Source organism: Psychrobacter sp. BF1 (genome assembly GCF_019279065.1).
GTDB lineage: Bacteria > Pseudomonadota > Gammaproteobacteria > Pseudomonadales > Moraxellaceae > Psychrobacter > Psychrobacter urativorans.
Genome location: NZ_JAGYWV010000012.1, coordinates 1 through 57,671, shown reverse-complemented (window position 1 = coordinate 57,671; position 57,671 = coordinate 1). Strand labels below are relative to the sequence as shown.

The 57,671-nt window shown below is 41.1% G+C and carries 52 protein-coding genes, 4 pseudogenes and 1 other annotated feature (1 of these 57 running past the window's edge); of the genes and pseudogenes, 17 read left to right on the top strand and 39 right to left on the bottom strand.

The window, feature by feature from the left end; translation table 11 throughout:
- Nucleotides 1-644, bottom strand: the 5' portion of a protein-coding gene (locus KZA12_RS12505) for an IclR family transcriptional regulator (RefSeq protein WP_218690444.1). 211 nt of this gene lie to the left of the window's left edge; 644 of the gene's 855 nt are visible here — the first part of the coding sequence; it begins with the start codon at nucleotides 642-644; its stop codon lies beyond the left edge, outside the window.
- Between the two features lie 247 nt (nucleotides 645-891).
- Here KZA12_RS12505 and maiA point away from each other — a divergent pair, with 247 nt between their 5' ends.
- Nucleotides 892-1,539, top strand: a complete 648-nt coding sequence (gene maiA / locus KZA12_RS12500; RefSeq protein ID WP_218690475.1) for a maleylacetoacetate isomerase — start codon at nucleotides 892-894, stop codon at nucleotides 1,537-1,539.
- Nucleotides 1,540-1,777: 238 nt separating this feature from the next.
- Here the strand turns inward: maiA and KZA12_RS12495 are convergent, their stop codons facing one another.
- The 6 genes from KZA12_RS12495 to KZA12_RS12470 all read right to left on the bottom strand — a co-directional run bounded on the left by KZA12_RS12495 (nucleotide 1,778) and on the right by KZA12_RS12470 (nucleotide 9,009).
- Entirely contained in the window at nucleotides 1,778-2,809 is a 1,032-nt protein-coding gene (locus KZA12_RS12495; RefSeq protein ID WP_218690443.1) for a hypothetical protein, read from the bottom strand.
- Nucleotides 2,810-2,935: 126 nt separating this feature from the next.
- On the bottom strand, nucleotides 2,936-3,406 hold the full coding sequence (locus KZA12_RS12490) for a thioesterase family protein (RefSeq protein ID WP_201623923.1): 471 nt from the start codon (nucleotides 3,404-3,406) through the stop codon (nucleotides 2,936-2,938).
- Between the two features lie 113 nt (nucleotides 3,407-3,519).
- On the bottom strand, nucleotides 3,520-5,214 hold the full coding sequence (locus tag KZA12_RS12485; protein ID WP_201623925.1) for a fatty acid--CoA ligase: 1,695 nt from the start codon (nucleotides 5,212-5,214) through the stop codon (nucleotides 3,520-3,522).
- 47 nt (nucleotides 5,215-5,261) lie between these two features.
- Nucleotides 5,262-6,464 (bottom strand): 3-oxoadipyl-CoA thiolase, encoded by a 1,203-nt coding sequence (locus tag KZA12_RS12480; protein WP_218690442.1) that lies wholly within the window; start codon nucleotides 6,462-6,464, stop codon nucleotides 5,262-5,264.
- Nucleotides 6,465-6,541: 77 nt separating this feature from the next.
- On the bottom strand, nucleotides 6,542-8,143 hold the full coding sequence (locus KZA12_RS12475) for a 3-hydroxyacyl-CoA dehydrogenase (RefSeq protein WP_218690474.1): 1,602 nt from the start codon (nucleotides 8,141-8,143) through the stop codon (nucleotides 6,542-6,544).
- An 89-nt stretch (nucleotides 8,144-8,232) separates the two neighbouring features.
- Nucleotides 8,233-9,009, bottom strand: coding sequence for an enoyl-CoA hydratase (locus KZA12_RS12470; protein ID WP_201623929.1), 777 nt, complete (start codon nucleotides 9,007-9,009; stop codon nucleotides 8,233-8,235).
- A gap of 313 nt (nucleotides 9,010-9,322) precedes the next feature.
- Between KZA12_RS12470 and KZA12_RS12465 the strand changes: the two genes are divergently transcribed.
- From KZA12_RS12465 to KZA12_RS12455, 3 genes are all read left to right on the top strand, one after another.
- Nucleotides 9,323-10,477: an acyl-CoA dehydrogenase family protein gene (locus tag KZA12_RS12465; RefSeq protein ID WP_201623931.1), complete on the top strand. Its 1,155-nt coding sequence runs from the start codon at nucleotides 9,323-9,325 to the stop codon at nucleotides 10,475-10,477.
- A gap of 109 nt (nucleotides 10,478-10,586) precedes the next feature.
- A complete protein-coding gene (locus KZA12_RS12460; protein ID WP_201623933.1) occupies nucleotides 10,587-11,852 on the top strand; it encodes an MFS transporter in 1,266 nt (421 codons plus the stop codon).
- Between the two features lie 191 nt (nucleotides 11,853-12,043).
- A complete protein-coding gene (locus KZA12_RS12455; RefSeq protein ID WP_201623935.1) occupies nucleotides 12,044-12,889 on the top strand; it encodes an IclR family transcriptional regulator in 846 nt (281 codons plus the stop codon).
- 460 nt (nucleotides 12,890-13,349) lie between these two features.
- Here the strand turns inward: KZA12_RS12455 and KZA12_RS12450 are convergent, their stop codons facing one another.
- The 7 genes from KZA12_RS12450 to KZA12_RS12420 form a co-directional block, all read right to left on the bottom strand.
- Nucleotides 13,350-14,273, bottom strand: coding sequence for a LysR family transcriptional regulator (locus KZA12_RS12450; protein WP_218690441.1), 924 nt, complete (start codon nucleotides 14,271-14,273; stop codon nucleotides 13,350-13,352).
- Between the two features lie 284 nt (nucleotides 14,274-14,557).
- On the bottom strand, nucleotides 14,558-16,225 hold the full coding sequence (locus KZA12_RS12445) for a thiamine pyrophosphate-dependent enzyme (RefSeq protein WP_218690440.1): 1,668 nt from the start codon (nucleotides 16,223-16,225) through the stop codon (nucleotides 14,558-14,560).
- Between the two features lie 75 nt (nucleotides 16,226-16,300).
- Nucleotides 16,301-16,639 (bottom strand): RidA family protein, encoded by a 339-nt coding sequence (locus tag KZA12_RS12440; protein WP_218690439.1) that lies wholly within the window; start codon nucleotides 16,637-16,639, stop codon nucleotides 16,301-16,303.
- A gap of 152 nt (nucleotides 16,640-16,791) precedes the next feature.
- The gene (locus KZA12_RS12435; RefSeq protein ID WP_218690438.1) at nucleotides 16,792-18,042 is read right to left on the bottom strand and encodes an FAD-binding oxidoreductase; all 1,251 of its coding nucleotides are present in this window, start codon (nucleotides 18,040-18,042) and stop codon (nucleotides 16,792-16,794) included.
- 32 nt (nucleotides 18,043-18,074) lie between these two features.
- The gene (locus tag KZA12_RS12430) at nucleotides 18,075-19,166 is read right to left on the bottom strand and encodes a beta-carotene 15,15'-monooxygenase (protein WP_218690437.1); all 1,092 of its coding nucleotides are present in this window, start codon (nucleotides 19,164-19,166) and stop codon (nucleotides 18,075-18,077) included.
- A 100-nt stretch (nucleotides 19,167-19,266) separates the two neighbouring features.
- Nucleotides 19,267-20,298 carry a histone deacetylase family protein gene (locus KZA12_RS12425; RefSeq protein ID WP_218690436.1) on the bottom strand — a complete coding sequence of 344 codons (1,032 nt, stop codon included), beginning with the start codon at nucleotides 20,296-20,298 and terminating at the stop codon, nucleotides 19,267-19,269.
- Nucleotides 20,299-21,039: 741 nt separating this feature from the next.
- Nucleotides 21,040-21,210, bottom strand: a complete 171-nt coding sequence (locus KZA12_RS12420; RefSeq protein WP_201623947.1) for a hypothetical protein — start codon at nucleotides 21,208-21,210, stop codon at nucleotides 21,040-21,042.
- A 630-nt stretch (nucleotides 21,211-21,840) separates the two neighbouring features.
- Between KZA12_RS12420 and kdpF the strand changes: the two genes are divergently transcribed.
- From kdpF to KZA12_RS12375, 9 genes and pseudogenes are all read left to right on the top strand, one after another.
- Complete coding sequence (kdpF, locus tag KZA12_RS15085; RefSeq protein ID WP_193032053.1) at nucleotides 21,841-21,921, top strand: K(+)-transporting ATPase subunit F; 81 nt, start codon at nucleotides 21,841-21,843, stop codon at nucleotides 21,919-21,921.
- Nucleotides 21,921-23,633, top strand: a complete 1,713-nt coding sequence (kdpA, locus tag KZA12_RS12410) for a potassium-transporting ATPase subunit KdpA (protein ID WP_218690435.1) — start codon at nucleotides 21,921-21,923, stop codon at nucleotides 23,631-23,633. Before kdpF ends, kdpA begins: the two co-directional genes overlap by 1 nt.
- Nucleotides 23,634-23,732: 99 nt before the next feature.
- A pseudogene (kdpB, locus tag KZA12_RS12405) lies at nucleotides 23,733-25,871 on the top strand (potassium-transporting ATPase subunit KdpB).
- A 21-nt stretch (nucleotides 25,872-25,892) separates the two neighbouring features.
- Nucleotides 25,893-26,555, top strand: coding sequence for a potassium-transporting ATPase subunit KdpC (gene kdpC / locus KZA12_RS12400; RefSeq protein WP_218690434.1), 663 nt, complete (start codon nucleotides 25,893-25,895; stop codon nucleotides 26,553-26,555).
- Nucleotides 26,556-26,772: 217 nt separating this feature from the next.
- Entirely contained in the window at nucleotides 26,773-29,484 is a 2,712-nt protein-coding gene (locus tag KZA12_RS12395) for a DUF4118 domain-containing protein (RefSeq protein WP_218690433.1), read from the top strand.
- A gap of 109 nt (nucleotides 29,485-29,593) precedes the next feature.
- Complete coding sequence (locus KZA12_RS12390) at nucleotides 29,594-30,280, top strand: response regulator (RefSeq protein ID WP_216582911.1); 687 nt, start codon at nucleotides 29,594-29,596, stop codon at nucleotides 30,278-30,280.
- 80 nt (nucleotides 30,281-30,360) lie between these two features.
- Complete coding sequence (locus KZA12_RS12385) at nucleotides 30,361-31,617, top strand: tetratricopeptide repeat protein (RefSeq protein ID WP_218690432.1); 1,257 nt, start codon at nucleotides 30,361-30,363, stop codon at nucleotides 31,615-31,617.
- Nucleotides 31,618-31,760: 143 nt separating this feature from the next.
- Nucleotides 31,761-32,390, top strand: coding sequence for a DedA family protein (locus tag KZA12_RS12380; protein WP_218690431.1), 630 nt, complete (start codon nucleotides 31,761-31,763; stop codon nucleotides 32,388-32,390).
- Nucleotides 32,391-32,568: 178 nt separating this feature from the next.
- The gene (locus KZA12_RS12375) at nucleotides 32,569-33,267 is read left to right on the top strand and encodes a VIT family protein (RefSeq protein ID WP_218690430.1); all 699 of its coding nucleotides are present in this window, start codon (nucleotides 32,569-32,571) and stop codon (nucleotides 33,265-33,267) included.
- Between the two features lie 210 nt (nucleotides 33,268-33,477).
- On the opposite strand, the gene KZA12_RS12370 is transcribed toward KZA12_RS12375, so the two are convergent.
- Complete coding sequence (locus KZA12_RS12370; protein WP_218690429.1) at nucleotides 33,478-34,407, bottom strand: bestrophin family protein; 930 nt, start codon at nucleotides 34,405-34,407, stop codon at nucleotides 33,478-33,480.
- 891 nt (nucleotides 34,408-35,298) lie between these two features.
- On the bottom strand, nucleotides 35,299-35,835 hold the full coding sequence (locus tag KZA12_RS12365) for a Spy/CpxP family protein refolding chaperone (protein ID WP_218690428.1): 537 nt from the start codon (nucleotides 35,833-35,835) through the stop codon (nucleotides 35,299-35,301).
- A gap of 639 nt (nucleotides 35,836-36,474) precedes the next feature.
- Between KZA12_RS12365 and KZA12_RS12360 the strand changes: the two genes are divergently transcribed.
- Together KZA12_RS12360 and KZA12_RS12355 are read left to right on the top strand one after the other, a co-directional pair.
- A complete protein-coding gene (locus KZA12_RS12360; protein ID WP_218690427.1) occupies nucleotides 36,475-37,158 on the top strand; it encodes a response regulator transcription factor in 684 nt (227 codons plus the stop codon).
- Nucleotides 37,158-38,735 carry a cell wall metabolism sensor histidine kinase WalK gene (locus KZA12_RS12355; protein ID WP_218690426.1) on the top strand — a complete coding sequence of 526 codons (1,578 nt, stop codon included), beginning with the start codon at nucleotides 37,158-37,160 and terminating at the stop codon, nucleotides 38,733-38,735. Before KZA12_RS12360 ends, KZA12_RS12355 begins: the two co-directional genes overlap by 1 nt.
- A gap of 12 nt (nucleotides 38,736-38,747) precedes the next feature.
- Here the strand turns inward: KZA12_RS12355 and KZA12_RS12350 are convergent, their stop codons facing one another.
- The 14 genes and pseudogenes from KZA12_RS12350 to KZA12_RS12290 all read right to left on the bottom strand — a co-directional run bounded on the left by KZA12_RS12350 (nucleotide 38,748) and on the right by KZA12_RS12290 (nucleotide 45,893).
- Nucleotides 38,748-39,482: a hypothetical protein gene (locus KZA12_RS12350; protein ID WP_201624404.1), complete on the bottom strand. Its 735-nt coding sequence runs from the start codon at nucleotides 39,480-39,482 to the stop codon at nucleotides 38,748-38,750.
- A gap of 647 nt (nucleotides 39,483-40,129) precedes the next feature.
- Complete coding sequence (gene cdiI, locus KZA12_RS12345) at nucleotides 40,130-40,555, bottom strand: ribonuclease toxin immunity protein CdiI (RefSeq protein WP_201624405.1); 426 nt, start codon at nucleotides 40,553-40,555, stop codon at nucleotides 40,130-40,132.
- Complete coding sequence (locus tag KZA12_RS12340; RefSeq protein ID WP_201624407.1) at nucleotides 40,555-41,001, bottom strand: hypothetical protein; 447 nt, start codon at nucleotides 40,999-41,001, stop codon at nucleotides 40,555-40,557. Before KZA12_RS12340 ends, cdiI begins: the two co-directional genes overlap by 1 nt.
- 1 nt (nucleotide 41,002) lies before the next feature.
- Nucleotides 41,003-41,269: pseudogene (locus tag KZA12_RS12335) on the bottom strand (HNH/ENDO VII family nuclease); the annotation flags it as partial.
- A 154-nt stretch (nucleotides 41,270-41,423) separates the two neighbouring features.
- Nucleotides 41,424-41,981 carry a hypothetical protein gene (locus KZA12_RS12330; RefSeq protein ID WP_218690425.1) on the bottom strand — a complete coding sequence of 186 codons (558 nt, stop codon included), beginning with the start codon at nucleotides 41,979-41,981 and terminating at the stop codon, nucleotides 41,424-41,426.
- A 13-nt stretch (nucleotides 41,982-41,994) separates the two neighbouring features.
- A complete protein-coding gene (locus KZA12_RS12325; RefSeq protein WP_201624413.1) occupies nucleotides 41,995-42,441 on the bottom strand; it encodes a hypothetical protein in 447 nt (148 codons plus the stop codon).
- Between the two features lie 604 nt (nucleotides 42,442-43,045).
- Nucleotides 43,046-43,516: an SMI1/KNR4 family protein gene (locus KZA12_RS12320; RefSeq protein ID WP_218690424.1), complete on the bottom strand. Its 471-nt coding sequence runs from the start codon at nucleotides 43,514-43,516 to the stop codon at nucleotides 43,046-43,048.
- A gap of 2 nt (nucleotides 43,517-43,518) precedes the next feature.
- Nucleotides 43,519-43,779, bottom strand: a complete 261-nt coding sequence (locus tag KZA12_RS15080; RefSeq protein ID WP_218690423.1) for an HNH endonuclease — start codon at nucleotides 43,777-43,779, stop codon at nucleotides 43,519-43,521.
- A 98-nt stretch (nucleotides 43,780-43,877) separates the two neighbouring features.
- A complete protein-coding gene (locus KZA12_RS12310; RefSeq protein ID WP_218690422.1) occupies nucleotides 43,878-44,348 on the bottom strand; it encodes an SMI1/KNR4 family protein in 471 nt (156 codons plus the stop codon).
- Between the two features lie 2 nt (nucleotides 44,349-44,350).
- Nucleotides 44,351-44,587, bottom strand: coding sequence for an HNH endonuclease (locus KZA12_RS12305; protein WP_218690421.1), 237 nt, complete (start codon nucleotides 44,585-44,587; stop codon nucleotides 44,351-44,353).
- Nucleotides 44,588-44,645: 58 nt separating this feature from the next.
- A complete protein-coding gene (locus KZA12_RS14940) occupies nucleotides 44,646-44,888 on the bottom strand; it encodes an SMI1/KNR4 family protein (protein WP_256932962.1) in 243 nt (80 codons plus the stop codon).
- Nucleotides 44,885-45,124, bottom strand: coding sequence for an SMI1/KNR4 family protein (locus tag KZA12_RS14935; protein ID WP_256932961.1), 240 nt, complete (start codon nucleotides 45,122-45,124; stop codon nucleotides 44,885-44,887). The genes KZA12_RS14940 and KZA12_RS14935 overlap by 4 nt, the downstream gene beginning before the upstream one ends.
- A gap of 3 nt (nucleotides 45,125-45,127) precedes the next feature.
- Entirely contained in the window at nucleotides 45,128-45,364 is a 237-nt protein-coding gene (locus KZA12_RS12295) for an HNH endonuclease (RefSeq protein WP_256932960.1), read from the bottom strand.
- A 58-nt stretch (nucleotides 45,365-45,422) separates the two neighbouring features.
- On the bottom strand, nucleotides 45,423-45,893 hold the full coding sequence (locus KZA12_RS12290; RefSeq protein WP_218690419.1) for an SMI1/KNR4 family protein: 471 nt from the start codon (nucleotides 45,891-45,893) through the stop codon (nucleotides 45,423-45,425).
- 83 nt (nucleotides 45,894-45,976) lie between these two features.
- Here KZA12_RS12290 and KZA12_RS12285 point away from each other — a divergent pair.
- Nucleotides 45,977-46,897: pseudogene (locus KZA12_RS12285) on the top strand (IS3 family transposase).
- Nucleotides 46,252-46,368, top strand: a sequence feature (AL1L pseudoknot). It overlaps the preceding pseudogene by 117 nt.
- Before the next feature lie 1,063 nt (nucleotides 46,898-47,960).
- On the opposite strand, the gene KZA12_RS12280 reads toward KZA12_RS12285, so the two are convergent.
- The 7 genes and pseudogenes from KZA12_RS12280 to KZA12_RS12250 all read right to left on the bottom strand — a co-directional run bounded on the left by KZA12_RS12280 (nucleotide 47,961) and on the right by KZA12_RS12250 (nucleotide 55,473).
- On the bottom strand, nucleotides 47,961-48,197 hold the full coding sequence (locus tag KZA12_RS12280) for a hypothetical protein (protein WP_218690418.1): 237 nt from the start codon (nucleotides 48,195-48,197) through the stop codon (nucleotides 47,961-47,963).
- 84 nt (nucleotides 48,198-48,281) lie between these two features.
- Complete coding sequence (locus KZA12_RS12275) at nucleotides 48,282-49,340, bottom strand: VENN motif pre-toxin domain-containing protein (protein ID WP_218690417.1); 1,059 nt, start codon at nucleotides 49,338-49,340, stop codon at nucleotides 48,282-48,284.
- 150 nt (nucleotides 49,341-49,490) lie between these two features.
- The gene (locus KZA12_RS12270) at nucleotides 49,491-50,597 is read right to left on the bottom strand and encodes a hemagglutinin repeat-containing protein (protein ID WP_218690416.1); all 1,107 of its coding nucleotides are present in this window, start codon (nucleotides 50,595-50,597) and stop codon (nucleotides 49,491-49,493) included.
- Nucleotides 50,598-50,942: 345 nt separating this feature from the next.
- On the bottom strand, nucleotides 50,943-51,392 hold the full coding sequence (locus tag KZA12_RS12265; protein WP_218690415.1) for a hypothetical protein: 450 nt from the start codon (nucleotides 51,390-51,392) through the stop codon (nucleotides 50,943-50,945).
- 631 nt (nucleotides 51,393-52,023) lie between these two features.
- On the bottom strand, nucleotides 52,024-52,368 hold the full coding sequence (locus KZA12_RS12260; protein WP_218690414.1) for a hypothetical protein: 345 nt from the start codon (nucleotides 52,366-52,368) through the stop codon (nucleotides 52,024-52,026).
- Between the two features lie 139 nt (nucleotides 52,369-52,507).
- A pseudogene (locus KZA12_RS12255) lies at nucleotides 52,508-53,815 on the bottom strand (IS3 family transposase).
- 44 nt (nucleotides 53,816-53,859) lie between these two features.
- Nucleotides 53,860-55,473: a hemagglutinin repeat-containing protein gene (locus KZA12_RS12250; protein WP_218690413.1), complete on the bottom strand. Its 1,614-nt coding sequence runs from the start codon at nucleotides 55,471-55,473 to the stop codon at nucleotides 53,860-53,862.
- Nucleotides 55,474-55,537: 64 nt separating this feature from the next.
- On the opposite strand from KZA12_RS12250, the gene KZA12_RS12245 reads away from it, so the two are divergent.
- Nucleotides 55,538-55,966 carry a transposase gene (locus KZA12_RS12245; RefSeq protein ID WP_218690412.1) on the top strand — a complete coding sequence of 143 codons (429 nt, stop codon included), beginning with the start codon at nucleotides 55,538-55,540 and terminating at the stop codon, nucleotides 55,964-55,966.
- A gap of 85 nt (nucleotides 55,967-56,051) precedes the next feature.
- Here KZA12_RS12245 and KZA12_RS12240 read toward each other — a convergent pair whose 3' ends face one another.
- On the bottom strand, nucleotides 56,052-56,378 hold the full coding sequence (locus KZA12_RS12240; protein ID WP_218690411.1) for a hypothetical protein: 327 nt from the start codon (nucleotides 56,376-56,378) through the stop codon (nucleotides 56,052-56,054).
- 1 nt (nucleotide 56,379) lies between these two features.
- Nucleotides 56,380-57,671: hypothetical protein (locus KZA12_RS12235; RefSeq protein ID WP_256932959.1), on the bottom strand; the 1,292-nt coding region annotated here is incomplete at its 5' end.

Below are 57,671 nucleotides of genomic sequence, written 5' to 3'. Positions count from 1 at the left end.
TCACCGGTGACCGTCGCATAACCTTGGGTGCGAACATCAGCTTGTAGCTGCTTAAAGTGCAGCCACTTAGCCAATATTTCAGCGCTGCTGACGGTAGCAGATTCCCCTTGCCACTCTGCCATTACTAATGGTTTGATGATCGCCTCTGGTTGATAGCTGGCAAACAACTGACCTGTGGCAGAAGTTGTAAGCGGCATACGTGAGCCGATACGCGTAATAATACTGATTGGGCTATCTGGTTCAACGGACTGAATAATAATAGGGCCTTCACTAAACCACTTGGCAATTTGTACCCCGCAGTTTAGAGCCTCTTTAATGTCATTGGCCATCGTAGTCAAGCGCTGCAAGATGTTGTTTTGGTCGACACTTGTCTGGCCTAGAGCGTTAATCCGTTCGCCTAGCCCATAGCGTCCATCATCGAGCTGACGAGCATAGCCTTTACGAATCAGGCTAACCAAGTAACGATGCGATTTGGCTGGATGCATCTGCATCTCTTGAGCTATGGCTTTTAGCATCATAGGCTCGTTATAGGCGATGAGTACATCTAATATCGATAACCCAATCTCAAGGGACTGTACACCACCTTGACTCTTGTTCGATGTTAAAGGATTACTTAAGGTTGAAGCGTTATCTGATGATGACATTATTTGCTCAGTTGCCTGTTTTTTACTCAGTTAAATGAAGGTACGACTTGATGCTTATATCTGACAGTTGAAATAAGCCAGATTTTACTTTTCCGCTTATCAGTCTAAGCATTCAGTTTAAGCATATTGGTTTAAAACCTGCTTGTGACGACTCATAACATCTTGTTAAGTTTAGCAGGTTTATGATCGTGACTGATTATATACATAATGATGAGCGTTTGATACCTGCCCAAAATGGAGAATAATGATGATGAAGCTTTTTAATTACTTTCGCAGTAGTACCTCTTACCGTACTCGTATTGCCATGAACCTCAAAGGTTTGGATTACGACTATATCGCGGTTAATTTGGCCCAAGATGAACAGTTAGAAACAGCATTTAAAGCTATTAATCCACAAGGTTTAGTGCCTGTATTGCAGACAGATGATTTACTACTATATCAAAGCCCTGCTATTTTGGAGTGGTTAGAGGAGACTTATACGCACAACCCTCTATTACCTAAAGATGCTGCAGGGCGTATGCAAATACGAGCACTTAGCGCTATGATTGGCTGTGATATCCATCCCCTTAATAATCGTCGTATCTTGCAATATCTGCGCAACGAGTTAACGGTTGGCGAAGATGAGGTGATGCTCTGGTGCCAACATTGGATGACTGAGGGCTTTGCGGCTTTAGAGAAACTATTAGCAGAAAACAGATCAACTGGGAAATTTTGCTACGGCGACAGTCCAACGTTTGCAGACTGCTATTTAATACCCCAAGTCTCCTCTGCCCGCCGCTTTAAAGTAGATTTGACACCTTATCCTAATATCGTTGCTATTGATGAGCATTGCCGCTCGCTTAAAGCTTTTGATGATGCTGATCCTGTAAAGCAACCTGATGCGCCAAATCTTTGATACTGTTTTTTTACACGAGTTTTATCATATCTTACTAAGCTGTTTATTAGTTGCTGTACACTCAAACACTTAACAGCTGGCATGAGTCCACTTGCCAGCCTAGTTAAGCTGTTTCTTATTCATTGTGATCTTAATGTCTTATATTATATATATCACTAGCAACTTTTTCTGTTCAGAACTTTAATTAGGCAGTGTTGCAAATCTTGGGGTTTGAATTTTTAGGCGCAGTTGATTTAGGTTAGAAACTGTATTTGGCCATTACTTCAACTTGCTGACCTTTTTTTACTTGTGACAGGGTCTTGTTGCTTCGATCTCTCCATTCAATGCCAAAATCGAGATCTGGTAAATAATTATAGATAAGATTTATACTTTTTACATTTACAGAAGTATCAGCTGCATCGTCTACATTAATCTCACCATAACGCATGTTACCAAGAAGCTTTTCTGTAAATTTATGCCTATATCCTACAGTGAAACCGGTCTGCGACACAAGCTCGCCGTTTTCAGCATCACAATCTAACGACCCAGTCGCCCCAAGCACTCGTCCAACACATATTGTTGAATAGGCACCCATCCCTTTACCGTTGAATACGCTTGCATGTAATGAGTCATTACCCAGTTTGAGTTTACCCGCTAAAGAAGCACCGACGCCTAAATCTGAATCGTTTCCGTTTTTAGTTTCACGGGCAGTAACTGCTAAGTTGTAGCTAAGATCGGATAGGTTGTTTTTGTAGCTAACCACCATATCAGGCAGGTTAGCTTCCTCGTAAACAGGTTGTTGAGCGGTAAAACGAAGCCCTTTATGAGTATAATGCACCGTCAAATCTGGACGAATATCAGCGCCCCCACCAGAGATGGTTCCCAACCCCGTACCCCGAAAATCAAGCTGTTCAGTCAAAAGTGGATAGACAGCCAAAAACTGTCCATTCCATGTCTTTCCTACGGTTAAATCATTGATCTGAACATAAGCGTGGCGAAGTCGCAATTCTGAACCGCCATTTGCTGCATTACCATAAAAATCTCCTTCAATAAAACCCGTTAATTTTTTAGCATCCACCTGCTTGGTAGTTTTAAGGTTAATACGAGACTGCCGTGCACTACCTTTGAACTCGGAGTCACCTTTATCTGGAGAATAATAGATACCCTCAGCTTTAACATACCCGCCGATACTTAGAGTAGTGCTTCCATTTGTGACCAGATCTATGGCTTGTACCTGTGTACATACGCCAAGAACCGCTAAACTAAAAGACAAATTTTTGATATAAAGCATGATCTATACATTCCTTGTATTATTTAAAAATCCCTTTAAAGCTCTTTAAGTTCATATCGCTACTTTATTTTTTCAACTCATAAATGCCAGTACGATTTCCTTGTACAAAAACATGTATTTTCTACTCTAGCTGACACTTTCAAAAGCGCTAATTGCGGCTTTTTTCATATCATCGATATTTTTCTTTTGTCCACTGGCTTTGTCAAGATAGACCAATACTGACTCACCGCTAGCGACAATAGTATTCATAGCCGTACTATAATAGGTATATTCATGAATCAAGCTGGCATTGCCAACTTTCTTGATTCGAACCCCAATCCACAAGATATCGGGGTAGATCACTGGCTTGAAATATTGACAGGATGACGCAGCCATGACTGAGAAAGTCTTTTCATTAAATAAATTTAATTGACTGTTGTAGTGAATACGAGCGTTTTGGGCATAGGTATAATAGACCACATTATTGACATGCCCGAAAGAATCCATATCACCCCACTCTACTTGTTGAGAGTAAATAACGGCAAAACCATGCATAGGATGATCACTATCTTTATTCAACGTCTCTTGTATTTCTGGTAATTTTGCTAAAGCTTTCATAGTTGCCTCGTTCAGTCATGGCAATGCGCATAATCATTGCAATTATTAGTAAGCTCATTTATTAGTAAGCTCATTCGACTATAGAGTTGCCGTTATCAATAGGAATTTGCGGATTAAATCAATTTTTCTGCGTACATCATCCGCATTTTTTTCTTATCGAGCTTGCCCACACTAGTTTTTGGCATTTCTGTTAAGAATTTTATTTCACTTGGGACGCCATACTTTGGTAAATAGCCTTTTTCAACTGCTTGGTGACCTAACGCTAAAATCTCCTCCGCTTTGATATCAACATGCTCAGGCTTTAGAACTACTAACGCTAGAGGGCGTTCACCCCACTTTTCGTCCGCTACTCCAATGACGGCCACCTCAGCAACACAAGGATGAAAGGATAAAATATTTTCGACTTCAAGCGAGGATACCCACTCGCCACCTGACTTAATAACATCTTTGAGCCTATCAGTAATTTTTAGAGTGCCATCAGCGGTAATGCAGGCAATATCTTGGGTATGCATCCAACCACCGCGCCATAACTCATCGCCAGCATCTGAATTTTTGAAATAACTTTGGGTTAGCCAAGGCGCTCGAACCACAAGCTCCCCTGTCGACTGACCATCCATAGGTAGAGCTTTGCCGTTCGCATCCCATAGTTCCATTGAAACGAGCATAATGGGTGAGCCAGAAAGACAACGATAATTGATCTGTTCAGTTATCGTCATATCATTTGTCTGATCACCGAATGCCATTCTGGCGAGGACAGGACAGGACTCTGACATTCCAAACCCCGAGATAAACTCTATGCCACTTTCAATAGCGGCTTCAGCCAGACCTTCATTTAGTTTGGAGCCCCCTACTGATAACTTAAGACCATTAAACTTGCGTCCTCGCGTTGCCATTTCTTTGATTAACATTTGTAAAATAGTTGGCACGCCATGTGAAAGGGTCACTTTGTGCCGTTCAATCAGGTCAACCAGTACTTCGGATACATAGCGCCCTGGATATACTTGTTTGAGCCCTATCATGGTTGCCCCATAAGGCCAACACCATGCATGCACATGGAATAAGGGCGTCATCGGCATATAGACATCATTGTAGCGAGCACCTTGACCCTCGGCACTAAGTGCAGATGCCAACGTACTTGATAGAGTTTGTAATACGATTTGTCGATGGGTAAAAAAGACGCCTTTTGGATCTCCGGTCGTGCCACTGGTATAGAAGGTCGTGGCGATTGTATTTTCATCAAAGTCGGGAAAATCAAACTCATCGCTGACTTCGGCTAACATTGCTTCGTACTCACCTTCGACATAATCTGGCATACTAGCTTGCTGAGTTTTTATATTCTCTTCACTATATTGAGCGTCATCCAGCCAAATAATTTTTTCAATAGAAGGAGCTTCATAAAGATAATTTTTAGCCATTGGCTCAAATTCAGCATTTAATAACAAAGCTTTAGGTTTGGAATGGTTGATGGTATAGAGCACTTTATCTTCAGCCAAGCGTACATTGACGGTTTGTAGAATCATTCCAGACATCGGTACTGCAAAATAGGCTTCAAGGTAACGATGACTGTCCCAATCCATAACAGCAACCACATCACCTGCTTGCAAACCCATATTTTTTAATACGTTTGCCAGGCGGTTAATACGCTTAAAAAATTCAGCATAGGTATAAGTAACCTTATCTGCATAACTGATGGTTTGCTCTTTAGAGGCAATTTTTGCGCGGTTTAGTAGCTGTTTAATAATCAAAGGAAAACCATAAGCTTCTTGAGCTTGCTGATAGTCCTCATGTTGATTAAGTATCGTAGTCATTATTGTCGTCCTTGATAATAAATATTATGGTGCAAGTATTGAAAGAGTTAGACTCGTTCTATCACCATGGCAAGCCCTTGCCCGATGCCAATGCATAAACTGACTACCGCATATTTCTCACCTGTACGCTGTAGTTCTCGAGCGGTACTTAAGGCGATTCTGGCGCCTGAGGCACCAAGCGGATGTCCAATAGCAATCGCTCCACCATTAGGATTGACACGTTTGTCATCAAAATCAAGATCCAAACCTTTTAGACAGCCAAGCACTTGCGACGCAAACGCTTCATTAATTTCAATAATAGACATATCATCAAGCGTCAAGTCAGCACGTTTCAATGCCAGCTTAATCGCCTCAACGGGACCAACACCCATAATATTAGGTTCAACACCCATAGCACCGGATGAAAGAATCTTGGCAATAGGCTTAAAACCTAGCTTTTCCTCTGCTTGCTTTGAGCCAATGATAAGAGCAGCTGCACCATCATTAATACCTGATGCGTTGCCTGCTGTGACTACACCTTCGTTATTTAAAGGCTTGAGTTTTTGTAGTGCCTCAACAGTTGAGCTGGCACGAGGATGTTCATCTTCTGATATTGATTTTTCTGGTAATTTTCTACCTTGCGATACCATAATTGGGGTTATTTCATCATCAAAGAACCCAGCTTGTTTTGCCATTTGATACTTAGCTTGCGATGCCGCTGCAAATTTATCCGCTTCTTCACGAGTAATGCCGTATTTTTGAGCAACGTTATCACCCGTTTGCGGCATACTATCGCTACCGAACTGTTTTTCGATGATGGGGTTGGGGAAGCGACTGCCAATGGTCGTATCAAATACTTTGAATTCACGGCTAAAAGGCTGCTCGGTCTTAGCAAATACGAAGGGTGCTCGGGTCATTGACTCAACGCCCCCTGCTAAAATGATGTCTCCCTCATTACAAGTAATACTACGAGCAGCATCAATGATAGTCGATAATCCTGAAGCGCATAGACGGTTGACGGTTTGACCAGGAGTTTTGACATCTAGGCCTGCTAACAGCGCAGCATTACGGGCGATATTGCGTGAGTCCTCACCAGCTTGATTAGTATTACCGATCAACACTTCATCAAAAATATCATTAGGCAATTGGTGCTTTGCAACTAAGGTCTTGATCACTGTGGCAATTAAGTCATCAGGACGAACCGTTGCTAATGCTCCACCGTGACGACCAAAAGGACTTCTTAATCCATCATAAATATAGGCGTTTAACATAACTGTTCCTTGTTGTGTTTTGAGAGTTTGTCTTATTAAAAGATAGGGTTTAGTAATATGGTTAAATAACTAAGTCATTAGCCTGAATAGGTGCTCTGCTTAGTGAACAATGAGATGCCTAGTTTGGCACGGCGTTGTAACCATGGACTAGGACGATAACGTGGATCACCAGTTAACCCATAAATGCGTTCTAGGATAAGTAAGATTCGCTGAGCACCAAGCTCATTGCCCCATGAGATAGGACCATACGGATAGCCTAATCCTAGCTTTACGGCATTATCGATATCCTTTGGTGTGGCAATACCTTGCATGGCAATATCACATCCAAGATTAACGATCATTGCAATGACTCGTTGCGCCACAAAGCCGGTGCTTTCAGTAATGAGTGTGGCATCAACAGCTGCCTGTGGGGTTGCTTTATCTTCAACTAAGCGGTTATCTAACCCTTTACCAAATAAAGTATAGGCTTGAGCCACAAAATCATCTTGGGTGACGATACTTGGCATCAGGGTACGATGCTTAGATAATTCAGTCAGCATATCAATGGCGACTGCTTGTTTAGGATTTACTTGATAGCGAATAGCAGCATTGGTGGTATCCTCGCCATAGATTGCCAGCAATACCAAACTGTCAGATTGTGGTTCGTCATTTTTATCAATCGTGATATTGTTGGCATTTAGGTAATTAACAAGCTGTTGCTTGTCTTCTGCTAAATCTGCCCCAATCCAAACTGATATGTTCGAGATGTTAGAGTCTGTCTTATAAGGTAATTGTTTAGAGGTATCTGCTGTCTGTTTTTGACCGTCTTGTTTTTTATTTTGTGAGTAGTGGTAAAAGCCTTCACCAACTTTACGTCCAAGCTTTTTCCCCATTAGCATCTGACGAGTTAGCGGATGGGGGCGATAGCGGTCTTCATGATAGAACTGGTTATAGATTGACTCCATAACGGGATGGGACACATCAATACCGGTGAGATCAAGTAGCTCAAATGGTCCCATTCGAAAGCCTGCTCCTTCACGCAAGATGCAATCGATGTCCTCGAAACTTGCGACCCCCTCGCCTAATATTTTTAAGGCTTCTGTGCTATAAGCTCTACCACCATGATTGACAATAAAACCTGGAGTATCTTTCGCTATCACACCTAAATGTCCGATACGCTTGGCTAACTCTTTAAGCGTTTCTACCACTGAAGCTTTAGTGGAGATACCGGGAATAACTTCAACGATTTTCATTAGCGGCACTGGATTAAAAAAGTGAAATCCTGCCACGCGCTCTGGATGATCGCAATCAGAGGCAATCGCCGTTACCGCTAGTGATGAGGTATTGGTTGCCAAAATCGTATTAGCAGAGACAATACTTTCCACCTGTTTAAAAAGCTGTTTTTTTATTTCTAAATTCTCTATGATTGCTTCGATTACGAGGTCAGCCTTCGCAATTTGGGTCAGGTCCTCGATTACAGTCAAATTAGTTAAAGTCGACTGTAGCTGTTGATCGGTAAACTTACCTTTAGCGGTTAGTTTTTCGAGCATGGTTTGAAGAGATTGTCGCCCTTGCTCAGCAGCTCCTGCCTTCGCATCAAACAAGAGCACTTGAATACCCGCTTGAGCAGCGATTTGGGCGATTCCCATACCCATAATACCAGTGCCAATAATGGCTAATGTGTTCACGGTCATAATAATCCTTTATATACTCTCGTTACTTTAAATGCTCTTGTCGAATAGTGTGGTTTTCAGAGTTAATTAGCTCTACCTATCTATAATTTGACAAGCTACTGTCCTTTGTATTCAGCACTACGTTTTTCCAAAAAGGCTTTTGCCCCTTCTTTTTGGTCTTCAGTATCGAATAAAATTTGAAAGGCTTTACGCTCTAAAGCCAATGCGGCTTGTAGGGGCATGTCTACGCCAAGACTAGCAACTTCTTTGATCTGGGCTAAGGCAATAGGCGAGTAATGCGCTAGTTGCTCTGCAATCTCGATGGCGCGTTTGATAGTCGCTTCATCCTCAACGACTTCAGAGACCAGCCCCATTTGATCAGCGTCATCAGCGCTTATCATGTCGCCCGTTAATATCATCTTCATGGCTTTATGTTTGCCAATTACTCGAAAGAGCCGCTGCGTACCCCCTGCTCCTGGCATCAGTCCAATTTTGATCTCTGGTTGTCCAAACTTAGCAGACTTTCCAGCGACAATAATATCGGCGTGCATAGCGAGCTCACAGCCACCGCCAAGCGCATAGCCATTTACTGCCGCTATGATCGGCTTACGACAATTAGTGATAGCATCCCAATAACGTTCGCTATGGCGTAAATACACATCGACTGTTTTTGCGGTTAAAAAATCATTAATGTCAGCACCGGCTGCGAACACCTTATCGCCACCTGTCAGCACAATAGCCTTAGTATTCACATCGTCGTTTAACCTATTGAAAATCTCTGCCATTTTTTCGCGTACTTCAGTGTTTAAAGCATTGCGAACTTTAGGACGGTTAAGTCTTATTACACTAACGCCATTTTCTTGTTGCTCACAAATAACGATTGGCTCTTCCATGGTGCTATCCCTTAAGCAATGTCCTTAGGTAAAGTACTGCAAGACCTAAAAAATATTGATATTTATGATAATTAATACCGCATAGCGATATTTAAGACCAATATATACTGTTTATTTTCCTTTGTGAAGAGTAAAAACGAGTTAATTTTAGAAAAAATCAGAATATTTGCGCTTTCATTTTTTTTAAAATACCGCATTGCGGTATTTTAAACCAAAAGTATTGTAATTTAAGAAACTATCAATTATGCTGTTTGTTCAAGGCCGTCACGAAGCCGCTATTAGTCTAAGTATTAACCAAACAAGGAAGAGTCACATGATCAGAGATAAGGAAGTTCTTAACCAAATTACCGATACTATTCGTCAATTCGTTAATAACCAATTAATACCGATGGAACATTGGGTAGCCGAAAATGACCGTCTTCCAGATGACATCATTAATCAAATGCGTGAGTTAGGACTGTTTGGGCTGACTATTCCTGAAGAATATGGCGGGCTTGGCGTTACGATGGAGGAAGAGGTCACACTAGCATTTGAATTAGGGCGCACATCGCCTGCTTTTCGTTCACTAATTGGAACAAACAATGGTATAGGCTCATCTGGTCTAGTCATTGATGGTACTGAAGCACAAAAACAGAAATACCTACCAAGACTCGCCAGCGGTGAAATCATCGGCTCATTCTGTTTGACTGAGCCGGATTCTGGCTCAGATGCCGCGTCATTAAAGACCACTGCCATCAAAGATGGTGATACCTATATTATTAACGGTACTAAACGCTATATTACCAACGCTCCTCAAGCTGGTGTATTTACTGTAATGGCGCGTACTGATCCAAAAAATAAAAGATCGGGCGGTATTTCAGCCTTTATCGTTGAGAGCGATACCCCTGGTATTACTTTGGGTAAAATTGATAAAAAAATGGGGCAAAAAGGCGCTCATACCTGTGATGTGATTTTTGATAATTGTGTCGTGCCTGCTGATGCTTTGATTGGTGGTGTTGAAGGTGTAGGTTTCAAAACTGCGATGAAAGTACTGGATAAAGGACGTTTACATATTGCTGCAGCAAGTACCGGAGCCGCTACTCGAATGCTAGATGATGCTTTGCACTATGCTGTTGAGCGTAAGCAGTTTGGACAGCCAATTGCCAATTTTCAGCTTATTCAGGCGATGCTCGCTGACTCAAAAGCAGAGATTTATGCAGCTAAATCTATGGTATTAGACGCCTCACGCCTGCGTGACGAAGGGAAGAATGTCGTCACTGAGTCTTCCTGTGCCAAGATGTTTGCCACTGAAATGTGTGGCCGCGTTGCTGATAGAGCCGTACAAATTCATGGCGGTGCGGGTTATATTGCCGATTATGGTATTGAGCGTTTTTACCGTGATGTGCGTTTATATCGTCTATATGAAGGCACAACTCAGATTCAGCAAATTATTATCGCCCGCAATATGATTAAAGAAGTAAGTGAATAGCTTTTTGTTTGAACAGCAAGGCAATATCTGTATTTGCTAGGATGTAAATACCGTAACCAAGACCCTATCAAGATAGTTTTTTATTCTCACAACGATAAGGATATGTATTGTGAAAAGTGCGGCTATAACTTCAAATCCAAGTTTAGATTCTGTTCAGAAGCAACCTTGGAAACTGGCTTTTGTATTTTGTTTTTTAGTCTTATTATGTGATGGGGCTGACATCGGTATTCTTGCCTTTACACTTTCAAGTCTAAAACTAGAGTTTGGATTGACCAATGTACAAGCGGGTGCTTTAGGCAGTTGGTCATTATTTGGTATGGCCATCGGTGGATTCTTTGGCGGTTGGGCGTGTGATCGTTTTGGACGAGTACGGGTTATCGTGATTGCAACTGCACTCTTCTCTATTTTATCCGGTTTTAGTGGGTTTGTACAAAGCTATGAGCAATTTATAGCATTACGGTTTACCGCTTGTTTAGGTCTTGGTAGCTTATACATTGCGACTAATACCTTGATGTCTGAGATGGTGCCTACCAAGCATAGAACGACAGTACTTGCAGCACTGATGACAGGCTTTACATTAGGGTCTTTAGTTATCACTAGTATTTCAGCTTGGATTATTCCAAGTTATGGCTGGCGAACTCTGTATCTTCTAACCTTTATACCAATTATTCTTTCGATAGCAATGTACTTTCTAGTGTCTGAGCCGCAGTCTTGGAAAGAATCACGTGCCCTTAAACTTAGTGGTGCAATGGACTCGCTGCAGAAACCTGAAAATCCATATAAAGCTATATTTGAAAATCCAAAGCATCGCATCATGTTTATTTTATGGTCTATGAGTTCAGGGCTTTTATTATTCGGTTATTTTGGCGTCAGCAACTGGCTACCTTCTTATCTAGAAACTGAATTGGGTATCAAGTTTAAGGAGATGGCACTATATATGGCAGGTACTTATTTGACTATGATGTTTGCTAAAGTGGTTGCTGGCCTAGTAGCTGATAAGATAGGTCGCAAGATAGTATTTGCTTTCGGCACCATGGGTACGGCGCTATTTATACCTGTATTGGTCTATATGCATACTGCAGAAAATATTGGTTGGTTAATGATAACCTTTGGATTCTTATATGGTATTCCTTATGCTATAAACGCCACCTATTTGACCGAAAGCTTTCCGACTGCTATTCGAGGTACAGCCATCGGTGGAGCATTCAATATTGGAAGACTTGGTTCAGTTATTGCACCTGTAGCTATTGGTTATATGGCCATGCACAATTCTATTGGTGCCGGCTTATTACTAATGGCAGGAGCATACTTCTTATGTGGTCTTATTCCGACATTGTTCATTAAAGAACAACAGTATGACCCACAAAAGGCATAATACTATTCAAGATATACCACACAGCGAAATAGATTATAATAGCTGTATTAAGCATTTAAATGCACCTTTAAATCACTATTCATAAAGGTGCAGGCTACTGTCTTTAATAATTTATTTTGATGATAAATGCACAATAAGAAGTGTGTTGATCATCATATCTGTATTAACTTATTTGAGAATAAAGATAATATATGACAACCAAAAACCTTGCAGACGAATGTACTGATAACACAACACACATCGAATTGTTAGAGCCAATTGCAGAGATGCGCGATAAGAATGATCGGCAGTTTGTTACAGCTTTAGCTCGAGGGCTAGAGCTGCTACGCTGCTTCACGCCACAACGTCCTTATTTAGGCAATCAAGACTTAAGTCAATTAACAGGTTTACCTAAAGGAACAATTACTCGCCTCACTTATACCTTAGTTAAACTGGGTTATTTAAAGCAATCGACTAACAGTAGTAAATACCAACTGTCTGCGGGTGTATTGGGATTTGGATATACGATGATGGCAAACATCTCTATCAACAACCTAGTAACGCCGTATATGGAAGCGTTAGCAGAATATGCTAATAGTGCTGTTGCCATGGCTACTCGTGATCGACTAACGATGGTATATCTGAATGTCGTGCAAGGTGACGGTACTACTACTATGCGCCGTAATGTCGGCTCGTACCTGCCTATTCACTTAAGTTCAATGGGAAGGGCCTGTTTAGCAAGCATGCCGCAAGCTGAGCAAGAGTTTATTCTTGATGCTATTCGCAGTAAATACAAAGATGATTGGATAAAGATTAGGAGAGGACTAGATAAAGCCTTTAAAGATTATGAGGATTATGGATACTGTTTTTCAATTAGCGAATGGCAAAAAGATGTTAATGCGGTTGCTACAGCTTTAATGCATCCCACTGAGGGCTTGCTGACTTTTAACTGTGGAGCGCCCAATTTTGTTTTGAGCCGTACAAAATTAGAAGAGGATGTTGCCCCGCGCTTACTACATATGAAAAACAGCATTGAAAGTAATCTTTACATAAGCTAAGAGATAGCGTTAATTGGGATATTCACATATTGATGCAATATCTATATCTGAGCCTTAGTAAGGATAGGAATAGTTTTTCTTATATCTCAGATATATTACTTTGTCTTCTATATTAGCGGTTACCGAAATACTGCGAATTATAGTTATGGTAATGGTCAACTAATTCAGAGCCACTACTAAAAGGTGTTGATTAAAGTAAATCTCTATTCTAGAAATTTTATACCTATAATTAATACTGTATGCCTTACTATTGTTTCATACAGCTTTATTAAACAACAGGCGAATCATGATTTAGGTGTGGCCGACTACTTTTACTCTACTCTATTTCTAACGCGCTATTGTTAATAAAAAACTAGGCATAATAGGCGCACCAACCAATATAACTACCGACAATAAAACTCTTGCAACATAAAGCTTACAAGGGTTTTACTTAGTGAATATTATCAGTATTACAGTTGGATTAGAAAGAAATATCAAAATCTAAAATCTCTTCAATAAATTTGGATTCGATAGCAGACAAAGCGCGATGCTTATGCCAGAAAAGATAAACTGGTATATCAGCAATACCTTCTTTTGGCGGTAGACGCCTGAGTTTAGATTCTAGATGAGTGGCAGCAATAAACTGGTCAGGTAGCGCGCCGATACCATATCCGGTGTATATCAGACGAACTGCTTCATCTAAATTGTTGGTATAAGCACTAATGCGACCAGTTAAATCATGGGTTTCTTTAAATACCGTGATCGGTGAAAGCACATCGCCAATATCCTCACTACTAAAAGCTATAAAATCCTCTTTTAGTAAACTATCGACACTCAAGTCGATCGCTGAAAATAAAGGATGATGATACCCACAGTATAAGTAATAACGTTGAGTAAATAACAACTGCTGATTAAGGGTTTCTGGGATATGTCTAGCCAAACAAATACCAACAGCAGGAGTCTTTTGTTTGAGACTATTTAAAATATCCATACTGGATTTCACAGTCACATCTAAGGTGATATTTGGATATTTTTTCTTGAAATATACTAAAAAATCATTGTATTTTGGGTTATGAATTCGACTAACTACCAGTAGCTTAATCTCACCTTCTAATAAGTGCGAGTTGCTACCCTTCATGGCTTCAATAGAAGTGATTTCTGTAAATATAGTTTGGGCAACTTGGATACAGTAATGGCCAATGGGAGTGAGCTGTAAAGGCTTAGTGTTACGGATGACAAGCTTGCTATCGAGCTGCTCTTCGAGCTTCTTAAGATTTTGACTGACCGCTGACTGAGTGATATTTAAGCGATTAGCAGCAGCACTAATCCCCCCCTCTTCATATATAGCAATCAGTACGTGAAGTAATGTCCAATTCAGGCTATCTGCTAACTTTTGTTGCATCATAGTAGTTTCAGCACTTATATCCTAGTATATTAATCAATAGGCAACAAAAAATTGCCGAAAGCCTCATCCAGTGTAGCAATTATATCTACTACACTTTATGAAATTTTCAGCTGTCTTTTATTACTGTTTTTATCCTACAGGAAAATAATACAGGCACCTAGTCCAAATGGCATATCGTTAGCAAATCTGATAGCGTCCTCTACCTCAACCACTTTATGTACTACAGCTCTGCCCCTAACACAGCTGGCCCTTGTTTTACAACATCAGCAAGTAGCATGCATTATTCATGGCATCAACTCTTCCGGATCAGTGATAACGTGTAGCAACACCGTTTTGCGCTCTTTAGTGACAATCATTAGCGCTTCATTAACCTTGTCTTTGATACCTTTATTATTAGCAATGGTTATACCCTTGGCGCCAAAAGCATTGGCTAGCGCCGCAAAGTCAGGGTTTTCTAGCTGAGTACCTGAGACTCTATCGGGATAATGGGCTTCTTGGTGTTGACGGATAGTGCCAAACTGTTGATTGTCCATCAGAATGATTAGAACCGGAGCGTTATAACGTATCGACGTCGATAACTCTGCTTCATTCATCATAAATTCACCATCACCAGTAACCACGATAGATAAGCGCTCAGGGGATTCTAATGCCGCCACAATACCTGCTGGTAAGCTATAACCCATAGCGCCGTTTCTGGTACTAAGCTGACTGGGGAAAGTATGAGTCGGCAGATAACGCTGTGCCCATAAACAGTGATTGCCTGCACCGAAACTATAGACAGCATCTACAGGCAGCTGCTCAGTAAGCGCTTCGACAACTTGAGTCATACTAGCGTAGCCTTCATCGTCATTTAGCGCTTCTATATTGTCATTTTTTACTGTTTTTTGCGGAAACGCACAGTCATTTCTTTGCTGTTTATGGCAGTACTCAAACCACTTATTACGTGACTCTGAATCTGCTAGTGATGATTTGCTCATAGCATCAATAAAGCTGATAGGATTGGCGGCAATATGAGCTGTGATCGAACCACTATGCCCGCGCAAACTGGTATCTAGATTGACAATGTAATTTGGCTTATCAAAAGACTGTCGTAACTTATAACCATCACTAGCAACGTCTCCTAACACGGTGCCTATAGTGAGCAGCACATCAGCGGTTTCAATCAATGCTGCACATTGATCCGAGCGCCCATAACCTAGATAACCGGCATGCGCTACAGAATCAAAAGTAATTCTGTCTGAGGCTCGCCAATCATGGATCACAGGAATATGATTATCCTCTGCAAACCGGGTTAACTGGGCTGAAGCTTCAGCTGTCCAGTTTTGTCCCCCTGCAAAAATCAGTGGCTTGTCAGCGGCTGACAGTGCATCCAATATAACCGTCAACTGGTCATCAGCAACACAGCCTTGAGCAATAGGGATAACGGGATGTAATTGTCCATGAAATTCCTGTTGAATAATATCTTCCGGTAGCCCTACGACTACAGGACCAGGTCTACCTTCTAAGGCAGCATGAAAGGCTTTGGCGACTATCTCGGACGCTCTCGATACTTCATCCAGTATCAGAACACGTTTGCATTGACTGGCGAACCATTGGTTAGGATCGAACTCTTGGAAAGACTCACGGTCTCTATCCGCTACAGGGATGAGGCCGACAAACAGTATTAGCGGCACACCATCTTGCCATGCAGTATGAATACCTGTATAGGCTTGCGCAGCACCAGGGCCACGTGTGACCATAGCAATGCCAGGCTGGCCAGTGAACTTACCATGAGCATCTGCCATATAAGTACAAGCGGCTTCGTGACGACAGACTATTGTCTGAATATCAGCGTTGTATAGCCCATCTAATACCGATAAATAGCTTTCGCCTGGAACGACATAGGCGCGATTGACCCCATGTAATTGCAGACTATCTACAATCGCTTGACCGCCATGGATAACTTTACTCATAGTTACTTCCTTAATTTTATTTTCTTAATTAGCGTTAGGCTTTCTTATCGGTAGTTCTATTCATCAGCAATAACTTTATTCAGCAGCGATCACGGTGACTTCTACTAATAAATCTGGGTGCGCTAGCGTGGATTCGCCACAAGCTCGGGCGGGTGGCAAGGTATCGTCGAACCACTTATCCCATACGCTATTCATCGCTGCAAAATCTTCCATACTCTTTAACCAGACAGTGGCTGATAAAATTTTTGATTTATCGCTACCTACTTCTTCGAGCAGTGCTTTAACTTTATCTAGACAAGTTAAGGTTTGAGCAGCTACATCTTCTTCGATTGCCCCGACTTGACCTGATAAGTAGATGGTTTGATTATGAATAACGATTTGACTCATGCGCTCATTACTATGAAGTTTTTTCATTTTTATTTATCCTTATGGAGTTAAAATTTATGATATTAAAATTAATGCATTAAAAATTACTGTATTAAAAATCAATCTATTAGAAATTAATGTATCAAAAGCTACTGTGTTAAAGCTTTAGAAGCTAAAAACTGCATCATTAAAATTATTTATTAAGCTTTAGAAAATCGATTAGCATCAAAAGGCTCAACAGCGACTGTTAACGGCTTATTATGAATTAGCTCTTCGACAATACGGCCAGTGATAGGCCCTAAAGTAAAGCCTTGATGACCGTGACCAAAAGCAAACCATAAATGATCATGCTTACCAGCTGCGCCAATCACCGGTTTCATATCAGGCATACAAGGTCGTGATCCTGCCCATGCCTCCTGCTCTACCACCTCATTAAGAGGTAGAATTTGTTTTGCAAAATGCAGTACAGCTTGTAATTGTCCTAGATCCTTTGGCGCTTCCATCAACGTCATTTCAGCGCCAGTTGTAATGCGAATACCTTGTTGCATCGGCCCCATCACAAAACCTTTATCCATGTCTACTAAGCTGTGATTGATAGTATTCTGCACAGTGGTTTTAAAGTGCTGATGATAGCCGCGCATAGGAAACAAAGGCAGATCATAGCCTAAAGGCTTTATCAATTGATTAGACCAAGGACCAGCAGCAATCACTAACTCATCAGTATAGAAACTTTGCTGATCAGTAATTACTTGCCAACCGTCGCTATCGGGCTTTATTGCTTTGACGGTATCCTCAACTACTGACCCATTCATCTGTTGAAAGCTTTTTGCATAAGCTTTTACTAGAGCTCCTGGGTTCGATACTTGCCAAGAATTTGACCAATGAATGGCACCAATAAAGCCATCAAAATTACCGTTAGGCTCTAATCGTTTTAGCGCATCAATAGTCAATACTTGGTGCTCAATACCTTGTTCCTGAGATTTTTTTGCTGCGGCAACTGCCATTCCAAACTTATCTTTAGAGCGGTGCATCTCCAGCCAACCATCTCGCCTTACCAAAGCTTCAGCACCAGCGGCGGCAATCATATGCTGATGCTCGTTAGTGCAATGCTCGATCAGAGTCTTCCACTCTTCCTCTATTTGTTGCACAGCAGCTGGCGCCGAAAACTGCCAGTATTTTAGCAAAGCCTGATGATGACGAAGCACAGCAGACCAGTGGTAACGTATATCGGTCTTTTGATTCGGTAATACTCTGATCAGTTCAGTAAGATGCCTAGGAAAAGGATGCACATGAATAGCTTCTCGTTGAATCAACCCAGCGTTACCATACGAAGTCTCTGACCCAGGTGGCCTTTTATCTAGCAATAAGACCTGAGAGTTATGCTTTTGTAAGTGCCAAGCAATGGATGTTCCTACCATGCCAGCACCAACAACTATTACTTTATATCGCATATCATACCCCTATGTTTTTACTCTTCTGGCTATTATAACTTTGGTTGTTCGGCCATAAATATCTGACCTTTAAAGGTTTTATACAGAGCACAGAGCAGAACATACATTCCTAAAATACCTAAGGCTGGATATAAAGTGCCTACTAAAGTACTGAATGGGAACAGTGAAGCTAGTAGAGATAGCACTACGACCACTACAGTCAATAGACGGAACTTCGACGTTTCGGTATCAGAATCAAAGAAGCGAATAACAAAGCCATAAAGGTTAGATACTGCTGTTGTAAATACAGCTACAACTAGTACGACGCTGAATAACAATCCAGTAGTTGGACCGATATTGCGCGCAATCTCTAAGAATGGCAGCTCATAGCTCATAACGTTTTCGAGGTTAGATAGAAGCGCCATTATGATGAATAGCAAACAGACACCTAGCGTTAGACCACCGATTATACCGGCCATTCTGACTGTTTTTAAATTTGGCTCTTTATTGCCAATTGAAGCAAAAGTAGAGACTCCTGGAATGACATTATAAGAGACATAAACTATCGCTGATGTCCACCAAAAAGGCGTGGCTGTATCAGGATTAAGGAGCTGGATAGTAGCGTCTACGGTTGCCAATTGGTCGGAGTACGTAGTAAAAGTAATGACCGAGATAACCACCACTGCCAAAATCATCAATGGAGAAATTATGCCTAAGGCCCTAACAGAAGAGGTGAACCCAAATATTACTGTTGATAGGGTCATCAAAGCGATAATAATTTTGCCAGCAACTGCCGGTAAACCCCAGTATTGATGGATAGCTGCACCACCACCTGAGAACATAATACTAATCACCCCGAACATAAAAAACAAAAGGATATAATCAGCGAAAAAACCTATTTTTTTACCACATAAATAGTTGAGCACAACTCGGTGACTATTGGTCTTGAGTTGATGACCCAATTCCATAAATACGGTACCGTACCATGCCAGCATGATCATAGTAATCACCGCACCCAACATGCCGATAAACCCGTAACCTGCGAAGAATTGCAGCACCTCTTGTCCACTTGCATAGCCTGCACCTATGACTGCTCCGACATAGACCCCGGCGTAGCTGATTGCTCTTATAATTGAAACACTCATATTAAACATCCCTGTTATTGTGACTTAGTCGCGCAATTACCCTAATAAATCCTTTACTCAGGTCACGATTAAACGTTGACTGCCGATAAGTGATGATTTTTTATTTTGAGATAAACCCAGATATAAAAGCCTGTAGGTTTTCATTAAGCTTTTCTATGCAATATCCTCCTTCAACTAAGACAATTATGGGCTTGTCTAATGCTTGTAGTTTTTCTGCTAAAGTTTTAAAACCTTCAGTACTGACCTGACATTTCGCCTGTGGATCATCTTTATAAACGTCGAACCCTAAAACATGGACGATAACATCTGGGTTAAATAATTTTAAAGTTTCGATAGATTGATCGACATAATGAAAGAAACCTACTTCATCGGTACCATGGGGCATAGGGAAGTTGACGTTATAACCATAACCTTCACCTGTACCCCTTTCATGTTCGTGACCAGCCACTACGGGGTAGAAATTAATAGGACTGCCATGTACAGAGGTATAAAGTACATCTTTACGGTCGTAGAATATTTCTTGAATACCCTGACCATGATGCATATCAGTATCGATAATAGCGATTTTTTTGAATTTCTGACGAAGATGCTGAGCGATGATTGCTGCGTTGTTTAAGTAGCAAAAGCCACCTGCTGCGTTCTTACGAGCATGATGACCTGCAGGTCTAGTCAGACATATTTGGATATTATTTTGATCATCCTCATCGTTTAATAGCGAGTCCGCCGCATTGAGTGCGGTTTGAGCGGACCAGTAGATAGAAGTCCATGAGTGCTTGCCGATGGGAGCACTACCATCAGCTTGATATTTAGCCGCTTTTGCCAAAATACCAAGACCATCATTATTATTTGCCATATAAATGGTCGTTTGAACTTCTTCTCCCATTTCTTCATCTACCGCCATCCATTGATCATAGCTATGTTTTAAGAAATCAACATAATCCAGATCATGCACCGCTAGAATCGGCTCAATACCTATATCTTTAGCGGTAATGACTGTTAAACCTAAAGCTTCTGGTGCTTTTAAAAGCTCAACCAAGCGCTCAGGCTTCTCTTGTGGTTCACGCATTTGCCCGCGAGAGAAGTAACTTTTAGGATGATGTAATTTTTGCTTTTCATGACTGTATATTTTCATTTGTTACATTCCCTTGCTTCTAGAAATAACTCTTAAAGACTAGTAATAATTATTAAAAATACTAATGGCTTAGATAATAAATATCTAGCTATAAGCTACCAATACTCTTTAATCCATTACGTTTACTGGCTTATCTATAATATAGGTGGCCCGATAATTTCAGTCAAACGTTATAAATTAATAGGAGTTATAAGCACAGCTAATATCTAGAGGTTTATTCTTCTTTAAAGTTATTTAGAGCTATCTCTTAATTACAGTAAAAGGCAAAAAGAATTAATAGACAGAGTCATCTCATCCTATGGCTGCCCCTTACCTTCGTGATCTGAATCCAGAACGAGGATAAGCAAAGGTGCCGTAGATACTTGCCTGAAATGCAGGACAAAAAGCTATATTTGAGTATATAAGAAGTGGGCACAGGCAAAATTCCTGCACCGCGGCTGGATAAAGAATAATTTGAAAAATTATTCTATAATATGAGAGGTATTAATGTCATTTTGGATCGACTATATATATTGTTAGTAATATATATAGCCATTACTAGGTTAAAGCTATTTAGTTATTAAAGCATAAGAATTTCAAGTCTTTACCGAAATTTTTGCGTTCTTCACCGACTCATCAGCACCATTACGTGAAGGCATTATGAAACGAGAAAATAGCAATTTTGGCGCTTCTAGAAAATCCGTATAGCTTTACCAAAACCATGGAATAAACTAAAAAATACGAGGCTAATAAGTCGCTTAGCTAGTCTTTTTTATCTATGGTTATTTCAATAGATTTACTATCTCCAGCAAACCACTTCTGAACATATAGAGTGCCTACGATAGGTGCCGTACCTTCATCAGGCACTTCCTTGTAGCGAACACTATTCTTAGTTTCTTTCTCGTATTCAAACACTACTACTTTTTTTGACATAAAATATTCCTTATAACTATTATGAAGAAAACATGCTGTTAACACTAAAGCTCGCTGGAGCGGTTTAGTAGCCTAGTGAGCGAGTGAAATCATGAAATGGTATTTTCTATTCTTAACCTTATATAACTTACGCTCTTCAAGTCAATAAAAGCCCAAAGCACAGTAGCTAACTCTAAGCTTGCAAGGTGATCTGTCGTACTATCCAGTATAGTCGAGCCTCTATGTTCTTATATCATCGCCTAGTAAGTCAAAAACAACTTTGTTACTCGCCGCTTGACTTATTTCGTCACATATTTCGTCAAAAATGCTTCTAAGCTAGATGATGACTAGAAGTATACAATTTCTCAAATATTTTTTCTTGCCAATGACCTCCATCCTCATCTTTATACTTTCTTTATATCCTGCTTGATCATCTTGACAACACTTTTATACCTCTGTGAGCATACTAAGCGCTTAAATTAATCACTAAGCAGCAAGGTTTTAGTGAGCTTGTAGCATCTATCAGTGGGCACTCATAAGCCCTTAATAAGCTAAAAAGTCATCTTAATCTTTAGCCCAGTTATGATCCTAATAGTTGCTGCCTGCTAACTAGCTATTAGCTGATCTCTACTATGATTTTAGGAGTGTGCTATGGAAGTGTTTGCAGGGTTTATTGCCCTCGGTTTGTTCGTGTATTTGCTATATGTATTGATTAAACCGGAGGCCTTCTGATGACCATGTACGCCGCATCACAACTGATCATTTATCTGCTGATTTTATTCACCCTAGGATATTTTTTATCAGGGTATATCATGCAAAAAATGCAGGCGCCCGTATCGCGTTTTGAATCGCGAATTTTTGGGGCGCTGGGTATGCTTGGGCGTAATGCTCAAGGTAACCGTGCTGAGGGTATGACTTGGAAACAGTATGCTCTTGCTATCGTACTTTTTAATATCATTGGTTTTTTGGCATTGTTTGTATTGCAGCTTATGCAAGGCAATCTACCGCTAAACCCCGCTAACATGAGCGCAGTTAGTTGGGATTTGGCTATGAACACTGCCATTAGTTTTATGACCAATACCAACTGGCAGGCTTATGGTGGTGAGAGCACGATGAGCTACTTGACTCAGATGATGGGCATGTCTCTACAAAACTTTTTATCAGCAGCCACTGGGATTGCCGTCGCTTTTGCACTAATGCGTGGCCTGATAGCCAAAAAAAGTGCTCATATCGGTAATGCTTGGATAGATTTATGGCGTTGTAACCTCTATATCCTACTACCGATAGCCACAGTGATTGCGCTGTTATTAATGAGCCAAGGGGTAGTACAAACCCTATCAGCCTATATCGATGTGCAAACCCTACAAGGTGATACTCAGACTATCGCTTTAGGACCAGTCGCATCACAAGAAGCCATCAAGATGTTAGGTACAAATGGCGGCGGCTTCTTTAACGCTAACTCTGCGCACCCCTTTGAGAACCCCACCCCTTTTTCTAATCTAATTCAAATGTTAGCTATTTTTGTTATTCCAACTTCGCTATGTTTTTGTCTGGGTAAAATAAGCGGTAACCTCAAACAAGGGTTGGCAATATTAGCGGCTATGAGCTTGTTATTCATAGGTATGTACTCGTTAACTGTGAGTAGCGAACTTGCTGGCAACCCTTGGTTAACCTCACAAGTTTCAGGCTTAACTGCTGCTGATGTCAGTGGCAATATGGAAGGCAAAGAAGTGCGCTTTGGTATCGTGGCCTCCTCGTTGTTTGCCACTATTACTACTGCCGCCTCTTGTGGTGCTGTAAATGCTATGCATGATTCATTCACGCCTATGGGTAGCTTTGGGTTGATGTTGCAGATGCAGTTAGGCGAAGTAGTGTTTGAAGGTGTCGGAGCAGGTCTTTACGGTATGCTTTTATTTGCCATATTGGCGGTATTTGTCTCAGGACTAATGATTGGACGCACTCCAGAATATTTGGGTAAAAAGATCGAGCCATTCGAGATAAAAATGGTCGTACTAGGCTTGCTTGCAGGCCCGATGACGGTGTTATTAGGCACGGCTATTACTGTCATGACTAGCAGCGGTCAAGCAGGAATATTCAATCCTAGCGCGCATGGCTTTAGTGAAGTGCTGTATGCCTTTAGTTCAGCGGCTAACAACAACGGCTCCGCTTTTGCAGGATTGGCGGGCGATTCAGTGTTTTATAACTCTATGCTTGGGTTGGCCATGATATTTGGACGCTTTGGGGTGATCATTCCAGTACTGGCTTTAGCAGGGTCATTGGCTAATAAGCCAAGACTTGAAGTCAATAACGGCACTTTACCAACGACGACACCGCTGTTTGTGGGCCTATTAGTGGGCACAGTGCTGATGATCGGCGCCTTGACTTTTATTCCAGCATTAGCTCTTGGACCTATCATAGAGCAGATTTGGATGTTAGGAAGCTAGTGGCTTAGTGGCTTTATGTTTAACAAGCTAGGCAAGCGAGCATTCCCCTAACTAAGGGTGAATGCACCAAATTTTATGATTATGTTAGGAAAACAGACCATGAGCATTTCACTAGATTCTAATACTCAGACTATAAGTTTGCCACCGCAACAAGACCCTAATCAATCTGATTTACCAAAAAAACCGGTTCAAGGCATTCTTGATCCTGCGCTAGTAAAACCGGCACTAAAAGATGCCTTACTTAAGCTTGATCCACGAGTGCAGTGGCGCAATCCGGTAATGTTCGTGGTCTATATTGGGTCATGGCTGACGAGCATATTGGCCATCAATATGATAATTGAGGGACAATCTGGGGTTGGCTTTACTGTAGCGATTGCCTTTTGGCTTTGGTTCACCTTGCTGTTCGCAAATTTTGCCGAAGCTTTGGCAGAAGGACGCAGTAAAGCCCAAGCATCGAGCTTAAAACAGGCTCGTCAAGAGGTGCAAGCGCGTAGGCTTGCTAGTAGCGATAAACTATCAGCGGCTACTAAGGTTCAAGCTACTTAGCTCAATCAAGATGATATTGTTTTAGTACAAATGGGTGAAACTATTCCAGCAGATGGCGAAGTGATAGAAGGCCTTGCTTCGGTCGATGAATCAGCCATTACTGGGGAGTCAGCGCCTGTTATTCGTGAAAGCGGTGGCGATTTTAATGCGGTCACTGGTGGTACCAAAGTGCTGTCCGACTGGTTGATAATCCGTATCACGCAAGCGCCTGGTCAAGGATTTTTGGATCGGATGATCGCCTTAGTAGAAGGTGCTAAACGTACCAAAACGCCTAATGAGATTGCCCTGACTATTTTGCTAGTTGCGCTAACGCTAATATTCTTAATGGTATGCGTAACCTTGATGCCATTCTCCCAGTTTGCGGTGCTGGTATCCAATCAGGGCGAACCTATCTCTATAGTCATTTTAGTGGCCTTATTGGTGTGTCTGATACCTACCACCATCGGCGGCTTATTATCGGCAATAGGCGTAGCTGGCATGAGTCGCATGATGCAAGCCAATGTGATTGCAACCTCTGGGCGGGCCGTAGAAGCCGCTGGTGATGTCGATGTGCTATTACTCGATAAGACCGGCACTATTACTTATGGTAACCGTCAAGCCTCCTTGTTCCTGCCGTCTAACGGTATTAGCGAGAGCTTGCTAGCGCAAGTAGCGCTTATCAGCTCATTAACCGATGAGACCCCAGAAGGTCGTAGTATCGTCAAGTTAGCGCAAAGCCGTTTTGAGATAGATGAGAATGTTTGGAAATCAAAGCCGTTCGAGACTATCGAATTTACTGCACAAACTCGGATGAGTGGCACTGATATTGATCAACGCCATATTCGCAAAGGGGCTTTTGACGCTATTGTAAAATGGGTACAACAACAAGGAGGCAGCCTCCCTAGTAATTTAGAGCAACAAGTAGAAGATGTAGCACGCCGTGGCAGCACCCCGCTTCTGGTCGCAGAAGGTCAGCAAATACTAGGCGTCATTGAGCTCAAAGACGTGGTTAAGTCAGGTATCAAGGAGCGCTTTGCTGAACTGCGTAAAATCGGCATCACCACAGTAATGATCACTGGTGACAATCCCTTAACGGCTGCTGCTATCGCTGCTGAAGCTGGGGTTGATGATTTCATGGCAGAAGCCACACCAGAACAAAAGCTTGAGCTGATCCGTAGTTACCAACGCCAAGGTAAGCTAGTTGCCATGACTGGCGATGGAACCAATGACGCGCCAGCACTTGCCCAAGCTGATGTGGCCGTCGCTATGAATAGTGGCACTCAAGCGGCTAAAGAAGCGGCCAATATGGTGGACTTAGACTCCAATCCAACTAAGCTTATTGAAGTGGTGCAAACCGGTAAGCAGATGCTGATGACACGTGGTGCCCTGACCACCTTTAGTTTAGCCAATGACGTTGCTAAGTATTTCGCCATTATTCCTGCGGCCTTTGCCGGGACTTACCCTGCGCTTAACGTTCTAAATATTATGCAATTAGGTAGTCCAAAGAGCGCTATTTTATCGGCGGTTATTTTTAATGCCTTGATCATCGTGTTCTTAATTCCATTAGCGCTACGAGGGGTCACCTATCGACCAGACTCGGCTATTAACCTGTTGCGCCGAAACCTAATGATATACGGCTTAGGGGGTCTAATCCTACCCTTTATAGGTATCAAGCTTATCGATATGCTCATTAATTTAATGCACTTGGCATAATCATTTCTAAGGAATACTGCTATGAAAACCCATTCTTATCTAGATAACCAGCCAGCGGCAGATACTGAGTCTACAGACCCATTAAATAATGTTGCTACTGATATGCCCATGCTTAAACCTGCTATATTATTATTTATCCTGCTCAGCATCATTTTGGGATTATGCTATCCCTTAGTTATGACCGCTATTGCCCAAGTGGCTATGCCAAACCAGGCTAATGGTAGCTTAATAGAAAAAAACGGCACCTTGATTGGCTCGGCACTTATCGGACAACAGTTTGATGAAGCGCAATACCTATGGACTCGTCCTTCTGCCGCTGGTGAAGGCTATGATGCTACTCAATCTTCAGGTAGCAATCTAGGGCCTTTAAATCCTGAGCTGGCGACTTCTGTCACCGCACAAGTACAAAAACTAAAAGCTGCTGATCCACAGAATCAAGCCCCTATTCCCCTCGACTTAGTGACTATGTCTGCCAGTGGCCTAGACCCCCATATCTCGCCTGCAGCAGCACAATGGCAAGTGAACCGAGTGGCGCGCGTACGGGGACTAAGTGCTGAACAAGTACAGGCCGCTATCGATGATCATACTGAAGGTAAGCAGTTTAAGTTGTTTGGAGAATCACGGGTGAATGTCTTGTCGGTGAACTTAGCCTTAGATGAGATCTCAGCTGCCTCAGCTGAATAACAGGATCGACGCTAAGTAAAGTTGACGCTAAGTAAAATACTATCAACCGCTTTATGATGCGAGACTGGATTAAATCTTTTGGGCTTGCTGTGCCGATGCCGACAGAGGCTACAAAAAACGGCTCTCAATCTCGCTGTATGGTTTTTGCAATGCAATGACTAGAGCACATTACTAATTAGACATTGACGCTTTAAATCCGTCATTGATGAGGGTTGCTATGCATGATATTCGGCCTACTCCAGAACAGTTATTGCAGCAAATAAAGCAGCAAGAAAATGCTCTTAGTAGAGGCAAATTAAAAATATTTTTTGGCTCATCTGCCGGCGTAGGTAAGACTTATGACATGCTGTCCTCCGCTCATCAAGCGCAGGCTCATGGGCTCAATGTATTAGTAGGTATTGTAGAAACTCATGGCCGTAGCGAAACAGCAGCGCTACTAGAAGGGCTTACCTTACTGCCTTTGCAGAAGATTGAGTATAGGGGCAAGATCTTAGAAGAGTTCGATATCGATGCGGCGTTGGCTATTCATCCGGACATTTTACTGGTGGACGAGTTAGCGCATAGTAACGTCTCAGGGTCTCGCCATCCCAAGCGCTGGCACGATGTGGAAGAGCTGCTAAAAGCGGGTATTACGGTCTATACTACTTTGAATGTTCAGCACCTAGAAAGCTTAAACGATGTGGTTAACCAAATTACTGGCGTAGTGGTTCAAGAAACCTTACCCGATTGGTTCTTTGATCAGGCCAATGAGGTGGTGTTAGTTGACTTGCCAGCAGAGGAGCTATTAGCTCGGCTTCACGAAGGCAAAGTATATATCCCAAGCCAAGCTAAACATGCGATCAAAAACTTCTTTCGTAAGGGCAATCTGATGGCCCTGCGTGAGCTGGCATTGCGTAGAACCGCAGACTTAGTCGACGCTGACATGCAAGATTATCGCAATCAGTCCCGCATCGCACCGATCTGGAATACAGCCGATCAGTTATTGGTCGGCATTAGCACTAGAGATCACAGTGAACGTCTTATTCGTCATGCCGCCAGACTCGCCAGCAGCTTACATTCGCAGTGGTATGTGGTGCATGTCGAGACCCCTCGCAGTATTCATAAGTTGGCGCATAGTAAGCAGCAAGTATTACAAGCACTGCGCTTAGCTGACGAGCTAGGAGCAAAAACGGCAACTATTAGTGCTATTACGGTTGCCGAAGGTTTGGCCAGCTATGCCCATCAGTTCAATATTGGCCGTATTATTATTGGTCAAAACCAGACTAAAACTTATCACTGTGGCAGATCGCTTGTAAAGCTCATCTCGCATCAGGACGTGAACTTAGATTTAATCTTAGTCAATCAAAGCAAAAAGACCAGCAAGCGACCTGGTGAACATCGCCTGCCTTCATGGGATCTTGCCACTTTATCTTCTATAGACAATCGTAACGGTTATCTAATGGCGGCTTTAGGGTGCGGTCTAGTGACCGTTAGCCTCGTAGCGCTGACACGCTGGTTTGACTTAGCCAACGTCGTTATGCTGTATTTATTAGTGATTGTTTTTATATCAGCACGCTTTGGTCGTGCCCCTGGCATACTAGCTTCCTTTTTGAGCGTACTAAGCTTTGACTTATTCTTTGTTGAGCCTAAGCTGTCCTTTAATGTCAGCGACGTCCAATACTTAGTGACTTTTGCCGTTATGCTGTTGGTATCTTTAATCATCAACAATTTAGCAGTTGGCCTACGATTTCAGGCACAAACCGCACGCCAGCGTGAGCAGCAAGCGATCTCTATGAGTTATTTGGCGCAAAGTCTAAGCGCAGCACGTAAAAATGATGAGATCATCGACCAAGCTACCGTTTGGCTTATTAAGCATATTGCAAGCCAAGCTATCGTGGTGATGCCTAATGCTGAAGCTAAGCTGACTATCGTATCAGAGTCTACGGTCCCAGCAGAATTCAACTGGAATGTCACCCGATGGGTATTTGACCATAATGAGAGCGCCGGTCTAGCCACTAATACGCTGACCGCTAACCCTATGCACTACCGCGCGCTTTCTACCTCCAACCAAGTACTTGGTGTGCTGGCACTGATGCCAGACGAGGTCAACACCTTTAATCAGCCTGAACAACAACGAGCGCTCGATATCGCTGTTGCTCAGATCACCTTAGCATTAGAGCGCGTATATTATGCAAAAGTGGCGCAAACCGCCCTTATAAAAGCTGAGTCAGAACGGCTACGTGGTACTTTGTTATCAGCATTGTCTCATGATATCCGAACGCCTATTACCGTCCTATCCGGATTAGCCGCCTCGCTCATTAGTCAAACTTTGACCATTGATGAGCAACAGCAATTGGCCATCGATATCGAACAGCAAGCAAATGTGATCCAGCGCTTGGTTATTAACATTTTAGATTATGTCTCATTACAATCTGGCGGTATGAAGCTCAACAAGCAATGGGTGAGCTTAGAGGAGATCGTTGGCGGTAATCTTCGCCATCTTGAGCATTATCTAAAAACTCGGCAAGTGCAGATAGACATTCCTTATGATATTGAGTTTATTTATACTGATGAATTGATTCTATCGCGTATTTTAAATAACTTGCTCACCAATGCCATCAATTACACCGCCGATGACTGCAGTATTGCCATTAAAGCAACACTTAACCCGCAGCAACAGTATCAAATAACCATCACAGATACTGGAGAGGGTTTGCCTGAGGGCATGGAAGAACAAATATTTGAGCGTTTTACCCGTGGCAGCTCTGAAAGTACTACAACGGGTTTGGGGCTGGGATTAGCATTGAGTAGAGATTTAGTTGAGCACTTAGGAGGTACCCTACTCGCTAATAATGTACAGCCTCATGGCGCTCAATTCGTCATCGTACTGCCTTGGCAGTCACTGCCTGACCAGCATCTATTGAGCAATAACTTAATACCTAGCCACTGACTTGTTAACACTACTAACTGTTTAATTGGGGTTGGGCAAATACATTCAGCAAATTTGGCACCATAACTGTTATGTTAGGGGCTCAATACCATTAGCGAACGATATATCCATGAAGACCATACTAATCATTGAAGATGAAAGCCACATTGCTCGGTTTATTAAGACCGCTATGGAGCAAGAAGGCTATCAAGTTTTTACTGCCGATAGCTCGCATAGAGGTTTAATAGAAGCTGCCTCTCGCCGTCCTGATCTGCTGGTATTAGACTTAGGATTACCTGATGGTGATGGCTGTGACGTCATTACTGATATTAGATCGTGGTCATCGTTGCCTATTTTAGTATTGTCCGCTCGCAGTGATGAGCAGGATAAAATAAAAGCGCTAAATTTAGGGGCTGATGATTACTTAGTAAAACCTTTTAGTATGGGTGAATTAGTGGCTCGCGTTAATGCTCATATGCGGCGCTGGCAAGTAGGTTGTGAAGCGCCCATCCAGCTACAGCTTGGCAATGTCAGTATCGATCTTGTGCAACGGCAAGTGAGGAAAAATGGAGAAGATGTGCACTTGACTCCTATTGAGTATCGGCTACTCACCGTGCTCATTCGCCATGCGGAAAAAGTACTCACTCACCAGCAGTTACTTAATGAAGTCTGGGGCAAGGGTCATGCTCATCAAGAGCATTATGTGCGCATCTTTATGTCAAATTTACGACAAAAACTAGAAGACAATCCGTCTCGGCCCAATTACTTGTTAACTGAAATCGGTGTCGGCTATAAGCTACACATTCCTAAAAGCTGATGTTTAATTTTTATCGGGTAATATTATTAGATACTGATTAGTAGACTAAGAGTATGACCTATTTACTCAAAGGAATAATAATGAAATGGCAAATACCCAAACAGACTATCATTTATAAAACTCTAGCTTTAGCAAAGTCACTCAAGCTGCCTATATCAGACACAGCCGTAAACGGCGCTTATAATAAGCTGTTGGCCGCTAAAGATAATGCTGATGCTCAGTTCAATCTTGGCATGATGTACAGTAACGGCAGCGGAGTCATTCAGGATGATAATATCGCTGTTGAATGGTTGCAAAAGGCTGCTAGTAAAGGTCATGCTATTGCTCAGTTTTATCTGGCGCAAAAGTATGATAAGGGTATAGGTGTGCTGCAAGATGATGCTAAAGCCATCGAATGGTATCAAAAAGCTGCTGATCAAGGGTATAGCGAAGCTCAATTTGAGCTTGCAGTCATCTATGGTAGTGAAAGAGGAGGCGCTCAAGATGAAGCCAAGGCTTTTGCCTGCTATCAAAAAGCTGCCGCTCAAGGCCATCCCGTTGCTCAGTACATCGTTAAGCTGATTGATGAAAATGATGTTCCTAATAATGCTACTAAAGATACTCTGTGGAATCAAAACGATGCTAATCATAGAGCTCATACTATTGCTCAGTATTACCTTGAAGTATTGAGCCATGATGGCGTTTCGATGAATAATGCTGAAGCGGCACAGCGCTATCGAGAAGCCGCCAATCAAGGCGATGCCGTTGCTCAATTTAATCTTAGTGTGCTGTATAAAAAAGGCAGAGGGGTATTACAAGATAACTCTAAGGCGGTTAAATGGTTGCAAAAGTCCGCTGAGCAAAACAACAGCCATGCCCAATACAATCTAGGCATCATGTACAAAAAAGGTGAAGGGGTTGAGCAAGATTATGTCAAAGCTGTTGAATGGTTGCAAAAATATGCTTCTCAAAACAATAGCCACGCTCAATTTAATCTTGGCGCTCTATATGAGAAAGGCGAAGGAGTACTTGAGGATGATGCTAAAGCTGCTCAATGGTTCCAAAAGGCAGCTGAACAAAACAACAATCATGCTCAGTACAACCTTGGTATTTTATATCTGAAAGGCGAAGGAGTCAGCCAAGACTATGTCCAAGCTGCTAAATGGCTACAAAAAGCTGCTAACCAAAATAATGTTCACGCTCAGTTCAATCTTGGCGGGTTATACGAAAAAGGCCAAGGAGTGGCGCAAGATAATGCGGCAGCGATTAAATGGTATAGTCTAGCCTGTAGCAACGGCTCACATAGAGGCTGCGAGCAGCGTGACCGATTAATATCTCTTAACAGCTCTAGCCTTTAATTTTATTTAGTATAAGTCTAAAGCGTGTTGAACATGAGGCTACAGCCTACATCAAATTTATCATAGCGCTCGTTTTAACCTTTTCTTAACACCCGCACTGCTAAGGTATTATCCTTCAAGCAGTCATTTAACGAGCTCATACAATGGACCAAATAAGCACTTGGGTGCTGACTATCATGGCAAAATTTGGCTACTTAGGCATTATATTTGCCATGTTTGCCGAAAACGTTTTTCCACCTATTCCTTCTGAAGTGATCATGCCAGCCGCAGGTTTTGCAGTAGCCAAAGGCGATTTAAATCTGCTGCTAGTTATCCTAGCTGGTACCTTAGGCAGCGTCCTTGGATCGTTACCTCTATATTATTTAGGCAAATTATTCAGCGAAGAGCGTTTAATGGCTTTTACTAAAAAGTATGGTAAATATGTGTTTGTTAAGCCTGATGATATATTGTCATCAAGTGCTTGGTTTAATAAGCATGGTAAAAAAGCGGTATTTTTTGGGCGTATGGTACCCGGTATCCGCTCACTAATATCTATTCCTGCTGGCATCAACAAAATGCCAATGGTCTCTTTTTTACTCTTGACTGCTTTGGGTTCGAGTATTTGGACTACCCTATTAACCCTTGCTGGCTATCACTTTGGCAGAAACTATGCGGTTATCGAGACCTTTCTTGCCCCTTACTCCAAAATATTTTTAATAGCGGCTGTTGTTATTATCGTTGGCTGGTTTATTAAACGCCGACTGGTTAAGCAAGTTAATAAGACTACTTTGTGACTCTACCATGACCTCTACCATGAGTTCTGTAATTGACTCAGCAACTGACTCAATGAGACCGTCGTCTGTACTAAGCAGCTATCAGCTAGGGGCGCTAAGATCAGCTCACTAGTCTGCAATGAGGTTATGGGCTACACTGCCCTAATTAAATTCAGCTTTGCAGTGTCTAAGGATATCTATGCATCACTCTATTCATGAAGAAGCACATCTTAGCAATCGTAATCATTGGTTACGGGCAGCGGTTTTGGGGGCGAATGATGGGCTTATTTCAACTGCCAGTTTATTAGTCGGCGTGGCAGCGGCAAACCCTAGCAGCCAAACTTTACTACTGACTGGATTGGCCGCATTGACAGCTGGCGCTTTATCGATGGCTGCTGGCGAGTATATTTCAGTGTCCTCACAAGCCGATACTGAAAAAGCTGATTTAGAACAGGAACGCTATGAGCTGACTCATAATGCTGAACGTGAACTGCTTGAGCTGACGAGAATCTATATAGCTCGAGGACTCGATCATACTCTAGCGCATCAAGTTGCAGTAGCGTTAACCGAACATGATGCCCTTGAAGCGCATGCTCGTGATGAGATCGGCTTAACTGATCTTAGTACAGCCAAGCCGATTCACGCCTCAGTCGCCTCAGGGCTAGCATTCACTGCTGGTGCCATACTACCTATTATCGGTATTTTAACTTTACCTACCCAGTCTCTTGTCTGGTCATTAGCCTCTATAACTTTAGTAGGCTTAATTTTACTGGGTGTAATTTCGGCACGCTTAGGCGGCGCGCCTATTATCCCTGCTACTACTCGAGTAGTGATTTGGGGCGTGTTAGCAATGCTAGCAACATCGTTGATCGGGCGGTTATTTGGGGTAGCTATTTAGGCATCGTTACGGTTACAAGCGCTTGACTATCTTATTGCTTGGCACCCACTAACAGTCATATAATCAAGACTTAGTCGCCACGCTTAACCCGTTTTTATTTTAAACAGATGCTAATTAACTTTATTTTCAAACACCTGCTGATAAATATAAAAGCTAGCAGCCACAACAGTAAAGCACTATTTAAATTTTTAAAATTCTTAGCCTAGCGACTTACTGTAAGAAGTAGCCATCTCTAGCCGTTATCTCAGAGGGCAAATCGCTCTCTCCAAGTGCTTCTAGCAGGTTTATTTCTATAGTGCGTGAGATAGCAGTCAACGGCAAATGATTGGCAGCTATGCCAAAAGGATCGGTAATCTCTTCACTGAGGGCATCGAGACCAAAAAAGGTATAAGCAATGACGCCACAGACTAATGGGGTGGCCCAGCCCAAAGAAGCAGCTAAGCCAAAAGGCAACATAAAACAATACAGATAAGTAGTGCGATGCACCAATAGAATATAAGCAAAGGGCAATGGCGTATTATGAATACGCTCGCAAGCGGCCAGAACAATAGTCATAGAAGTCAGACGCTCATCCATATTTTGGATCATAAGGTCTGAAGTTAATTGCTGACGTCGACTATAACCGAGCTGCCGGCCAAGCAGACGCAGTAGGTACTCAGGCAGATTGCCAGCTTGGCGCATACTGGCGTGATACTCGGCTTCCACAAAACGATCAACGTCCTGCCAAGGTGCAGTATTACGCAGCCGATGACGTAAGGCATGAGTAAAGGCAATAATCAGGTTGATCATACGGCGCTGAGTATGGCGTCCCGTTTCAGTGTCCTCATCTATAAATGAGAGCACTTGGCGAGTCAGGCTACGTGCTTCATAGACTAGCTGGCCCCATATCCCCCGAGCCTCCCACCAGCGCTGATAACTGGCATTATTACGAAAGCCCAAAAACAAAGATAATGCGATACCTAATAAGGTAAAAGGGGCCACACTGTAAGAGGAGAAGTAGCTGGGAATCAAATGCTGAACAGCCGATATTAAGGTGCTAAGCAAAGTGATTAGTAACACCTGAGGATAAATATGAGGGATTACCGAGCCACGCAGAGTAAAAAGTATTTTGAAAGCATTGGGTTTTTGCCGGACAATCATGTCAGGTTCCTACTATTAATAAACTAATTTTGAAATACACGATACTGATATTATTAAGCGAAGTAAACTTAGCGTTTAGTAGCTATTGCTGTACAAAGGCACCGCGACGCACCTATATGGTAATGCACATATGATAATACCTAAAACCAATCAGGCTTACAGTGACTAAAGCGCATAACCGCTACTTTATATAATATCAATTATTGGCTAATGGCTAGTGATTTGGTATTACAGCAGCCACTCAACGGGTAACCACCCTACTACTGTTAACACTATACTACGCAAGGCGATAGTACTAGGTTCTGTATTGCTCCATCGGTAGTATCAGTATCGATCCAAACCCGTTTTCCATTATGATTTTCTACTCGCCAAGCGAGGCCGATCACCCCTTCATCGAATGCTTTATGCAGCTGTTAGAGACTCTGCTAGTGGTTCTGCTAGAGCATTGCTGACACTCTACTAAAAAACAATCATACGGCTTTGTGCTTATCATTTTAATTATTGCTTTAATAAATGCCTCAGTCACGGCCCTACTCGTTACTTTAGATCGACGTTATAACTAAACATACTAGCAATATTAGCCATCACTATCAAAGACTGCTGAATAAACTTAGCAGGCGCATGTCAGCCTAGGCTGCTAGCATAGCTACTTATTAGCTGCGATGCTCAGTGCTTTGCAATAGATGCTTTAAATCAACTTATTTTAATAAACATTCCCTTTATTATTAGCAAGCTTAGATCTACAAACCCAAAAAAACCCTACTATCTTGCCGACAGTAGGGCGTTCTTTATGAGTTATAGATATAGCTATAGACTTAAAACCCTGAGCTATAGATTTGCATATTGCTCAACAGACTTAAGACTTATTAATGGCATTAGCGGGTAGGCTATTTAAGCGCCTTTACGGCTGTAGCCGCCTCTAGCTTTATGACCGCCTTCTGCCATGCGTTGCGCTTTGATTTGCTCTAACTGCGTGCGCTGCTCAGCGGTTAAGATTTTAGCGAATGCCTGTTGGCTCTGCACTCTATCAATAAAGCGCTGTTTGGCTTGAGCAGCATGCTGATCTGCTAAACGATTTAATGCTGCTGTATCTAGCGTATTGGCATTGACTAAGGCTTGCGTCTGCGCGCTCATCTGTTCACGTTTGACTTTGTTTTGTGCTCTATTATTAGTATATTCAACTTTTTTAGCTTCTCTCATAGCCGTAATTTGTGCTTGCTGAGCGCTAGTCAAATTAAGCTGCGACATCGCGCTTTTATAGTTAGCCATACCAGCTTTGTGCTGCGGCATTTGCTTAGCGTTCGCAGAGGTACTAGTGGCAGTTACTGTATTATTAGGCGCAGCATTGGCGGGGCTAATCACGGCTACACAAGCGGCGCTCGCTAATAGTGAGTTTAAGGCGATATTTTTTAGGGTTATATTTTTCATTATGATTTCCTGTTGAATGCAGTTTAACTAGCAATAGTTAACTGTAGATTGGCTTTAGTTAAAAGCAAAGGCTAAAGGCCATAGTTAAAATCAGTGGTTACAGCTCAAAGACTGATCTCTCAAAACACTGCGATAAAGCACCGCTCTATCGATAGCTGAAATCATAAGCGATTATGATGTTACATAGATTTATGAAACTTTAAGAAAGGTAACGATTGTCACGGCTTAGCCCTAATTTCTTGTAAGCTTGTTAGCCTGATAGCGTTATTATTGCTTCGATAGACATAGCTTAAGCGCTTTGAGCGCTTTGAGCGCTTTAACTCAGAACATGCAGCTGCCTTAAAAGACATAACGATACAGCTAATGAGCTATCCTTATTATAATCTGTCACTGTTATAGCAACCTTGACATGCCAGCACACAGCCTCATCGCTTGAGTCATCGTTTAACCCTATCAACATTTAGTAGACTAAGACTAATATCTAATGGGCAAAAAACCACGATATTCCCATCGTTCTTTGAATATCTATAAACAATGCGTGGATATTCTTTGCAAAATTTACTTTGATTGACCACAATATATTTCATTTTTATCCTCATCTTTTCATTGATGACATGCCCTAAAATTCAGGACTGTTTTATGACTCATATATTACTCGGTGACGATGACGAAGAGCTAACTCAATTGCTGCAAGAGTATTTGTACAATCATGAGGTTAGCTGCGACTGCGTCTATGATGGCGAGCAAGTGCTAGAGCGCCTGCGCTCCCCTGACCCCGCTCATCGCTATGACTTATTAGTGCTAGATATTATGATGCCCAAAATCGATGGGCTCAATGTGCTGCGCCAATTACCGATTACTAGTCAGATTCCAGTGATCATGCTGACCGCCAAAGGTGATGAGATAGATCGTATTATTGGCCTAGAGCTTGGTGCTGATGATTATATTGCTAAGCCTTGCAATCCACGGGAGCTACTGGCTCGTATTAATGCTGTAGTCAAGCGCGCCAGCATATCAGCAGTAGAAATTACCGCGCTAGTCCATGATCGCCTACTACTTGACCAAGTACACCGCATCTGCAAAATTGATGGTGTCGAGCTACAAGTGACGGGTACAGAGTTTGATTTGCTAGTGGCGCTGCTTAAGCAAAAAGGCGAAGTAGTTAGCAAAGAGTGGCTGTCGCAGACCGTACTGCAGCGTGAACTACAACCTTTCGATCGTAGCCTTGATGTGCATGTGTCTCGATTAAGAAAAAAACTACAACCTTTCCACCATGAGCCTATCAAAGCCATTCGTGGTAAAGGCTATCAGCTGGTACTGTAATGACTATATTTTCGCCACTTCGGCGTATGCCCACTTTTACTGTATCGCTGTTTTGGCGACTGTTTTTAAGTTTACTACTGATGCTACTAGTGACTTCTGCTATCTCTATAAGTATGGAGAGATGGATGAATACTCGCGCTTTAGAGTCTCGTATGGCAATACAAGTTGACTATTTATTGGGTATTCGACAGGATATCGTGCAGCATTTAAAAGACGGTAACTATGATGCTATTGTCGAAACTTATCGTAAAGAGCGCGGACTAAGGGATCAGATACGTATACTCGATGAACAAGGGGCAATTGTATCGCCGCGCTTTAAATACGCAGGCAGTCGTATTCTACGCTTAGATGATAAGGAGCATAGCCCACTCACTCGGCCCAACTTTCCAGCCAATAACTTATTCCAAAATGTAGTGGCGGACGTCAATAACTATCCAGAACTGGCAGATATATCGGTAGCTAGCACTGATGGCAAAAACTACACCGTACAATTACAACCGCGCCTACCCTTTCTAGATTTAATAACCTTACAGCGAACTTATTGGCCAGTACGAGTTGGCATTATCTTTATCTTTAGTCTGCTAGCTTGCTATTGGTTGAGCCGCACTTTATCCAATCGCATACGCCGAGTTCAAGTCGCCGTGCATCGGATGAGTGACGGGGACTATTTGGCCGATGATCAATTATCTAAGTTGGGTGACGATGAGTTAGGCGCACTAGCTAAAGATGTGGCTAAGCTCTCGACTAGATTGGCCGATAGTGAGCTGTCTCGTAAGCAAATGCTCAGTGACATCTCCCATGAGCTGCGCTCACCATTGGCTCGATTGGATGTTGCCACTGAGCTCACTCGCGATTATGCGCCAGAGGCCACCCATTACCTTGATCGTATTCAAAAGGAATCAGGGCGCATGAATGAGTTGATTGGGCAGATTATTCATATTCAGTCGCTACAGTTACAACGCTATAACGCGCATCCTGAAGACTACGAATCGGTAGACATGCTGGCACTACTGGATGAGATTGGTCAGGACGTTTGCTTTGAATTTCAAGATAAGCACATCGAATGGCGCTGCCAGGCGGCGAGCTATCAGCTCGACAATAAAGCGCTGACTTCTAGTATGGCTAAAGGCAGCTATAACAGTGCTCTTATGGTACTAGGTAACAGAGATCAACTGCACAGTGCTTTTGAGAACATCATTCGCAATGCCTTTATCCATTCAGCACCACAGACCTTAGTCTGTGCTGAGATCCAATGCATTAGACAGCCCAATCAAGCCCCGATTCTAAAGACTAGTATCATTGACCAAGGTGGCGGTATAGCTGAAGCTGACTTGCAGCGTATATTTCAACCTTTTGTACGCTTAGATGTATCTAGACAACGCCCAAAGAATACCCAAGACACTGCTAACAGCAACAGCCTAGGTAAAGCTAAGACTAGCAGCCCTGTCGGCGGTTATGGTTTAGGCTTAGCTATTGCCCAAGCCATTGTGGCAGCTCATGAAGGCCAAATCGACGCTCGCAACCGTCAAGATGGCCTCAAAGGCTTAGTTATAGAAGTGAGCTTGCAGCTGCGGTAGCTGTTCGAACTATCAGAACCAACCCTCTTCCAAAAGAGGGATGGTATTGCTGAGTTGAAATTCAGTATATAAGTTAAGAAACACTTTTGGGTCTTCAATATTATCGAGCAATTCGCGCTTATTGAGTGCTACAAACATAGCCAGCGCATAAGCAGCACTATGGATAGATTTTTTGGGATTGAACTCAAGATCAGTAAAGCCTTGATATTGCATAATCTGCTCATGCAGCTGCGGATTTTGTTTTAGGGCGTTCACATATAACCAATCATAAAACGCCGTTAATGGCTCTATGTCCCACTCTACACCGAAATAGTTATAACCAATGATTTCACCGGAAGTTATTAAGCGCTCGTCTTTTTTGGCTTGTCTGGGTGGAGCATTTAGCAAGTCGCTATAGGGGCCACCGTGCTCAAAAACCTTACTGCTTTGCAAAGCATTCTCAACACTATACTGTTGACCATCGTACTCATTGGCTAGCTGTAAGCTAAAAGGACTTAGCGCAAAACTTAATTTATTACCAGATTTGCTAGATAGCTCTAATACTTGTTTAAAGCCATACTTTTTGCGAATAACTTGATGCAGGTCATGGATGGATTTTTTCTTTTGCGCGCTTGAGAATCCCACATGCCGCTCAAACCTAACCATGTCGGTTTTTACCAAATTATCACTATTGACTTTGGGCATGAATACCGGTCTGTATTCCACCGGGTTTTGGGTTAGTTCCGCAGGGTTGTGTCTTTGTTCCATAGCGATGTGCCTTATATCGATATTATTGTATAACAGTTATTTTATGGCGGGCTTGGCATAGTTCGGTATAGATATCCTGTAAATAAGCAGGTATCTACCTACCCAGTCACCTTATGATCGTCACCTTAGAAGTATTGACTAATTATAGGCTATGGTAGCCTGTCTGGCTATCCGCGCATACCTACTTAAAGTCCACTTTGACGAGATTATACTGTGCTAAAGAGTCTATGCTGAAGAATCTGTAGCGATAAGCTCAATGGGATAACTAGCTTGAAAACTCTGGGATGAGGAGTTTACCATGATTAAGAAAATCGCAAGCTACCGTATGGCACTTAAAGTAGCCACTGTTGCAGAATACATTAGATAAAAGATAACAAGCTTGGCCTGTAGATTTGAGTGCTTTAATGGTTGTGAAATATGCGGGGCGTGGGTTATTCATCTTTAATAGTTGGCTTTGTGCCTAACTCAAGCACAGCTTTCGCCTTGCACTCGGACAAAGCAGTGCTTTGTTTTCTCCTCGCTCAACCTCGGTAGGGGCAGATATGATTTTATATTTGATCAGTGCTATGCTATTTTATTTTTTAAAATGTTGGGAGTCGCTAGCTCCTTTCAACCTACGTGCTAATTATTTATTTGCTAGATTTCATTTAACGGGTATTAATGTTCAAAGGCTTCCAATTATCAATTATGTTTGTTAAAAAGTCTTCATGTTCTGGGTGAAGCTCTATAAATCGTTTACAAGCTTTCTTGGCATAATCAAAACTAACCTGTTCTTTTACATAAACTTTTGTATCTGGGCTATCGAATCCTATTTCAAAACAAACTCCATCAAAAACATCGTCAGGATAAGGACTGCTTAAATCAGGATAATACCACCAACAGCCCTCTACACCTGCACTATCATAATAGACTAAAATCGCAAAGATAGACTCTAAAAATACTCCATCAGCATAAAGTATGCTGAAACAACCTTGAATGGTTAGATCTAAACCTTTTACGATACAATGCCGCCAATCATAGAAATAATATAGGTTATGTGAATTTTTGGGTTTGTAATAAAAATTACTGGACATTAGGCCTTTTCTTCATCGGTCAAATACCAAATCATAAATTCATAGAAGCTATCCCAGTGTGGCAATGTGCCATTAGCTAGCTGCTGTTGCTGACCCATCTGGAAATCCCATACACTGTCATCTTCTATATTATATAAATAACCGCCTTCACCTTCACCTGTACTAAATAAAATGTAATTCTCAGGTATATCCCAAACTTCATGTGCGAATTTTACTCTAGGAATGAAACTTCTTGTCGGTAGAGGATCAACTATTTCACTTGCGCCATAACGGCAGTTTAAAGACCTTAAAAAATATTTTGTATACAATTTAAAAAAACCACTATTTTTTTGAACGCCAAACTCTATAAGAATGGCTTTTGTTTCTTGGACACGTTCAATTTTCTTTTCTATTACAGGATAATCCTGCTTAGATAGTAACTTTTCTACTATGTTGAATGAGTTCATATTATTTTCCTTGCAATTGGTTTAAGCGATCTTTCCAATACTGACCTTTATCTTTGTCAAAAGTATTGCGATTAACTGGATAATCTGGATGACTCTGAGGTGAATATGGATGCACCGCTTGTCTACCAGTTTGATTAGTGAGACTTGAATGAGTTGATTTAGAAGTTTCGAATAAAGCACCGCGACCATCTTCGCGTGAATGGTGAAGCTGAACTTGCTCATACTGACCATTTTTCAGTACATACGGTGATCCACCTTGTTTCATTAAATCAGCATTCGTAGTTAAATTATCCCCATCAGTTTTGAAAGGCTAGGCTTTTAAATCAATTCAAAACTATCATCTCAAACAAGTAAGAAGGCAATAATACTTAATGTGTATTATTACCTCTTTCAAGATCACTTCTAAGTATATTTAAGAGTATCTATTGATACTCTTTACTAGCTTCTAATGCTCGTTCAATAAAGTCTTGTTTGATATAAACAGAAAATGTCATTTTATTACCTTGCTTAAAGTTTTCTAAATATTCATCTAGCTGTGCTGTCTGCCCTGTAATGGCTAAAGCCGCTAGATGATATAGCGGATAAATTCCTTTTGTATCAAATGGAATCTCACTGTATCTCAGTAAACCTGCTTCAATATCCTGCTCCTGTGCCCACATTTCAATTTCTTTAAGATATTTTTCGATAACTTCTATTGTTGGATTGTTAGTATAGATAGATTGTTGTTTATTTCTAATAATACCAGAATGTACTATTCTTCTCGGTTTTTTATTCTCAAAAATGTATTCAACCAAAATGCTAAAGTCTTTAGTACTTACACTTGGCATCATGATTACCTGATATTTTTCTATTAATTTTTTAATACCAGGTATGACTTGAATTTGTCTATCTGGTAATTGCTTATAAGCACAGTCATCAATGCCTTTGCGTATTATCCAACCATTATCTATTAGAATGTTATATAGTTCTATTTTAGTCATTGTCTAATCCTTATCACTTACCTTTAAGCTCAGGTAGTGGCAAAGTCATAAACTGCGTCATACCATGCTCAAAGTCTCGTTCTAATTTATCTATATTATTGACTTCATCAAGCTCCAGAACTTTTTGCTTTAACAAATCAAAACAGGATCTGACCCCTTCGGCAATGTAAGAACGTAACTCTACATCGGTTTTATTCTGCCAGCGCTCTTGTGGAATGGCGAAGTCGATGGTGTAAACATTTCTACTGGCTGACTTTTGCAAAAATTCTGCACCTTCCGATCCAAAGTCTTGATGTTTACCACTCACTCTAAAAACAATGGATAAAAAGAGTAAAGTTTTAAAATAATCACTCCCGTCTTGCTTTTGGTAAAATATTTTGTTTAACAAAATATGATAAGAACCTATTGCTTTGTCAGCTTGAGTACTGCCACATTGAGCACCAAATTGAATCATATACATTGTTATACTCCTTAATCGTCAGCATTGTTTTTTATATGTGGTGGCACATAGTTAGGGTCGTAGTTGGGATGAGAGGGATCACGTTTTCCCGCCCATGACTCTTTATTGTCAGGTCCTGGGTTGCGTTCAGTTATATTGCGCTCTATTTGAGCAGCTTCATTTCGCGGACGCTCGCCGATTACTCTAACTCTTCCACCATCAATTTCAGCATCTGTGTATCTAGTATTAGCGTTTTGCGAAATGCCCGTTTTCAGGTAGTTCCCCTCAGCATCATACTTTTGATAAATTTCGGTAGGCTGATTGCCTAAAGTATTACCATGATCATTGGGTGAATTAACAGGTTGTTGTATGCCATTTTTATCAATAATATAAAAACCGCCACTATCACGCTGATAGATTTCTTCACCATTGTTATCAACCTTACCCGTACTGGTTAATCTTCCACCACTTGGACCTATGATACTGCCATCAAGGTTTTAGGTGTAAAGTGATTTATTAAAATGCATAAAGGGCGAGTTAATACTCGCCCTTTATTGGACTAATTATTTGTCCATTATATTTATTAGACTAACAAACCCTTTGGTTTCAACACTTAAATAACTTATTATTCGTGCAACATATCCATAAACTCTTCAAAAGAGTCTGCTACATGATTAACTACCATAGAAGTAGTACCATCTTCATTTTCTATGTGATCATCATGATACATTAATACTACTTTAGGATTATCACCTGTTGGATCGTCTCGATAGTCAAGACAAACATAATCACCATTGGCACAAATTGCAAATGCTACTAAGTGAGGTACTCCTGCATACTTAGGGTCTGATACATATTGTTCAGCAAGAATATTTTCGACCTCACTATTATCAAAACTTAAAAAGTTAACATCTCTTTCATCTACTTCCCCATATACATTAGTAAAATCAAAAATGTTATTATATAGACGCATTCCGTCATGTTTTATAACTATTTTCTTGTATAACCTTGGAAACAAATAATTTAATTTTTTTTCTACAGTACCAAAAACTTCCTTAGGGAGAATACCGTTATCTCTATAAATTTTTAACTGCATAATTATCTCCCATTTTTCATTGAGTTCTGTCCCGTATGTGGGACTGCTCGTGATTTATGAATCTCAAAAGGCACAAGTTGCATATTACTGAGAGAAGATTGAGCATTATGATGCCAAGTGTATCTTTCTATTTTTTTCTTACTAGATCTCATGTCTTTTAATTGCTGTTCTGTAAACTTATCGGTGTTGGTTGCCCATCCATTACCTGACCCTTTGATACTACCATCGGAATTTTGGGTGTAAAGTGCTTTATTAAAATGCATAAAGGGCGAGTTAATACTCGCCTTTTATTGGATTAATTATTTGTCCAGTATATTTATTAGACTAACAAATCCTTTGGTTTTAACCCTTAAATAACTTACTATTCGTGCAACATATCCATAAACTCTTCAAAAGAGTCTGCTACATGATTAATAGTCGCATAACTGCTTCCATCGTCTTCTTCCTGATAATCATCATGGTAAACAAGAACAACCTTGGGACTATTACCTTTTGGATTATCTCTATAATCAAAGCATATATTATCGCCGTTAGCACATATACCAAATGCAACTAGGTTCGGAGTTCCATAATGCAAAGGATTAGAAACATACTGAGATTCATAAATATTTTCTGACTCTTCTTCTTTTAGACTCAAAAAGTTAACATCTCTTTCATCAGATTGACCATAAACATTAATAAAGTCAAAGATATCTTTTATCACTCTCAATCCATCATGATTTTTAATAATTTCTCTATAGGCATCTGGAAGACTATAATTAAGAAAACTCTCTAAGGCTTCTATTGCATCAATATTGTTTTTTCCCTTATCTCTATAAACTCCGAAATTCATATTTACTTCCCCTTTTTTAGTGAGTTTTGTCCTGAGTGTGGAGCAGTTTTTCTATCATGGAACTTCTCTGGCACTAGTTGCATTGTATTAGGTGATGATTGTGCATTATGGTGCCAAGTAAAACCTTCAACTTTACTTTTACCAGATTTTAAGTCATTCAATTGTTCTTGAGAAAAATTCCTTTTAGCTACAGGATTATCTTTAATCGACTCCCACATATCTTTGGAGGCTTGTTTCATTTGACCCGTATATTTATTAGACTAACAAGTCCTTTGGTTTCAACCCTTAAATAACTTACTATTCGTGTAACATCTCCATAAACTCTTCAAAAGAGTCTGCTACATGATTAATCACCATGTGACTACTGCCATCTTCATAATCCACGAAATCATCGTGATAGACTAAAACCACTTTTGGATTATCTGTGATGGGGTTATGCCTGTAATCAAAGCATACATAATCACCATTGCCACATATTGCAAAAGTTACTAAGTTTGGTGTACCAAAATGTTCAGCTTCAGAAATATACTGTTCGTTCAAAATGTTAGCTCGTTCACTTTGAGTATTATAGCTACAGAAATTAACATCTCTTTCATCTCCATTACCATATATATATTAATAAATTTAAAAGTATCTTCAATAGGAGTTAGCGCATCATATTTAGACACAATATCTATGTAAGATTCTGGGAATTTATAACCAATTTTTTTTTCAGACTCTAAAATCATTGATAGCGAAACTGCGGGATCGAACCATCGGGCTTTAATTGTTTTCATAATCTATTTACCATCTTTTAATGGATTTTGACCAGTGTGTGGAACAGACTTTGACTTGTGAATGTCATATGGAATCAACTGTATGTTACTAGGTGAGGACTGTGGATTATGATGCCAAGTATAACCATCTATTTGTTTTGATCCAGATTGAATTTGCGATAATTGCTTGCTACTAAACTTACTTTTAGCTACAGGATCATCTTTAATCGACTCCCACATATCTTTGGAGGCTTGTTTCATTTGACCAGTATATTTATTAGACTAATAAATCCTTTGGTTTCAACCCTTAAATAACTTACTATTCGTGTAACATCTCCATAAACTCTTCAAAAGAGTGTGCAACATGATTAATCACCATGTGACTATTGCAATCTTCATAATCCACGAAATTATCGTGATAGACTAAAACTACTTTTGAATTATCTGTCATGGGATTATGCCTGTAATCGAAGCATACATAATCACCATTGCCACATATTCCGAATACAATAAGATGCTTTATTCCATAATTATCAATTTCACAAACATTTTTTTGGAAATCAAGAATATTACCGTTTTCATGGTTTTTCTTCAAACTAATAAAATTAATATCTCTATCATCCTTAGTGCCATAAATATTAATAAAGTCAAAAATATTGTCTTCTAATTGTAAAGCGTCATATTTTTGAACCAATTCAACATATTTAATAGGAAATTTATAAAGCAATAAATTTTCAATCTCTGATATTTGATTCAGAGAATTAGATCCATTTTCATCGAATATATTCATTACTTGCTCTCTTTTAAAAAATTATGACCTGTGTGAACCACCCCGAGATTGTCGGAGACTTAATATTCTGAGAGAATACGACAATGAAAAGACAAACCTACACTCCCGAGATTAAAGAACGCGCCGTTCGTATGCTGATTGAAGCAGCAAACGACTATCCCTCCACCTGGTCAGCCATTCAAGCCATTGCCCCTAAGATTGGCTGCACGCCTGAAACCTTACGATCATGGCATAAAAAACACATCGATAAAACTATTTCTGCCTTAGTGCAAGCGCAAAGTGACAAAGAGCGCATCAAAGCGCTTGAACGCGAGAATGAAGAGCTTAAGCAAGCCAACGAAATTATCTGTAAGGCTGCCGCTTTTTTCGCCCAAGCGGAGCTCGACCGCTGACTAAAATCATGATTCAATTCATCGACGACAATAAACATCTTTATGGGGCCCTAGCCATCTGTAGAGTATTACCGATTGCCCCGTCAACCTATCACCGTGCTAAAGAAATGGAGAGTTGCCCTGAAAAGCGTTCACTACGTCAGAAGCATGATGACTACTACCTTAGTGAAATCATACGCATCTGGCAGGACAGCAAATGCCGCTATGGTGTGCGTAAAATCTGGCAGCAGATGAAAACTGATGGATTAAAGGTTGCTCGTTGCACCGTAGAGCGTTTAATGAGACAGCATGGCTGACGCGTCTGTTGGCACTACGGGTGATTCTTATGACAATGCATTGGCTGAAACGGTCAATGGGCTTTACAAGTCTGAGGTGCTTCATTATTTAGAGCAGAACTGGACTGGTGTGAACGATGTTGAACTGGCAACCCTTGAGTGGGTGGCACTGCGAGCACAGCTCTTGTCTTGCGAAGCTAAATCGATAATTAATCGATTTTTAACGCTTCTCAGGTTTAATAAAACCCGTTTACATAGCACGATTGGATATGTGTCACCCTTTGAGTTTGAAAAGCGGTATTATGATAATTTAACCCTGTCAGGCATTGCTGCCTGACTCAAATAAATCATTCTCCGATAAAGTCGGGGCGGTTCAATAACGTCTATTTGATTTATCGTGAAGTTAGAATAATTTCTCTTTATAATATGAAAAGAACTACGATACCTTGAGTATTGTAGCTCTTAAATTATGCTATAGAGTTTGGTTCGATACTAAAATATTTTCTGATCTCATAAGTCTCTTTCGAAGAGACATTTATGCCATTTTGCGTAAGCAGAGGCTCAACAGATAGCAACAGCTTATGTAAGAGGATTAGCTAAAAGACCATTGTAAGAGTTAACATACTGAATATTAGACAAGTTTGGAATATAAAAATAGGATATGTGATGTTTATTATCCACAGCTTAATCTTAATCTTATAAATGATAAAATATAAGGAAAGCCCCCAGATTAAATAAATTATTACTCTTAATGTTTTAAGATAATAATATTCTATTGGATACATTCCATAATTGAAGTAGTAAGTAAATGCCAAGTCTACTTTTGAAATATCATATCCGACATACCAGCTTGTCCATGACTCTAAATAATTTGTGCCTAAAAATCCTAATATAGCCATAATAGTAAGTAGAAAATAAAGAGTTTTTAGTACTTTAATTTTCTTCATCTTTTTACCCTTGGCATCATCTCAGGTGTAATATTCTTATATCCCATTTGTTTCATTGCATACGCCCATCTATCTTTAGGATTATTTAAGTCCTTTTTAGTGAAGGGAGCCATTCGTAAAGCTTTACCACCTATTTTATCAAAATTATACTTATCCGGTAACACTGTCTCTTATTTAGTAACCTCAATTGTTATTATTCTTAACGTGTGGCGGTACATAGTTAGGGTGATAATTGGGATGTGAGGGATCGCGTTTATTCTTGCGCTTTCAATGAACCAAAAAATCTTAGTAAATACTATACGGTTTTTCTGAAAAAAACTCCTCATTAGATATGAGAAATTTTTTAATAATGTTAATTAATTGTTGAGAAGACGACTCTTCAGATAAAATACTCATGTCATCTTTAAATTTTTCAAACTCTAGTTTATTAATATTAACCATTTTTACTTTTTATCATGAACGCCAAGCGATTAGTCTATCAATAATTTCAATACATTCCTCTTGAGGTAATATGAATTCATCCATATCCATTGCTATTAAGCTGTGCAGATCACTCTGAAGTTCATAAGGTATCTCGTTAGAATAATCAAGCAAAAATTTCATAGCTTGTATTGATACCTTAGTAGGTTGGTAGTCGGCCAATATCTGTTTTCTCAATTCTAGCAATTCAGTTTTTATAAGTTCATCCATATCTTCACCTTAGATTTATACATTATAAATACAATTTAACTTAGTGACCTAATTGCTTACCTGTCGATGGATAATGTTGCCCAGTTACCTGCTGTCCATTGATTTTGGATTCACTCTGATAACTTCACCTTTATGATTGTAACTTTCCATCCACTGTCTAACATAGCCTGTTTTGGGGTTATGCTCAGTCACAAAAGATGCTCCTCTAGTATTACCTGATGTACTTGCGGGCTTCTCTTGTGCGTAATATCTTATACGCCCGTCAGGTAATGTTCTACTTTTAATTGCTGTGTTTTGAGCTGTTTGAAGCGCTGAAAGTTTTGATTTTAACGCGGCTTGAGCATTTGCATTCGTAGCATTTTTAGTAGGGGAAGTAGCCACTTTTACAGGAAGATTTGAACCTATATTTGCAGAGGGTAAGTCAGAAGCCGCATTTTTGCTAGCGATTCGACTCGCATTTAACTGAGCAAGCTGTTTAGCCGTATAGTTTGTAACTTTTCCACTTTTACTGGTTATTTTAATGCCACTGCTTGTTATTTTAACCGTTAGTCCAGCAGCTGCACCTACTGGACTGTCTAATAAAGGTCTAAAAATATGTATCGCAGCATCTTCTACATCGAATCCTAGTGTAGCAGACATACTTTCTACAAATTTATCAAAATCTTTCTTTGTTATAGGTCGAGTTTTAGTTCCCCATACATTTGTTATTTCATCTATTTCATGGGGAAGTAATACATTTTCTAGTCCATTATCCTCAACCGCCACCTTAGCGGTCTCACCCGCATTCACTGCATCAGTCACATTACCTGTGCTCGCACCAATGACCGTGCCTGTAATGCTGGTAATACTACTGATAGTATCCTTCTGCTCAGCGGTTAGCTCACTAGGGTCTTCCGTCTGATACAGGTATTTAGACAATAGCGGTGCGGTGGCTTCTCCAGCCGCCGCTGATAATCCCCCTGTCAAGGCATCATTGCCTGTGGCATAGCTTACTGCTGCTCCTAATATGGTATGCGCTAATAGATGCTTTGGACTGCCCTCACCTGCTAGTTCTGTATTGTTATTCTTCTTATTTATATAGTCATTTTCTTTAAACGCTTGACCAATCTTATAGGAGATTTGTGGACTAACCGCTTTAGCCACATAACCTACTGCCCATTTATCCGCTTCGTCTACTTTGCCTTGTCCAATAAGAGCTAGTTGTCTATTAACCGCAAAGTCCCCAACCGCCTTTGGCGCTTCCTTGCCGAACTCTTTAGTAATCTGATTCTGCGCTTGCAGCTCCTCAGCAACCTAATTGGCATCAAACACACTCTCAAGCTTACCCGCAAGTGCTTGGCGATTGTCCGTAGTAAGAATACCTTGCTCGTCGTTATAACCACTAACACCGCCTTTGGTGATACTGCTGTCGCTATCACCGTCTGTGCCGTAGCCAAGACCATTCATACCAGCTTGCGGTTTATCTTTGATCTTACCAATACTTAAACCAGCAGAGATCGCATCGCCGTCATAACTTGTGGTGTTTACGATGTCGGTTGAGGTGACGCCTTGTTTAAAGACGATATTGCTCTTGCCATTGGCTTGTGCTTCCTCTGATGTGGTAAACACAGCGCCTTTGAAGTTACCTTTGCCTTCAACGATTAGATCGGCTTCATTGGCGAAGAGGCCTGTTTGTTGCCCAACAATTTTAGAATCCGCATTGATATCAGTCTTAGCACCATTGACAGAGAGGCTGGAGCCTTTACCGTTACCCATGAGGTCAACATCAAGGTTAAAGCCTGCGCTCTTTTGATTACTGTCATAGGAGTGAGTATCTTGTGGACTCTCTAAGGTCACATTGCCGCCGATAAAGCCTTGGACTTTATCCGTGTTAAAGACCACGCCTTTACCGTTGAGATCGTTACCAATATCAAAGGTGGTGGTGCCACCGACATTGACTTGAGCATTGGCATAAGTCACTGAATCGCTATTAGCATAGCCTTTACCACGACTGGCACTGGCAGTGATACCACCACTACCTGAGGTATCGGCATAAGCTCCAATCGCGGTACTTGAGCTTTTGTTAGTGCTACGGGTATTACTGTTTTGCGCCACGCCGTTTAGGTTAAAGTCGTTGTCGGCTTGGAATAGGGCGTTGTTAGTAACGTCTAGATTGCTACCATTGATATTAATGTTGCTATCTACTCCTGCGCCGGTTGCAATCAGTGCTAAATTGTTGGTAGTGATGCTTGAGGCTTGGTTGACCTCAGTATAGCTTGAGCTATTAGACTGACTCTTTTGAGTGCCTACAGTGGCTTGAATGCGGGTGTTGCCAAGTCCTGATAGGCTGTCTGCATTAACACCGTTAGCCAGTCCTTGTGCGGCTTTGTTAGCCTCTTTTGCCAATGCGGTTACTTTCAAAGCACCTGCCGCAAAGGTGGTGTTGCCGCCGACATTGGCGACAAAGGTGGTGAGTGGGTTTCCATCAGCATCTGTCTGTCCCTTGAGACCATTACCAACATAGATGCTGGCAGTTTGACTGATGCCTGTGCGGGTTAAAGAAAAATAAGAATGAGATAAATAAAAAACATGGCCTGTAGATTTGAGTTTTTTAATAGTCGTGAAATATGCTGATCATGGGCAATCTATTTTTAAGGGTTAGGTTTATGCCTCGTCCCTCGGCAGGGTCAGATACAGCTTTACAGTTAGGCAAAGTAATCTCGTTGAACATCTTTAAAATGCTGGGTGTCGCAAGCTCCACCCAGCCTACGTGCTGCCTTTAAGCTCAGGTAGTGGCAAAGTCATAAACTGCGTCATACCATGCTCAAAGTCACGCTCTAATTTATATTCATCTATGACTTCATCAATTTCTATTACTTTTTCCTTTAGTAATTCAAAGCAGGTTCTGACTCCTTCAGCAATATAAGAACGTAACTCTAAGTCAGTTTTGTTTTGCCATCGCTCTTGTGGAATGACTAAATCAATGGTATAGACGTTTCGACCGTCTGACTTTTGTAGAAATTCTGCTCCTTCAGACTCAAAGTCTTGATGTTTACCACTAACTCTAAAAACAATGGATAAGAAGAGCAAGTTTTTAAAATAATCACTAGTATCTTGTTTCTGGTAAAATATTTTGTTTAGTAGCACATGATAGGGACTTATTGCTTTACCAGCCTGATTGCTACCAGAATGAACACCAATTTGAATCATATACATAACTTATCTCCCTTATTTATTAACCTCAATCGTTATTATTTTTAATGTGTGGCGGTACATAGTTAGGGTCATAATTGGGATGTGAGGGATCGCGTTTTCCTGCCCATGACTCTTTATTGTCAGGTCCTGGGTTGCGTTCGGTTATATTTCGCTCTGTCTGTACAGCTTTATTTCGTGGACGCTCACCAATGACACGAACCTCACCGCCGTCAATTTCAGCATCTGTGTATCTAGTATTAGCATTTTGCGAAATACCCGTTTTCAGGTAGTTCCCCTCAGCATCATACTTTTGGTAAATTTCGGTAGGCTGATTGCCTAACGTATTACCATGCTCATTGGGTGAATTAACAGGTTGTTGTATGCCATTTTTATCAATAATATAAAAACCGCCACTATCACGCTGAGAGATTTCTTCACCATTGTTATCAACCTTACCCGTACTGGTTAATCTTCCACCACTTGGACCTGTGATACTACCATCAGGATTATTGGTATAGCTGCCTTCTTTAGCATCACCAATCGCTAATATCGCACCACCAGTTTCAGCTGCACCAAGCTTATTGCCATCAGGTTTTCCAGTAATCGTGGTTGCACCGTCTATATCAGGAGTAGGAGATCGGGCAGATTTATTCTAAATATCGGTTACACATAATTCTGGATAGTCATTAGCAATAATGTTACTCAGCAGTGTGAAAGCCATCTTTTCATAGATATCTACTGAAAAACTGTCAGAAGATACAAACTCAATATCTGTTATATAAAATTCTAATTTATACTTGTCTTTTATTCTACTTAAAGCCTTTTCCACCTGAACCAAAATAAGATCTGAGTCTATATTGCAATCCACAACTTTATTTTCTAGGTTTCTAAATATAATTTTATTTTTCTTATCACCAAATTTTATTGATAAATAATTATTTTTATTGCCTGTCATATTAACTACAATATATCTATCATTCTTTTTGAAAATTTTCATTCATCTATCTCCCATGGATTACCACTCCATTTCTGTTCTGCTGCATCATGCGACTCCGTATATCCAGCACTATTCTTATTTTCATACCATCTTTCTGCAGTTTCGGTGTTTGTCAACATAGTTGTCACCAATTTACCAACTAAGCGACTCTCATTTCATCAATTGATTTAGGCTCTTTTAACGGGTTCAATGTCGTTGGAGGGACGGGCTTACAGTTTCTCACTTCGCGCGATCCCCAACGCGTAGGATTTAGTGTTTTAGCATCCTCCATCGTCTGCTTACGCTTCGCTAAGATAACTTTATCATCACCAGTATGGCGCTCATTAGGCGTCACAAAGCGAAGCTGACTGTGCTTATGCTCAGTATTGTACCAATGCGTAAACTCAAGCACCCAGGCCCTTGCCTGATCAAGGCTATTTCAGAGTGCAGAACCACCCCTGAATGCAGGCACTTCTCTTTAATTAAAGTGCGTTGTAACAGACGAGCGGCAAGCTCTCCTGACTCGTGATCATACAACAGAATACTTGGCAGGGTCCTGTGGCGGTAAATGACTGCGGTGCACTATAGGCACGTGGTGCAAGGCTACGTCCTCTATGACTTAGTTGACTATGTGCTTTAAGCACTCGGTAAAAGGTGGATTCTGAAGCATGGTAGACACCTTCATCGAGCAAGGAGGGGACGATTTGCGTCGGTGGTAGGCTTGCAAAGCGCGGCTCGTTACAGACAGCGATAATGGCTGCTGTTTCATCGCCCGTGAGCTTATTACTTGGCATAGGACGCAAAGCTTCAGCACGCTTGTCATGACGGATTTGCCCCTCTTGATACCACCGCCTATAGGTACGCACACTAATGCTGGCCTCGGCACAAGCAGGCGGTAGCCTTGCCCCTGAATCGTTGGCTTCTTGAATAAGGGTGATGATTTGCTTACGCTGTGGCAGTGAGGTTAGTCGTCCTCGTTTTTGTCCGTCTCCCAGAGCGCATTTAGCTTTTTTCTGAGCACCAGTAAGGCCGCTGTTTCGGCTAGGGCTTTTTCCTTACGATTCAGCTCACGCTCTAGTTTTTTAATCTTTTTAAGGTCTGCTTGATGTTGACGCTTATCGGTTAGGCTTTGCTGCTGAGCTTTATTGAATCCTGATAGCGCTCCTGCTCGCCATGCTTTGATTTGTTCAACGTATAGCCCTTTGCTACGGCAGTATTCGCTAAGCTCGCTCTCTGATAGTCCGCTGGTCTCTATGATGGTGGCAAGTTTGGCTTCACTTGACCAGTTGTCAGGGGTGTTCTTATTTCCAGGCATGGGCTGTCCTTGGTCGCGGGCTTTATTACGCCAATTATACAGGGTCTGTAATCCTATACCTTCAATTCTGGCAACTTCTGCTACGCTCTTGTTCATCGGTGGCGATAGTTTGCTTAATATGATTTGTTTTCTCTCCTCACTGTATCTTGACATCTTTATTCCTTGTCGCCCCCTCTAGATTATTTTAGGGGTGACAACTATCGTGACATAGGGGGAGGGTCACTACTACCATAGAGAAATTTAGATAAGAGAGGTGCGGTTGCTTCCCCTGAACCAGCCGAGATACCACCCGTCAATGCATCGTTACCTGTCGCATAGCTGATAGCTGCACCTAAAATACCTTGAGCTAAAATATGAGCCGCACTACCTTGTTCTGATCGATCACCACCATCTATACTATTGATGGCTTCATTGGCTTTAAAATAGGTTCCAATTTGACTAGTGATAAATGGACTTGCAGCTTTCGCCACATAACCTGTAACGCCATTAGTATTCGGTCCGTAAATAGCGCCAGAGACAGCGTCAAACAGTAACCCTTGTTTTTGAACTTTATCTGCTTGCAGTAGCAAATTATCTCTATCAACTGTATTTCCTAACTGATCTTGTTCTTCAGCCTCTTCTCTTAAACCCTTCTCCTTCTTATTAAGCTCCGTCTTAATCTTACGACGCTCTTGATCAAAAGCTTGTGTAATTTCAACCTGCGCTCCCAGCTCCTCATTGACTCGGGTTTCATCAAATACATTCTCAAGCGCCCCTGCATACTCCTCTCGATTATCAGTGGTGATGCCACTGTTACCCGCAATACCTGTAATACCTGCACGGGTGGTACTGCTATCACTGTCGCTATCAGTGCCATAGCCCAAACCATTAGTATTGCCTTGAGGTTTGTTATTCGTCATACCAAGACTGATGCCAACTTGTATTGCACTGCCCTTATGGCTACTGGTGTTCTCTATATCTCGAGTGGTAATGCCGCCTTTACTGACATAGTTGTTCAGTCCTGCTGCTAGTGCTGCATCAGTAGTGGTAATCGCGCCACCAATAAGATCGGTCTTACCATCTACGGTGAGATCAAAGCCACCATCGCCTGTAAAGATACCCGACTGCTGACCCACGCCTTTATAGTCAGCATTGATATTGGTCTTGCCACCATTCAACGATAGACTTGAGCCTGCGCCCTCTAGAGCGATATCAGCGGTAAAGCCGATATTCTTTTGGTTGCTGTCGTAGGTTGCGGTGTCTTGTAGCGATTCAATATTGACGTCGCCAAGGATTTGGCCTTGGGCTTTATTGGTGTTGATGACCCCGCCTTTGATATTGACATCATTACCAATGTTAAAGGTGGTGGTGCCACCGACGTTGACTTGGCTATCGGCATAAGTGACTGAGTCGCTGTTGGCATAGCCTTTGCTGGCACTGGCGGTGATACCGACACCGCTACCTGTTGATGCATAGCCCCCAATAGCCGCACTTGAGCTTGAGTTATCACTACGAGTATTGCTGTTTTGTGCCACGGCGTTAATATTTAAGTTGTTATCCGCTTGGAACAGCGCGTCATTGGTGACGTTAAGATTACTGCCATTGATGTTGATGTTGCTATCGGTGCCACCGCCGGTTGCAATAAGGGCTAGGTTATTAGTAGTGATGTTTGAGGCGTGGTTGACCTCTGTGTCGCTTGAGCTGTTTGATTGGCTCTTTTGAGTGCCTACAGTGGCTTGGATACGGGTGTTGCCGAAGCTTGATGCACCCTGCAAAGAGTCACTTGCTTGTTTGGCAACGGCTTTGGCTTTTAAAGTGCCTGCTATGGACAAATGAAAATATAAGAAGGATGGCCTATAGATTTGGGTTCTTTAAAGGTCGTGAAATATGCGGGGCATGAGTTACTGTTCTTTATTGGTTAGGTTTGTGCCTTGTCCCTCAGCAAAAGCTAATATAGCTTTACAGTTAAGTAAAATAATCTCATTGAATATCTTTAAGATTCTGAGTGCCTTAAGCTTTAATAAACCTACACGCTTTGCAGGTCTCACTTCTATGATTCATCAATCAGGAACTTCTATTGAAAAGAAACCTCGTATCTCTAAGATTGGGCACTCTGAAATCCGAAAAGTGCTTTATATGCCTGCTATGGGGTTCTCGTTTGGTAAATATAAAGAGGGTGCTTACCAAAGCTTTGTCAGTCGTTTGGTCAATCATGGCAAACCGAAAATGGTGGTCATTGTTGCTTTAATGCGTAAGATATTAGCCATTGCCCAGGCAGTGCTGAAAAGTCAGCGACCTTTCGATGCTTCTTTACATTTTAATTGAGTCTTTAGGCTTGCTTTTTCTCATGGTATCTACGGGCTGCCTCCTATTAGCGGTAAGGTTTGACTTAATATTTAAAACTCCTCAATCAATTATCATTAACGCTTGCTATCAAAAAGGTTATTTTGTTTCTTAATTCTATTAGTACTTCATTTGCTTCAACTCTTTCATCAAAATTTTCCCTCCAAATGAAAAAGTCAGAAAAGCTACCGTTACCAGAATTCATAAAGCTGTAAGTGTCACCAACACTTTCAATAGTTGCTTTGGCATTTTCATCGTAATTTAGTGAATGCTGTATTCTATTTAGAATTACATCGATACCCCTTATAAAATTATTCTCGTTCTCTTGAATCAAAATTTTTCTTAATTCAATGAAATAATTATTTAATTCAATTAATCTATTTTTATTATTCATATTATTTTCCTAATGAATTTTCTGAAATTACTTCTACACCTTTTATAGTCCACGGTTTGTCAACATATATCTGTTCAACATTTCTACCACCCACATACACCCCTCCTTGATTAGCAACGGGACCTTTATAAATTGTAGTCCCTTTAGGTATTCTTATCGCGTATACAGATTCGATAGGTGATGACCCTGTCAAAGCACCACTGTTATCAATCCATTGAGGTTTAACTGCTAAATCGATTCGTACTTGAGCAATTGACTTAACAGGTTTTTCAGTAAACCATTGACCCAACGCGTTTTTCCCACCACCACCTTTTCCAGCCCTATACAACACTATATCTTTATCCAAAATAATAGAGTTATATTTACCACCTGCGAAATTCAGCGCTGGATTATCTTTTGGAATATTAGATACTTGTGATAATGGACCTGGATTCTCTATCATATTAAACTGGTAATTCTGATTTGTTCCTATTCCTTTTTCAGTCGCTTTGGCAACAGCTCCTTTAGCAGCTCTATTTTTAGCAATATTTGTAACCGTTTTAGCAGCTCCATATCCTAGGAGTGCATAATCCTCAGGATGTATCGGTGTTATAGCACCAGAGCCTACATTAGCTACTTGACTAGCAGCAGCTCTGGTTTGTGACTCTAACGCAGTTCCTAAATTTCTTCTTGGATCATTACTACGTAAGGAAGTTCCGCCGTTTGGAGGTGAAGGCGGGTAGGTATTCGTCAATAAAGTATTATTGTTATACTGATTACTATCAGCATTTAAGAAACCAATGTTGTTACCTTTATTATCAGTTATTTTATTGCCTTTACTATCTTTTAAATAAACTGATCCTTTAGCATTATTAGACATCTCATTAATTATAGCCTCAGCTTTATTATAATCTGCAAGATAAGTGTTTCCAAGCCCAGCCCCTAATTGATAGGAAGCACTAATGCCATTTCTTATGCCTTGCTCATACTGAGCATACTTTTTATTACCTTGAGCATCAACTTTTGCGTAGGCAGCACCGTAAAGTAGATTTAACCAGTATTCTTCTGAATCCTTGTTTCCTTTTGCTAGTATTTTGGCACGTGATTTTAGTGCTTTAATCTCACTCGGATGCAACTGTCTATTATTCGCATCCACATTAGTAGCAGTCACTGTACTTGAGGTGTCAAGTCCTGCTGCACTGCCAGCACCTAATAGCGTCAAACTAACCAAACCACTTGCTGTGCCACTAGCGATACTTTCGCTCATGCCTTTATCTACAAGTGCTTTCGCTATCTTCTCTTGGATATTATTAA

Excerpts from the sequence above, each read along its gene's own strand:
- KZA12_RS12425 (WP_218690436.1), bottom strand. The coding sequence starts at position 20,298 with ATGAAAATATACAGTCATGAAAAGCAAAAATTACATCATCCTAAAAGT.
- KZA12_RS12355 (WP_218690426.1), top strand. The coding sequence starts at position 37,158 with ATGACTATATTTTCGCCACTTCGGCGTATGCCCACTTTTACTGTATCG.
- KZA12_RS12385 (WP_218690432.1), top strand. The coding sequence starts at position 30,361 with ATGAAATGGCAAATACCCAAACAGACTATCATTTATAAAACTCTAGCT.
- KZA12_RS12290 (WP_218690419.1), bottom strand. The coding sequence starts at position 45,893 with ATGAATATATTCGATGAAAATGGATCTAATTCTCTGAATCAAATATCA.
- KZA12_RS12480 (WP_218690442.1), bottom strand. The coding sequence starts at position 6,464 with ATGTTAAACGCCTATATTTATGATGGATTAAGAAGTCCTTTTGGTCGT.
- KZA12_RS12360 (WP_218690427.1), top strand. The coding sequence starts at position 36,475 with ATGACTCATATATTACTCGGTGACGATGACGAAGAGCTAACTCAATTG.
- KZA12_RS12455 (WP_201623935.1), top strand. The coding sequence starts at position 12,044 with ATGACAACCAAAAACCTTGCAGACGAATGTACTGATAACACAACACAC.
- KZA12_RS12240 (WP_218690411.1), bottom strand. The coding sequence starts at position 56,378 with ATGAATAATAAAAATAGATTAATTGAATTAAATAATTATTTCATTGAA.
- KZA12_RS12330 (WP_218690425.1), bottom strand. The coding sequence starts at position 41,981 with ATGACTAAAATAGAACTATATAACATTCTAATAGATAATGGTTGGATA.
- KZA12_RS12430 (WP_218690437.1), bottom strand. The coding sequence starts at position 19,166 with ATGAGTGTTTCAATTATAAGAGCAATCAGCTACGCCGGGGTCTATGTC.
- KZA12_RS12375 (WP_218690430.1), top strand. The coding sequence starts at position 32,569 with ATGCATCACTCTATTCATGAAGAAGCACATCTTAGCAATCGTAATCAT.
- KZA12_RS14935 (WP_256932961.1), bottom strand. The coding sequence starts at position 45,124 with ATGAAAACAATTAAAGCCCGATGGTTCGATCCCGCAGTTTCGCTATCA.
- KZA12_RS12440 (WP_218690439.1), bottom strand. The coding sequence starts at position 16,639 with ATGAAAAAACTTCATAGTAATGAGCGCATGAGTCAAATCGTTATTCAT.
- KZA12_RS12245 (WP_218690412.1), top strand. The coding sequence starts at position 55,538 with ATGAGTTACTGTTCTTTATTGGTTAGGTTTGTGCCTTGTCCCTCAGCA.
- KZA12_RS12450 (WP_218690441.1), bottom strand. The coding sequence starts at position 14,273 with ATGATGCAACAAAAGTTAGCAGATAGCCTGAATTGGACATTACTTCAC.
- KZA12_RS12465 (WP_201623931.1), top strand. The coding sequence starts at position 9,323 with ATGATCAGAGATAAGGAAGTTCTTAACCAAATTACCGATACTATTCGT.
- KZA12_RS12490 (WP_201623923.1), bottom strand. The coding sequence starts at position 3,406 with ATGAAAGCTTTAGCAAAATTACCAGAAATACAAGAGACGTTGAATAAA.
- KZA12_RS15080 (WP_218690423.1), bottom strand. The coding sequence starts at position 43,779 with ATGCATTTTAATAAAGCACTTTACACCCAAAATTCCGATGGTAGTATC.
- kdpC (WP_218690434.1), top strand. The coding sequence starts at position 25,893 with ATGAAAACCCATTCTTATCTAGATAACCAGCCAGCGGCAGATACTGAG.
- cdiI (WP_201624405.1), bottom strand. The coding sequence starts at position 40,555 with ATGTCCAGTAATTTTTATTACAAACCCAAAAATTCACATAACCTATAT.
- KZA12_RS12295 (WP_256932960.1), bottom strand. The coding sequence starts at position 45,364 with ATGAAACAAGCCTCCAAAGATATGTGGGAGTCGATTAAAGATGATCCT.
- maiA (WP_218690475.1), top strand. The coding sequence starts at position 892 with ATGATGAAGCTTTTTAATTACTTTCGCAGTAGTACCTCTTACCGTACT.
- KZA12_RS12390 (WP_216582911.1), top strand. The coding sequence starts at position 29,594 with ATGAAGACCATACTAATCATTGAAGATGAAAGCCACATTGCTCGGTTT.
- kdpA (WP_218690435.1), top strand. The coding sequence starts at position 21,921 with ATGACCATGTACGCCGCATCACAACTGATCATTTATCTGCTGATTTTA.
- KZA12_RS12445 (WP_218690440.1), bottom strand. The coding sequence starts at position 16,225 with ATGAGTAAAGTTATCCATGGCGGTCAAGCGATTGTAGATAGTCTGCAA.
- KZA12_RS12320 (WP_218690424.1), bottom strand. The coding sequence starts at position 43,516 with ATGCAGTTAAAAATTTATAGAGATAACGGTATTCTCCCTAAGGAAGTT.
- KZA12_RS12260 (WP_218690414.1), bottom strand. The coding sequence starts at position 52,368 with ATGAAAATTTTCAAAAAGAATGATAGATATATTGTAGTTAATATGACA.
- kdpF (WP_193032053.1), top strand. The coding sequence starts at position 21,841 with ATGGAAGTGTTTGCAGGGTTTATTGCCCTCGGTTTGTTCGTGTATTTG.
- KZA12_RS12395 (WP_218690433.1), top strand. The coding sequence starts at position 26,773 with ATGCATGATATTCGGCCTACTCCAGAACAGTTATTGCAGCAAATAAAG.
- KZA12_RS12310 (WP_218690422.1), bottom strand. The coding sequence starts at position 44,348 with ATGAATTTCGGAGTTTATAGAGATAAGGGAAAAAACAATATTGATGCA.
- KZA12_RS12380 (WP_218690431.1), top strand. The coding sequence starts at position 31,761 with ATGGACCAAATAAGCACTTGGGTGCTGACTATCATGGCAAAATTTGGC.
- KZA12_RS12370 (WP_218690429.1), bottom strand. The coding sequence starts at position 34,407 with ATGATTGTCCGGCAAAAACCCAATGCTTTCAAAATACTTTTTACTCTG.
- KZA12_RS12420 (WP_201623947.1), bottom strand. The coding sequence starts at position 21,210 with ATGTCAAAAAAAGTAGTAGTGTTTGAATACGAGAAAGAAACTAAGAAT.
- KZA12_RS12365 (WP_218690428.1), bottom strand. The coding sequence starts at position 35,835 with ATGAAAAATATAACCCTAAAAAATATCGCCTTAAACTCACTATTAGCG.
- KZA12_RS12485 (WP_201623925.1), bottom strand. The coding sequence starts at position 5,214 with ATGACTACGATACTTAATCAACATGAGGACTATCAGCAAGCTCAAGAA.
- KZA12_RS12325 (WP_201624413.1), bottom strand. The coding sequence starts at position 42,441 with ATGTATATGATTCAATTTGGTGCTCAATGTGGCAGTACTCAAGCTGAC.
- KZA12_RS12435 (WP_218690438.1), bottom strand. The coding sequence starts at position 18,042 with ATGCGATATAAAGTAATAGTTGTTGGTGCTGGCATGGTAGGAACATCC.
- KZA12_RS12265 (WP_218690415.1), bottom strand. The coding sequence starts at position 51,392 with ATGTATATGATTCAAATTGGTGTTCATTCTGGTAGCAATCAGGCTGGT.
- KZA12_RS12340 (WP_201624407.1), bottom strand. The coding sequence starts at position 41,001 with ATGAACTCATTCAACATAGTAGAAAAGTTACTATCTAAGCAGGATTAT.
- KZA12_RS12470 (WP_201623929.1), bottom strand. The coding sequence starts at position 9,009 with ATGGAAGAGCCAATCGTTATTTGTGAGCAACAAGAAAATGGCGTTAGT.
- KZA12_RS12495 (WP_218690443.1), bottom strand. The coding sequence starts at position 2,809 with ATGCTTTATATCAAAAATTTGTCTTTTAGTTTAGCGGTTCTTGGCGTA.
- KZA12_RS12280 (WP_218690418.1), bottom strand. The coding sequence starts at position 48,197 with ATGGATGAACTTATAAAAACTGAATTGCTAGAATTGAGAAAACAGATA.
- KZA12_RS12305 (WP_218690421.1), bottom strand. The coding sequence starts at position 44,587 with ATGAAACAAGCCTCCAAAGATATGTGGGAGTCGATTAAAGATAATCCT.
- KZA12_RS12350 (WP_201624404.1), bottom strand. The coding sequence starts at position 39,482 with ATGGAACAAAGACACAACCCTGCGGAACTAACCCAAAACCCGGTGGAA.